This is a genomic window from Nonomuraea maheshkhaliensis (assembly GCF_039529435.1).
Taxonomy (GTDB): Bacteria; Actinomycetota; Actinomycetes; order Streptosporangiales; family Streptosporangiaceae; genus Nonomuraea; species Nonomuraea maheshkhaliensis.
This window is the reverse complement of record NZ_BAAAMU010000039.1, coordinates 1-57,671: the sequence shown is the minus strand read 5'-3', so window position 1 is coordinate 57,671 and position 57,671 is coordinate 1. Positions and strand designations below refer to the sequence as shown.

Sequence of the window (57,671 nt, the reverse complement as noted above, 5' to 3'; positions counted from 1 at the left end):
CCGAATACCAGAAGCTGGTCAGGGCCGTCATCGACGCCGTCGAGGTGCCGGTGCTGGTCGGCGGGAGCGGCCTGTACGTGCGCGCGGCCATCGACGAGCTGGAGTTCCCCGGCACCGACCCGGAGATCAGGGCCCGGCTGGAGGAGGAGCTGGCCGAGCTCGGCCCAGGCCCCCTGCACGAGCGCCTGCGCGGGCGTGACCCGGCCGCCGCCGCGGCCATCCTGGCCAGCAACGGCCGGCGCATCGTGCGCGCGCTGGAGGTGATCGAGCTGTCCGGCCGCCCATTCTCGGCCACCATGCCGTCCTACGACGCCGTCTACCCGAGCGTGCAGATCGGGCTGGAGGTGCCCAGGCCGGTGCTGGACGAGCGGATCGAGCTCAGAGTCGCCAGGATGTGGGAGGCGGGGCTGGTCGGCGAGGTGCGGGCGCTGCTCGGCCAGGGGCTGGCCGAAGGGCGCACGGCCGGGCGGGCGCTCGGTTACGCGCAGGTCATCCGCTTCCTCACCGGCGAGTGGAGCGAGGAGCGGGCGATGACCGAGACGGTCAGGCTGACCAGGCGCTTCGCCAGGCGGCAGGAGTCGTGGTTTCGCAGGGACCCGCGGGTGCGCTGGTTGCCGTACGACGCCCCCGACATCCTGGAGCGATCTCTGGCGCTAATAAACTCCTAGCATGCGCTTTCTCAAGGGGCACGGCACCGAGAACGATTTCGTCATCCTGCCCGATCCCGACGGGATGGCCGACGTACCGGCCACGCTCGTCGCCAAGATCTGCGACAGGAGAGCCGGCATCGGCGCCGACGGGGTGCTCCGGGTGGTGCGCACGAAGCGGAGCCTCGAGGTCGCCGACCAGGCCTCGGCCGCCGAGTGGTTCATGGACTACCGCAACTCCGACGGGAGCATGGCGGAGATGTGCGGCAACGGCGTGCGGGTGTTCGCCCGCTACCTGCTCGACACCGGCGCGGTGAGCGCCTCGGAGTTCGAGATCGCGACGCGGGGCGGCGTGCGGCGGGTCCGCGTCGAGCCGAACGGCGACATCACGGTCGACATGGGCAAGCCCGTGGTCTCCGGCGAGAGCGTGGCCACCGTGGGCGGGCAGGAATACACCGGGCTCGCCGTCGACATGGGCAACCCCCACCTGGCCTGCGCCATCGGCGACCCCGTCGCCCAGCTCGACCTCACCCACCAGCCGGGCTTCGACACCGGCGTCTTCCCGGCCGGGGTCAACATCGAGCTGTTCAACCCGGTCGGCACCAGCCGCGCGGTCATGCGCGTCTTCGAGCGCGGCTCCGGCGAGACCCGCTCCTGCGGCACCGGCGCGGTGGCCACCGCCGTGGCCGCCGCCAACCTGTCGGGCGACACCACCGGCACGTGGACGATCGAGGTGCTGGGCGGCACGCTGACGGTCATCCTCGACGAGGAGACCAGCTACCTGTCCGGCCCCGCGGCCATCGTCGCCAGCGGCGAACTCCTGCTTGCAGAATGATGTTCTGGTAGGGGATGCTGGGTTCACTTCACGCACTGAGAGGTGGACATGGCTGACCCACGCACCACCGCGGCGCAGGTCAAGACGCCGATCGGCCGGCTCGGCGGCGGTTTCATGATCTCAAGAGAAGCCAAGGCGCTCTGCGAGGAGCACGGCCTCGGCCCGCGCGAGCTCTACTTCAGAGGCCGCTGCGGCGTCCTCGGCGAGTGCGACGCCGACGTCGTCACGTCGGTCGCCGTCTTCTTCCCCTCCCAGCACGTGGAGCCGAACTGGAACGGCGGCCGCAAGCTCACGGCCGAGCACGCCGTCGAGCTCTACGCGCAGGCGTGCCAGGCGTGGGGCCGGCGCAACCTGGGCGGCTACGACGGCTGCGCCAGGATCGCCGAGCTGCTGCAGCCGGTCGTCGAGCAGGCGTCGCCGGTGGGCGCGCCGCTGTTCGCGGGGTGGCGGGCCGTCCCGCTGCCCGGCGACCCGCCGGCCAGGGCCGCCCAGTTCATGCACGTCGTACGCGAGCTGCGCGGCGGCCTGCACGCCAACGCCGTGATCGCGGCGGGCATGCACCCGCTGGACGCCACCCTGGCAGCAGACCACCGCGGAGGCCCGCTCGGGAGGTCGGCAGGCGAGGCGATCGCCAGGTTCTTCGAGTGGCCGGAGCCGTACGCCACGCCCGGTCCCGAGCTCGTCGCGCGCCGCGCCGCCGTCGAGGAGACGACGGACGACCTCATGGCGCCCGCGTTCTCGGTCCTCACCGAGGGCGAGTCGGACGAGCTGATCGAGCTTCTGCGTTTTGGGGACGCTCGTTGACCTGGCAGACTGACTGCCCATGGACGTGGACATCTGGGCCTGGGTCGGCGACACCCAGCAGCAGCTTTCCGAGGCGGGCAACGTTGGCCTCGCCATGGCGCTGGGAGACCTCCCCGCACAGGCCTATGAGGGCCGATATCCGCAGCTCGACGTGATGGCCCCGGCCATCGCGCAGCAGGCGGAGACCCTTGAGCTGCCCTGGCTCGAGTTCTACGCCCGCTACTGGCACCTGGTCGGCCGGATCGGCGACAGGGCTCAGGGGGCGGTGGCCCTGGCCGACGTGGAGCAGCTGCTCGCGTTCGCTCAGCGCGAAGACGTGCGTGACTGCCCGGCCACCCCGGCCGCCGTCGAGGCGCTGGCCGTCGTGTGGGCCAACACCGACGGCCCCGGCTACGCGGCCGAGCGTCTGGAGACGCTGGCCGCCGCGCTTGAGGGGATGAGCCCCGAGCGGCCCTCCTTCACGGGCCTGGTGACCCAGTACGTCGCCGCGCTCGTCGACGCGGGCAAGCCGGGCGAGGCCGTGACCTACGCCGAGTCCGCCGTCGAGCGGCTGAAGACGGCCGGCCGCGAGGCCAGCTGGGAGCTGAGCGCGGAGAGCGCCCGCGCGCTGCTGGCCGCCGACGGCGCCGAGGACGCGCTGACCGCGCTCCAGGCCGCGGCCGGGTTCCAGGCCGACGACCCGGTGGCCAAGGAGCACCGCGACGGCGTGCGCCGCTCGCTCATCCTGGCCACGCTCGGCCGCACCGCCGAGGCCGTCGACGCCCTGCCCGACCTCGACGTGGTGGGCGACCACCCGCGCGTGTGGGTCGAGTGGGCCCACGCCGTCAACAAGCTCGCAGGCTCCGCGCAGATCACCAACACCTGGCAGCTCGGCCGGGTCCTGCGCCAGTGGACCGACTACTTCGGCATGATGGGCGGCTACCGCTCCCGCGTCGAGCTGGCCCTGGTCGCGGGTGAGCTGGCCATCGCCAGGCAGGGCGTCTGGCAGGCCAGGCTGCTGGCCCACGCGGCCGAGTCCGGCACCGCCGAGCTGCGCGAGGCCGGCGACCTGGCCGACCTCGTCGGCGCGCTGCGGACCCCCGCCGACGCCGCCACCGAGCCCACGCCGCCGGGTCCGCTCGCCGAGCGGGTGGGCCTGTTCGACGCCGCCGACGGCTTCAACGCCGACCCGGAGAAGTGGGTGGGCTGGCTCGCGCCGCTGTCCGGCGAGGACCTGGAGGCCACCCGCCGCCACACCACCACGCTGGGCTTCCTCGGCTACCCCGCCACGGGCGCCGACGTCTACTGGAAGCTGCTCGTCGACACCGGCGACATCGCCACCGCCGATCCCGAGGACGTGGCCTACCTGACCACGCTGCTCATCGAGGCCCGCCAGGACGAGCGGCTGGAGCAGATGGCCGGGCTGCTGCCGCACGCCGCCCAATACCTCGCGCTGGCCCGCCTGCACAGCGCCCGCGAGCGCTGGCAGGAGACGGTCGAGGCGGGCGAGCACGCCCTCGCGGCCGGGGCCGGGCTCGACGCCCGCCGCCTGCTGTCCGGCGCGGCCCAGCAGCTCGACCAGAACGCCAGGGCCGCCGAGGTGCTGCTCGAGGTGCTCGACGAGCTGGCCGAGGAGGATGTCTGGCGCATGATCGTCATGGCCACCTCGGCCGAGGACTGGGAGACCGTGCGCAAGGGCGCGGCCAAGATCGGCATGCCGATCAAGTCCAAGGAGGGCCCGATCGAGGAGGAGATGGGCCTCATCAGGCTCATCCTGCCCGCGCCCGACGGCGGCCAGCGCCAGGTGCTGTCCATCCGCACCGGCCCGGCCACCGCCAGGCTGGCCCTGCCGCAGCCGCGCGGGATGGACTACAACGCCGGCGACCTGGTCGTGTTCGACCCGCAACTGCTGGAGCCCGTCCCCGACGACCCGGAGGAGCAGCAGAACTTCGTGCCGCCGTTCGGCGCGGTGCGCATCCTGCGGCCCGGCGGCTACACCAGCTACTTCTTCGACGGCGCCGCGCCGAGCGAGGAGGACTGGGCCGAGTTCACCGAGGTCATGGCCGAGCGCGGCTGGCCGATGTGGGTCTACAGCGACGAAAACTACACCGTCACCCACCCGACCAGCAGCGATCCGCTGCCGGGCGTGTTCGGCTGGGTCGCGGTGCCGCCCGACGTGTCGCCCTCCGAGGTCGACGCGCTGCTCGACGACGCCACCGAGCGGTGGGTGCATCCGCTGGCCTGGCTGGACCTGGCCCGCGAGATCGACGTCGAGGTCGAACGGCACGAGCGCATCGTCAAGGAATACGGCCTGTAGGGGCATCCTGCCCGTCCTGTCCGGCTCGGCCGCACGAGGTCGTGATCGCCGAGCTGGTGGTCGGGCGGCCGGGGCTCTCCGTTCCGAACAGCCGGGTTTTCGTTCCGAGAGGCGAGGTGTGACGTGCTGGAGCGCTTCCGGCTCGACGGCAAGGTGGCGATCGTCACCGGGGCCTCATCGGGCCTCGGCGTGGCCTTCGCCCGGGGCCTGGCGGAGGCGGGCGCCGACGTGGTGATCGGCGCCCGGCGCGCGGATCGGCTGGAGGAGACGCGCCGGCTGGTCGAGGAGACCGGCCGCGCGTGCCTGGCCGTCCAGACCGACGTGGCCCGGCCGGAAGACTGCGATCGGCTGGTGGCCGCGGCCGTCGAGGGCCTGGGCGGGGTCGACGTGCTGATCAACAACGCCGGCGTCGGCACGGCCGTGCCCGCGCTGCGCGAGACCCCCGAGGAGTTCCGCCAGGTCGTCGACGTCAACCTGCACGGCACCTACTGGATGGCGCAGGCGTGCGCGCGGGTCATGCGTCCCGGCTCGTCGATCGTGAACATCGGCAGCGTGCTCGGCGAGACCACGGCCGGGCTGCCGCAGGCCGCCTACAGCGCCTCGAAGGCGGCGGTCACGGGGCTCACCCGCGACCTGGCCCAGCAGTGGACGGGGCGGCGCGGCATCCGGGTCAACTGCCTGGAGCCGGGGTTCTTCGCCTCGGAGATGACCGAGCAGTACCCACCCGGCTACCTGGAGCGGATGACGGAGCAGCGGGTGGTCATGGGGCGGGCGGGGGATCCGGCCGAGCTGGTGGCGGCCGCGGTGTTCCTGGCCGGCGACGCGGCCTCGTACATCACCGGGGTGACGCTGGCGGTGGACGGCGGGATCCTGATCACCTAGGCCGGCCTGGGGTCGGTCACCCTAGTCGAGCAGGTCGTGCTGGGCGGCCAGGAAGCCGGCGTGGAAGCGGGTCCTGGCGCCCAGGCGTTCGCACAGCACCTGGACGCGGCGCTGGACCGTGCGCGGGCTGAGCCCGAGCTGCCTGGCGATGGCGTCGTCCTTCATGCCGGCGGCCAGCAGCGTCAGCACCTCCGCGTCGGACGCCTGCGGCCACGCCTCGGGTTCGAGGGACTCGTCCGACAGGCGCAGCGGCACGGCGGCCCGCCACAGCGTCTCGAACAGCCCCACCAGGGCGTCGAGCAGCGCCGACGGGTGTACCACGAGCGCGCTCTCCACGGCCCGGTCCTCGTCGGAGACCAGCGGCAGGATGGCGGTGCGGGCGTCGGCGATGGCCAGCTTGACCGGCACCTGCCCGAGCCTGGCCTGCTCGCCGTCGGTGATGGCGCGGCGGGTGTGGGCCAGCATGCCGGGGTGCTCGAAGGCCAGCGGGCTGTAGATGCCGCGGGTGGGCGCGCCCTGGCGGGCCGCGCGCCGGCGGTTCTCCCTGTCGTCGCTGACGTCCACCGCGTACGGCGGATGCACCAGCACCAGCATCTCCCGCGTGGCGTTGCGTTCGAGCTGGAGGTAGCGCCTGGCCACGGCGTCGCGCCCGCTGACCACCTCCAGCACCTCTTCGGGGTGCGGCCCGCCGCGGTCGGCGACCTCGGTGGCCAGCAGCGCGGCGGCGGCCCTGCTGTGGGTGAGCTCCTCCTGGCGGCGCGCGACGAGGATGTCGATGGCGACGTTCGGGGGAGTGGCGACCAGCCGCAGCGGCCGGCCGGCGACCCGGGAGATCAGCCCGAGGTCCTCCAGCCGGGGCAGCATGCGGCGGATGGCGGCGGCGGAGGTGCCGGTCTCGGCGGCGAGCTCGCTCAGCGTGGCGGGCCCATGTCTGAGCAGGGCCCGGTAGGAGTTCTCCTCGGCGACGGTGACGCCGAGCCCTTCGAGTAAGCGCCGCTGCGCCATGTCTCCTCTTCCTGACCTGCCATGATCCGAAGTAAAGAGTATGGGGGCCGCCCCCGGCGGTGAAGGGGCCCTTGTTCGCGGGGACGCGGGGATCTATGTTCGTTGCGTAGTCCGGGACATGTTGCGCATTAAGGAACAACCGGAGGCGTCATGAGTCGGCCCCGTCTGGTGATCGTGGGGGCGGGCATCGTCGGCTGCGCCCTCGCCGACGAGCTCACCGAGCGGGGGTGGACCGACGTCACCGTGCTCGAACAGGGGCCGCTCTTCGCCGCCGGCGGCTCCAGCTCCCATGCCCCCGGCCTGGTCTTCCAGACCAACCCGTCGAAGACCATGACCGAGTTCGCCGCCTACACCGTGCGCAAGTACACCGGCCTCGGCGAGCACTGCTTCCGCCAGGTCGGCGGCCTGGAGGTGGCCACCACCCCCGAACGCTGGCACGACCTGCACCGCAAGCACGGCTGGGCCGAGTCGTGGGGGGTCGAGGCACGCCTGCTCGACACCGCCGCCTGCCTGGAGCTGTGGCCCTCGCTCGACCCCGGCAAGGTGTTCGGCGGGTTCCACGTGCCGAGCGACGGGCTGGCGGCGGCGGTCGCGTGCGGGCAGACGCAGGCCGAACGGGCCGTGGAACGCGGAGCCAGATTCCTGCCGGGGCACACCGTGGTCGGCGTCGAGCAGCGCGGCGGCCGGGTCACCGGGGTCACGGTGACGAGCGCGGGCGAGTACCGCACGGTCCCGGCCGACGTGGTGGTGTGCGCGGCGGGCTTCTGGGGCCCCTCGATCGGGAAGATGGCCGGGCTGAACGTGCCGCTGCTGCCCCTGGCCCACCAGTACGCCAAGTCGGGCCCGCTGAAGCTGGGCGAGGAGGGCCCGATCCTGCGCCACCAGGACCGCGACCTCTACTTCCGCCGGCACGGCGACCGCATCGGCATCGGCTCCTACGCCCACCGCCCCATGCCGGTCGCCCAGGACGAGATCGGCCCCAGATCCACCACGATGCCGTCGGTGCAGGCGTTCACCGAGGAGGACTTCGACCCCGCCTGGCGCGACGCGGTCGAGCTGCTGCCCGTGCTGGCCGAGTCCAAGTACGAGGACGGCATCAACGGCATCTTCTCCTTCACCCCCGACGGCTTCCCGCTGATCGGCGAGGCGCCGCACCTGGACGGGTTCTGGCTGGCCGAGGCCGTCTGGGTGACGCATTCGGCCGGGGTGGCGCGGGCGCTGGCCGAGGTGCTGGTGGACGGGCACTCCCGGATCGACCTGCACGAATGCGAGCTCAACCGGTTCGAGCAGGCCCAGCTCTCGCCCGCCTTCGTCGAGGAGCGCGGCAGGCAGAACTTCGTCGAGGTCTACGACATCATCCATCCGCTGCAGCCGATGGAGTCGCCCAGGCCGCTGCGCACCAGCCCGTTCCATCCGCGGCAGCAGGAGCTGGGCGGGTTCTTCCTTGAGGGGGCGGGGTGGGAGCGGCCGCACTGGTTCGAGGCGAACGTGCCGCTGCTGGAGGACCTCGTCCGCCGGCGCAGGGACGAGCACGCCGACGTGCCGGAGGAGTCGCGCAGCGCGGCCGTCGAGCCGCTGCTCGGGGCGGCGCTGCGGGACGAATGGGCCACCCGCTACTGGTCGCCGGTCGCCGCGGCCGAGTCGTACGCCACCCGGGAGAGCGTCGCGCTCTACGACATGACCCCGCTCAAGCGGCTGGAAGTGAGCGGGCCCGGCGCGGCGGCGTTCCTGCAGCGGATGACCACCAACAACGTGGACAAGAAGCCCGGGTCGGTCACCTACACGCTGCTGCTGGACGTCAAAGGCGGCATCCGGTCCGATCTCACCGTGGCCCGGCTGGACGAGGACACGTTCCAGGTCGGCGCGAACGGCAACCTCGACCTCGACTGGCTGGCCGGGCACGCGCCGGGCGGCGTACGGGTGCGGGACCTGACGCCCGGCACCTGCTGCGTCGGCGTGTGGGGGCCGCGTGCCAGGGAGCTGGTGCAGGGGCTGACCGACATGGACCTGTCGCACCAGAACTTCCGCTACTTCGGCTGCAAGTCCGGATATGTCGGGCAGGTACCGGTGCTCGCGCTGCGCGTCTCGTACGTGGGCGAGCTGGGCTGGGAGCTCTACACCACGGCCGACATGGGGCTCAAGCTCTGGGACACGCTCTGGGCGCCGGGGCTGGCCGTCGCCGCCGGCCGGGCCGCGTTCAACAGCCTGCGGCTGGAGAAGGGATACCGGCTCTGGGGCGTCGACATGACGACCGAGCACAATCCGTACGAGGCGGGGCTGGCCTTCGCGGTCAAGGACGACAAGGACTTCGTCGGCCGCGACGCCCTGACCAAGGAGGTCACCCGCAAGCTGGTGCCGCTGCTGAGCACCGAGGTCGTCATGGGCAAGGAGCCGGTCAGGCACGGCGGGCGCACGGTCGGCTACGTCACCAGCGCCGCCTACGGACACACCATCCAGCGCCCCATCGCCTACGCCTGGCTGCCGGTCGAGCTGACCGAGCCAGGGACGTATGTCGACATTTCCTACTTCGGCCGCCGCGTGCCCGCGGTGGTCGCCGCCGAGCCGCTGTACGACCCCGGGATGGAGAAGATCAGGCGTTGACCCACCCCGACTTCCTCTGGCGCGACCCCGACCCGAAGCCCGCCTACGACGTGGTGATCGTGGGCGGCGGCGGGCACGGCCTGGCCACCGCCTACTACCTGGCCAGGAACCACGGCATCACGAACGTCGCCGTTCTGGAGCGCGGCTGGCTGGCCGGCGGGAACATGGCCCGCAACACCACCATCATCCGCTCCAACTACCTGTGGGACGAGAGCGCCGCGATCTACGAGCACTCGCTGAAGCTGTGGGAGGGGTTGAGCGCGGAGCTGGACTACGACCTGCAGTTCAGTCAGCGAGGGGTGCTCAACCTGGCCCACAGCCTCGGCGACGTGCGCGAGGGCCGGCGCAGGGTGAACGCCAACCGGCGGAGCGGCGTGGACGCCGAATGGCTGGACGCCGACGAGGTCAAGAAGTTCTGCCCGATCATCAACGTCTCCGGCAGCGCGCGCTACCCGGTCATGGGGGCGACCCTGCAGCGACGCGGGGGCATCGCCAAGCACGACCACGTGGCCTGGGCGCTGGCCCGCAAGGCGGACGCGTACGGGATCGACCTGATCCAGGGATGTGAGGTCACCGGGTTCGAGCTCAGCGGCGGCCGGGTGACCGGCGTGCGGACCTCGCGTGGCCCGATCGCGGCGGGCAAGGTCGCGCTCGCGGCGGCCGGGCACACCTCGGTGCTCGCCGCGCTGGCCGGCCTGCGGCTGCCGCTGCAGTCGCACCCGCTCCAGGCGCTGGTGTCGGAGCTGCTGGAGCCGGTGCTCGACTGCGTGGTCATGTCGAACGCGGTGCACGTCTACGTCAGCCAGGCGCACAAGGGGGAGCTGGTCATGGGGGCGGGCATCGACGCGTACAACTCCTACGGGCAGCGTGGCGGCGTGCACGTGATCGAGGCGCAGATGGCGGCGGCGCTGGAGCTGTTCCCGCTCTTCAGCCGGGTACGCGTGCTGCGCACCTGGGCCGGCATCGTGGACGTCTCGCCCGACGCCTCGCCGATCATCGGCCCCACCCCCGTCGAGGGCCTGTACGTCAACGCCGGCTGGGGCACCGGCGGCTTCAAGGCCACCCCCGGCGCCGGCTGGGTCTACGCCCACACGATCGCCGAGGAACGACCCCATCCGCTGGCCGAGCCGTTCGGGCTGGATCGGTTCACCACGGGGGCGCTCATCGACGAGCACGGCGCGGCGGCGGTGGCGCACTGATGCTGCTCATCGACTGCCCCCACTGCGGGCCCCGCGACGAGAACGAGTACCACTACGGCGGCCAGGCCGGGATCCCCTACCCGCTCGGCGAGACCACCGACGAGGAGTGGGCCGCGTTCGTCTTCCTGCGTGACAACCCCAAGGGCTGGTTCCGCGAGCGCTGGTACCACGTGCACGGCTGCCGGACCTGGTTCGACGTCGAACGGCACACCGTCACTCATGAGGTGAGGAAGGCGAGATGAGGTTCACCTTCGACGGCCGTCCCCTGGAGGGCGAGCCGGGTGACACGCTGGCCGCCGCCCTCCTGCGCAACGGCGTACGGATCGTGGGCCGCAGCGTGGAGCTGGGCCGGCCGCGCGGCGTCTTCACCGCCGGTCCCGAGGAGCCGAACGCGCTGGTCCGGGTGGGCGCCGATCCGATGCTGGCGGCCACGACCGTGGAGCTGTACGACGGGCTGGAGGCGTGGAGCCTGCGCGGCAAGGGGCGGGTGGACCTCGGTATCGAGGACGACCGTCGCTGTGACAAGGGTTATCTGCACTGCGACGTGCTCGTGATCGGGGGCGGGCCCGCCGGGCTGGCCGCCGCCACGGCGGCGGGGCTGGCCGGCGCGCGCGTGATCCTCATGGACGACCAGCCCCGGCTCGGCGGCGACCTGCTGAGCTCCCGGACGCTCCTGGACGGCCGGCCCGCCACGGAGTGGGTGGACTCGCTCGACCTGACGGGCCGGGTGCTCACCAGGACGACCGCCGTCGGCTACTACGACCACAACTACGTGGTGGCCGTGGAGCGGCGGGCGCGCGGCGAGCGGCTGTGGCACGTCAGGGCGCGGCGGGTGGTGCTGGCGACGGGCGCGCACGAGCGCTCGCTCGCCTTCCCCGGCAACGACCGGCCCGGCGTCATGCTGGCCTCGGCGGCCCGCGCCTACGCCAACCGGTACGGGGTGGCGCCCTGGCGGCGGGCGGTGGTGTTCGCCTGCACGGACTCCGGCCACGAGGCGGCGCGTGACCTGGCGGCGGCCGGTGTGGAGATCGCGGAGATCGTCGACCCCCGGGTGGACGGGCAGGTGGTCACCGGCACGACGGGCGACGCGGAGGGGGTGCTGAACGGCGTCCAGGTGGGCGCGCGGCACGTCGAGGCCGACCTGCTGGCGGTGGCGGGCGGCTGGAATCCTTCCGTGCACCTGTTCAGCCAGTCGCAGGGCCGGGTCAGGTTCGACGAGGACCTCCAGGCTTTCGTCCCGGGTACGTCGGCGCAGGCGGAGCGGTCGGTGGGCGCGTGCGCGGGCCGCTACGGCACCCGCGAGGCCATCGAGGACGGCTACGCCGCCGGCACCGAGGCCGCCGAGGCTGACACGGGCGGGTTGCGGGTGCCTGAGTGTGATGAGCGGCCGCTCGGCCGGCCGGCCGCCTTGTGGGCCGTCGGGGGGAGCTCGGACGAGCCCGCCTTCGCGGACCTGCATCGGGACGTCACCGTCGCCGATCTCGCCAGGGCGACCGGCGCCGGGATGCGTTCGGTGGAGCACGTCAAGCGCTACACCACCGCGGGCACCGGCGCCGACCAGGGCAAGACCTCGGGCGCGGTCGTCGTCGGCGTCATGTCCGCCCTTCTCGGCGCGGCCCCTGGCCAGGTCGGCACCACGACCTTCCGGCCGCCGTACACGCCGGTGTCCTTCGCCACCCTGGCCGGGCGCGACCGGGGCGAGCTGTCCGACCCGGTCAGGACGACCGCGATGCACGACGCGCACGTCGCGATGGGCGCGGTGTTCGAGGACGTCGGGCAGTGGAAGCGCCCGTGGTACTTCCCCAAGGACGGCGAGCCGATGGAGGCCGCCGTGCGGCGCGAGTGTCACGCCGCCCGCACCGCCGTGGCCGCCATGGACGCCTCCACCCTGGGCAAGATCGACGTCCGGGGCGCGGACGCGGGCGCCTTCCTCGACCTGATCTACACGAACCTGTACTCGACCCTCGCCGTCGGCGCCTGCCGTTACGGGCTGATGTGCGGGGCCGACGGAATGGTGTTCGACGACGGCACCACGACGCGGCTGGCCGAGGACCACTACCTCATGACCACGACCACGGGCAACGCCGCCGCCGTGCTCGACTGGCTGGAGGAGTGGCACCAGACCGAGTGGCCGGGCATGGACGTGTCCTTCACGTCGGTCACCGACCACTGGGCGACCGTGGCCGTGGCCGGCCCGCACGCCAGGCGGGTCGTCGCGGCGGTCGCGCCGGGCGCGGTGGAGCTGGCGTTCATGAGGTACGCGGCCACGGACGTGCTCGGCGTGCCGGGGCGGGTGTTCCGGATCAGCTTCTCGGGCGAGCTGGCGTACGAGGTGAACGTGCCCTGGGCGTACGGGAGGGCGCTGTGGGAGGCGGTGGTGGAGGCCGGCGCGGTGCCGTACGGGACCGAGACCATGCACGTGCTGCGGGCGGAGAAGGGGTTCCCGATCGTCGGGCAGGAGACCGACGGCACCGTCACCCCGCAGGACCTCGGCATGTCGTGGATCGTCTCCCGGCGCAAGCCGGAGTTCGTCGGCAGGCGCTCGCACGCCCGTGCCGACACCTCGCGTGACGATCGCAAACGCCTGATCGGCCTGCTGCCCGACGATCCGGGGGCCCGGCTGGACGAGGGCGCACAACTCGTCGCGGCCGGGCGGCCAGTGGAAAGCAGGGCGGAGGGCCCAGTGGACAGCAGGGCGGGGATCCCGGTGGAGGGCCCAATGGAGAGCGGGGTGCCCATGCTCGGCCACGTGACCTCGGCCTATCACAGCGCGGTGCTGGGCCGGACGTTCGGGCTGGCGCTGGCCAGGGGCGTCGAGCCGGGGGACCGGCTCACCGCCGTGTCCGGGGGCGTGACGCAGCCGGTGACGGTCGTGGCGCCCGTCTTCTACGACCCGGACAACGACCGCCGCGACGGCGAGCCGCTGCCCGAAGGACATCCGCACGGAGGCCCGGCGGGGGAGGCGCGGGCCGAGAGTCCGGCCGCCTCGTTCGCCGCCCGGTTCGAGGCCGCGAGCGGGCCCGAGCTGAGGCTGCGGGAGGTGGCGTCCGAGCCGATGTGGGAGGTGCGCGGGCAGGATCCGGGCGTGGGGTTGCGGCTGGGGCCGTCCTGGTGGCTCGTGTCCGGAAATATCGTGCCTCGGAAGGGCTGGGTGGACGTCTCGGGGCAGCGGACGATCCTGGAGCTGACCGGCCCCAAGGCGGAGGACGTCCTGATCACCGGCTGCCCCATCGACGTGGAGACGCTGAACGGCCACGCCCAGACGCTGCTCGGCAAGACCTCGGTCGTCCTGGAGCGGCGCGGCCCCGGCGACTACCGCGTCTACGTCAGGTCGTCCTTCACCCGATATCTCGCGGAGTGGCTACTGGACGCCATTAGCGCGTTATAACCCTTTAAACGGGCATTACCTAGACTTTAGGGATTCATTGCGTGAAGTCTAGGGAGCGGGCGTGCGAGTTCGGGCGTTCATGGCCGGTCTGGCCACAGTGGCGATGCTGGCCGGTTGCGGCGGGCTGGAAGCGCAGGTCTCGGGAGACGGGGGCGGGAAGAGCTCGAAAGCCGACTCGGCCGCCATCGCCGACGCCCGCGCGAAGCTGGCCAAGCTGGACGTCAAGGGCCGCGCGCCCAAGACGGGCTTCGACCGCGACGAGTTCGGCCCGGCCTGGTCCGACGTCGACCACAACGGCTGCGACACCCGCAACGACATCCTCAAGCGCGACCTGACGGACGAGACGTTCAAAGCGGGCACCCACGACTGCATCGTGCTCACCGGCACGCTCGACGACCCGTACAGCGGCAAGACGATCAAGTTCAAGCGCGGCCAGACCACCAGCACTGCCGTGCAGATCGACCATGTGATCCCGCTGTCGGACGCCTGGCAGAAGGGCGCGCAGCAGTGGACGGACGCCAAGCGCAAGGAGTTCGCCAACGACCCGATCAACCTCATGGCCGTGGACGGCCCGCTGAACGGGCAGAAGAGCGACTCCGACGCCGCCACCTGGCTGCCGCCGCGCAAGGCCTACCGGTGCACGTACATCGCCAAGCAGATCGACGTCAAGGCGAAGTACGAACTGTGGGTGACCTCGGCGGAGAAGGACGCCATGAAAGGCATCCTGGATGGCTGCTGACTTCACGGGAAAGGCTACGTAAGATCACGAAATATGGGAGTGACTCAGCGTAGCCACCTGACCGTCGCGTTAGTCCTCATCGCCACCGCCGTCCCCGCTGCCCAGACCGCCCAAAGTGCTCAGGCGAGGGCCGTCAACGTCGTCGTCCTCGACTGGAACATCCACGGCGAGAGCGCCGACATGAAGGCCATCGCCAAGGTGGTCAAGGACAGCGGGGCGAACGTCGTCACGCTCCAGGAGATCCACCGCCGGCCCGGCGCCGACCAGGTCCGCGAGCTGGCCGACGAGCTCGGCTGGGACATCACGGCCAACGCCCACTTCGGCATGGGCGACGACGTCGGGCCCTGTGACGATCCGCAACCGGGCAAGGCGGGCAACGCCATCCTGTCGTCGTACCGGATCGTCGAACGGGTGACGCTGCCGCTCTCGGACTTCGCCACCTGCCCCGTCAACCGCTCCATGGCCGGCGTCAAGCTCGACCTCGGCGGCGGCGCGCAGGTCAGGGTGTTCACCACGCACCTGTCGCCCGGCCTGTCGGCGACCTCGGTCAGCCGCCGCGAGGCCCAGGCCGCCAAGGTGCTCGGCTACTTCGGCACCAGGACCGGGGTGATCCTCACCGGCGACTTCAACGCGCCGCCCACCGACGCGCTGTCCAAGCGGTTCGTGAGCGCGGGCTGGACGGACACCGGCGCCAGGTACGCGAACAAGCCCACCCACGGCGACGCCCGCATCGACTACGTCTACACCCGAGGGATCACGACGACCAGCGGGTCCGTGCTGTCGTCCACCCTGTCCGACCACCGCCCCCTCGTCATGAGGATGGTCCGCTGACCCCGCCCGGCTGACCCCGCCCGGCTGACTCTGCCCTGCCTGTGACGCCGCGCCCATCTGGTTTTCATCCGCCTGTCATGGAGCCTGACGCGGCCCTGCGCCAGGCTCGGGGCAGGCGGTCCTTCGATCTGGATGGGCAGGTCATGTTCGGGGCAGGCGAGGCGGACTGGGCAGCACAAGGAGCCGGCGACGCGACGGTGGCGGCGCTGCGGGACGTGGCCGGGGCGGACCTCTACCGGCGCAACGCGTTCCGGATCACCGGGGTCTCCACGTACGCGAACCGCCGCGCCGTACGGGAGCGCAGGCAGCGGGTCGCCACCGCGCTTGAAGTGGGCGCCCAGCTCGACCTCGGCCACGCGCTGCCCGTCGGTCCCGGCGAGGTGCGCGCCGCCTTCGACCGCCTGCTCGACGATCCCCGCCGGCGCCTGGTCGACGAGCTGTTCTGGCTCTGGGACACGGGCGACGCCACCTGCGCCTGCCTCAGCTCCCTGCACGCCGACCACGACGAGGCCGTACGCGCCCACTGCGCCGCGCTCGACCGGGAGGCCGACGGCCCGGAAGTGGCCGATCCCGAACTGAAGGGGCTGTGGGAGTCGGCCGCGCGGTCGTGGCAGGCCGTCCTGCGCCGGGCCGCGTTCTGGGACCACGTGCGCCACCGGGTCACCGCGCTGGACGACCGGCAGCTCGGCGAGTCCGCCGTGGACGAGCTGCGCAAGGAGTTCGCGTCCGCGCTGCTGCGGCCGATCACCGACCTGGCGGCCAGGAACCAGCGGGACCAGGCGCGCCTGGCGAACCTGGCCCGCCGCTGGCCGGCGCCGTCGATCGCGATCGACGACCAGTTGGAGACGGTGGCCGCACCGTGCTACGAGGCGGTGAGCACGGCCCTGACGGCGGCGAACGACCGGCTGCAGGAGGGCGAGACCGCGCTGGCGGCCGCGATGGTCTACACGGACGTGCTGCCCGAGCTGCGGAGGCTGGACACCCTGGTGCCTCATGACCGGCACCGCCGCACCGCGGGCGTGCGCAACGACACCGCCATCCTGCTCAACAACTGCGCGATGACGCTGATGGACAGCGCCGGGCCCGTGGGGGAGTCCTCGGCGCTCAACTGGCTCGGCACGGGACTGGAGCTGGCCTCCGACGACCACATGAGGCAGGCCATCGAGGCGAACGAGGACCAGGTGACCGAGTTCGTGCAGACCTTCGAACAGATCACGAACCAGGCCCGGTCCCTGATGGCCGCCTACGGCCCCGCCGTGGCCGACGGGTTCCTGGGAGACCTCAGGCGGCAGGCGGCGGGGACGCCGGGTGAGGCGCTGATCGACAAGCTGCGCCGCGACCTCGGCACCGACCGCGGCGGCATCAGGCCCGTGCCGATGCGCGGGCGGAGCCGCACCGCGTTCAGGCTCGCCTTCTGGGCGGTCCTGGTGGCCGGCGCGATCTTCATGCTGAACGAGTGCTCGTCCGATTCCTCCGGCAGCGCGGCCCCCGCGCCTCCCGCCGTGTTCCAGGTCTGGTGAGGCGGGACGATGGCGCTGCTCAACAGCGGTGACCGGGTCACCGCCACCCTCGTGATCGACCGGCTGCTCGGCGAGGGCGCGTTCGCCGAGGTGCACCGCGTCCGGCACGAGCACCTGGGGCTGCAGGCGATGAAGCTGTTCAAGCGGGTCGCCTCGCTGGAGGAGACGCGCGAGATGCTGGACGAGGCCCGGCTGCTGTCGACGCTCGGGCACCCGAACATCGTGCGGCTCTTCGACGCCGGCACCGTGCGCACGCCGCAGGGGTTGCGCGGCTACTTCACGATGGAGTACGTCCCCGGCGGCAGCCTGGAGAGCCTCTACACCGCCTACCCGCGCGGGATACCCACGGACCTCGCGGTGCGGGTGACGGAGCAGATCGCCGGCGGGCTCGCGCTCGCCCACGAGCAGGACCCGCCCGTCGTGCATCGCGACCTCACCCCGGCCAACGTGCTGATGGGCTACGAGGGCAGCGCCGTGCGGATCCGGGTCAGCGACTTCGGCCTGGCCAAGCGGGCCGACCCGGTCACCCGCCTGGCCAGCGGGCGGGGCACGCTCGCGTTCATGGCCCCGGAGGTGCTGGGCTACCTGCTCGACCGCTGGGGCCACTCGTGCGCGAGCGACGTGTGGTCGGTGGGGACGATCGCGTTCCTGCTGCTCACCGGCCGTCTGCCGTACGGGGAGGACCTTGGCCTGTCCCGGTTCGACCGGATGCTGCTGCCGCCGAGCCGGTACAACGACGACGTTGACCGCCGCCTGGACGAGATCATCGTGGCCACTCTCGCGCTCGACCCCCGCGACCGTCCCGCCACGGCCGGCGAGCTGAGCGCGGCCCTGAGCGAGCGGCCCGCGGGCGAGGCGGGCCCGCTGGACGAGCGCGCCGGCCGGATCGCCGCCGAGGCGCTGCGCCTGTACCGCGTCCCAGGACAACTGGGGCGCGCCATCGAACTCATGGAGGAAGCCGTCGAACTGTGGCCGCCCCTGCGCGAACTTCACCGGTCCCGGCTCGTGCTCTGGCGGCGGGGGGTGGTCATGTGAGCTCCCGGCGAGAGCCGCGTCGTACGTTCCGCGAACGGCTGGTCCAGTTCCGCCCGCGCCGCGCGTCCGGCGAGAGTGCGGGCCGGTCGTGGCTCCGTCGCGCGGTTAGGGAAGAGCTCGGGCAACTGCGGCACCATCGGGCCTTCCGCATCCCGCCGCCCGTCTGGGACGACCCCGTCATGGAGCAGTTCGCCGCGCTGCTCGACGCTCCCGAACCGCCGGAACCGCTGGACGAGAAGTCGCTGGCCACCGCGGCCACCCACCTGTGGCGGGCCGAGCGCAGGCTGTCCGCCCCTGGCGCGGACGCCGCCGGCCGGCAGGCCGCCCGCCACCTGCGCACGACCCGCGCCGCGCTGGCCGAGGCCGGGCTCGTCCTCCAGGACCACGACGGCGAGGCGTTCCACTCCGGCCGCTCCATCGAGGTCCTGCTGTTCCAGGACGACCCGTCGCTCAGCGCGGAGACGGTCCTGGAGACCGTGCGGCCCTCGATCTACCTGCGGGAGCGGCACATCCAGCTGGGCCAGGTGATCGTCGGCCGCCCCACCAGAGACGACCTGAGGAACGAACATGCGTGACACCATCGACTTCGGCATAGACCTCGGCACCACCAACAGCGCCATCGCGGTGGCGGACGACGACACCGTCACCGTGATCAAGAACAACGACGGCTGGGACACCACGCCCTCGGCCGTCTGGATGCCCAAGCCGGACCTCGTCCACGTCGGCCGGCGGGCACGGGAGCGGGTGGAGAGCGACCCGGAGAACGCGGCGGCGGAGTTCAAGCTGGAGATGGGGCTGGCCGACGCGCGCACGAGCTTCGCCAGGGCCGGGGTGCGGCTGTCGCCGCCGCAGCTGTCGGCCGAGGTGCTCAAGTCGCTGCGCGCCGACGCGGCCCACCACACCGGCACCCCGCCGGACGCCGCCGTGATCACCGTGCCGGCCGCGTTCACGCTGAACCAGAACAAGGCCACCACCGACGCCGCGCTGCTGGCCGGCTTCACCACGGCCTGCCCGCTGGTGCAGGAGCCGACCGCGGCGGCGTTCGCGTACGGGTTCGACGACGCCGACGAGCGGGCGTACTGGATGGTGTTCGACTTCGGCGGCGGCACCTTCGACGCGGCGGTGGTCAGCAAGCGCGACGGGGACCTGCGGGTGCTCGACCACTCGGGGGACCCGTACCTGGGCGGCAAGCTGATCGACTGGGCGCTGGTGGAGCGGATCCTGGCCCCTGCCGCAGCCCGGGAGCTCGGGCTGGAGGAGTTTCGCCGGGACAACCCCAGGTGGCGCTACAACTTCGCCAAGCTGAAGGCCGCCGCGGAGGAGGCGAAGATCCTGCTGTCCAGGATGGAGCAGACGGACCTCCTCGTCGATCTCATGGGTCCTGACGGCGGCACCGAGACCTTCGAGTACGCGCTACGCCGCGGCGAGCTCGACGCGACCGCCGAGCCGTTCTACGAGCGGGCGATCAATCTGTGCCGCAGGGCGCTCAAGGAGGCCGCGCTGGGCCCGGCCGACATCGACCGGTTGCTCCTGGTCGGCGGCGTCACGCTGTCGCCAGGGCTGAGGGAGCGGCTCGCCGATCCGCATCACGGCCTGGGCATCGAGCTCGACGTGAGCCTCGATCCCACGACCGTGGTCGCCCGCGGCGCGGCCGTCTTCGCCGCCACCCTGCGCCGGCCCAGGACGCAGACCAGGGTCGAGGGCGAGTTCGCGGTCGATCTGGCGTACGAGCCCATCGTCACCACGACCAGGCCCACCGTCGCCGGCCGGCTGAGCGGGCCGGCCACCGGCTGGGGCGGCTACTCGGTCACGCTGAGCAATCCCGAGGGGCGCCCGCCGTTCACCACCGGCAGGATCCCGCTCAGCGGCACCGGTCACTTCATCGCGGAAGTGGATATCGACCAGGGCAGGACCTCGCGCTTCCGCGTCGAGCTGATCGACGACACGGGCGCGCCCAGGCCGCTGACGCCGGACATGCTGTCGATCAAGCACGGCGAGGTCGAGTTCGGCGGGGTGCGGCTGGCGCACTCGCTCGGCATCCAGCTCGCCGACCGGGCCTTCGCGCCGATGCTGCGCAAGGGCGTGACGCTGCCGACCTCCGTGCGCGAGGTGTTCCACACCGCCGCCGCCCTGCGCCGCTCCGACGCCGACGCGGTCATCCGCATTCCCGTGCTGCAGGGCGAGCGCAGCAGGGGCGAGCGCAACCGCGTGGTCGGCCAGCTGGAGATCCGGCCCAAGGACGTCACGATCGACCTGCCGCCGGGGACGGAGGTGGAGGTCACCTTCGAGGTGGACGCCTCCAGCCTGGTCACGGTGGTGGCGGACGTGCCGCTGGTGCAGACCCAGTTCGAGGGCGAGATCAACCTGAACGACGTGCGCACGCCGGACGCGGAGGTGCTGGAGACGCTGCTCGCCGAGACCGAGCGGCGCCTGGACACGCTGCGCTCGTCGAGCGGGGGCTCCGCCGACGTCGCCGGCCGGCTGGCCAGGATCGAGGCGGAGGGCACGGTCACGACCGCCCGCGAGCAGGTGCGCGCGGCCAGGGTCGACGTCGGCGCGGCGGCCACGGCGGAGGAGCGGCTTCGCGAGCTGCAGGCGGAGCTGGACGACGTCGAGGACGCCGCGCTGCTGCCCTCCCTGGCCGAGGAGCTGGAGGGGCTGCTGGACGAGGCCGACCGGCTCGTGGACGCGCTCGGCGACGCCGCGGACCGCGCGGAGCTGGCCGGGCTGCACGGGCGCTCGCGCGAAGCGATCAGGGCTCGGGACATCGCGGCCGTACGCGCGCAGATCGACCGCGCCGGGCGGCTGCTGGTGGAGCTGGAACGGCGCAGCCCGGACTGGCCGTTCACCCTGTTCCAGGGGCTGCGGGACATGCTGGAGCCGACCGGACGGGCTCAGGGGCTGATCAAGGAGGGCGAACGGGCCATCGCCGCCGGCGACCGGCAGGGGCTCGACGGGGTGAACCAGCGGATGATCCGCATGCTGCCGAAGGGCGAACAGGACAAGATCATCGGTCTGGTCAGGCGATGAGCGACGCCCTGCGCACCCGCCTGGCCCTCGACCGCGCCCGCACCGCCGCCCGTACCGGCGACCTGGACGCCGCCCTCGCTCTCCTGGACAGCCTGGACTCGACCGCGGGTGAAGACGTCGGGGCGGTGCTGGATCTGCGGGCTCGGGTACATGCTCAGCGTGGGGAGCTGGACGCGGCGGATCGGTGCTGGGCCGCCGTGCAGGAGCTGGCGCCTGATGATCCGGCGGCGGCCGAGGGGCGGCGGACGATCGCGCGGATCACCGCGGGGCGCCGGCGGACGCGGCCGCTCGTCCATCCTGGGCGGCTCGCGGTGGCCGCCGCGGGCGTGACGGCCGTGGTGCTGACGGGTGGGGCCGTGGTGGCGCTGGGCTCGTCCGGGGCGGGCTCATCGGCGTCCTCCGTGCGCGCCGACGCCCCGGGCGGCCGTGCGGCCGCGCTGGAGGCCGAACGCGCCGCGCTGGGCAGGGAACGTGCGGCGGTGGCCGCCGAACGTGCGGCGGTCGAGCGGGAGCGGGCGGAGGTGGCCGCTGCCGAGGAACGCCGCACGGCCGCCGCAGCCCGTCTTGACGCGCGGCTCGCCGCCATCACCGGGCGGGTGTCCATGCCGGGCCTCACGGTACGGCGCCGCTCCCGGGACGTGCAGGTGCGCTTCGACACGGGCCTGTTCCGGCAGAGCGCAGACGTCAGCCCGCGAGGCAGAGCTTTGCTGCGTGCGCTGGGTCGCAGGATGGCGGGCATGGACGTGCGGATCACGGTGGTGGGCCACGCGGTGCCGGTGCCCGGCGGGCGGACGCGCGGCGGCTCCGTGGTCGCCCTCGGCCGTGCCCTGGTGGCGGCCCGCCACCTGGCGGAGGGCGGCGGCCTGCCGCGCACGTCGTTCACGCTCGTCAGCGCCGACCAGTCGGACAACCCGCACCGCCAGGCCACGAGAAACCGCACGGTCACCCTGCGGATCACCCCTCAGGGGTGACACGAACCGGCCCCCGGCGGGGGCGGGCCGGGCATGAGGACGCCGGCCCGCTTCGGGGGCGGGCCGGCGTGGTGGGGGACGGGGGATCAGTCGTCGTCGTCACCGTCGTTGTCGTCGTCCCGGTCGTTCTTGTCGATCTGGTTCTTGACGACCTTGCCCGAGGACGCGTCCACGTCCACCTCGTGACGCTGCGAGCCCTTGGTCAGCTCCAGCTCCCACACGTCCGCCCGGCTGCCCCGGGCGTCGAAGTCGAGCTCGCTGACCCACGCGCCGGGCACGGTCTTGTGGGCGATGTCGATGGCCTGCTCGGCCGTGACCTTGGGGGCGGCGGTCGTGGCGGACGTGGTGGCCGCGTAGGCGGCGCCACCGCCACCGATCAGCGCGACGATCCCGGCACCTGCGACGATGAACTTCTTCGTGATCTGCATGACTCCACGAAACCGCGAGCCCCGGTAACCGCGCGCTAAACGGCGGTTAAGGCGAGGAGAAGGCGTTCATGGGCGGGCGAGCAGCACTTCGACCCGGGCCCCGCCGTCCGGGGACCGGGAGACGGTCAGGCCGCCACCGGAGGATTCGGCGGTGCGCCGGGCGATGTCCAGGCCGAGCCCGGTCGAGCCGCCCCCGCTGTTCCCCCGTTCGAGCAGCGCGGGCTCGAAGCCGGGACCCGCGTCCGCCACGGTCAGCAGGGCCCCGGAGGGCTGCGGCTGGAGCCGTACCGCCATGGAGACGCCTTCGGGGGTGTGCGCGAAGACGTTGCCGAGCAGCGCGTCCACCACCGCGGCCAGTTCCTCGGCCCCCACCGCGACCGGCAGCGGGCCGTCGGGCAGGGCGACCGTCACCTCCCGCCCCTGGTCCTCGGCCAGCACCGACCAGAACCGCACCCGTTCGCGCACCACCGCCGCCGCGTCGCACGACTCGCGGCCCGCCGAGCGGTGCCGCGCCTCCGTGATGACCGAGCTCACCGCCCGCTCCAGCGCGTCCACCCTGGCCTGGACGCGCGCCGCCTCCTCCGGGTCGCGCAGCGACTCCGCGTCCAGCCGCAGGCCCGTCAGCGGGGTGCGCAGCCGGTGCGACAGGTCGGCGACGGACTCCCGCTCCGCGACCAGCAGCTCGTCTATGCGCGCGGCCAGATGGTTGAGCGCCAGCGCCACGGAACGCACCTCCGGCGGCCCGCCCGGTTCGGCCCTGGCGCTCAGGTCGCCACCCGCCAGCCGGTGCGAGACCCGCGCCAGGCCGTCCACCGGCCGCGTCACGGCCAGCGCCAGCCGGTCGGCCAGGACGATGCCCAGCACCACCAGCCCGAGCCCGAGCAGCAGCAGCGCCAGCCACGCCTCGCGCACGCCGCGCATCAGCTCGGCGTCCGCCACGAACACCCTGATCACGGCCGTCCCCTCGGGCGACTGCGCCGAGACCAGCACCTCCCTGCCGCCTGGGGCCTCGGCGGTGACGCTGCGGCCCGTCGCGGCCAGGCGTACCGCGTCGGAGCGCGCCGCCTTGGCCCCCAGCAGGCCCCCGCCGGGCAGGAACACCGTGACCGGCCGCGACACCTGCTCCACCGCCACGGCCAGCTCGTCCGTGCCCACCGCGACCGCCACGGACTCGGCGGCGGTCGTGGCCCGGCTCATGGCACCGTTCTCGGCCACGGCGCGGATCAGCAGCGCCATCGGCACCAGCAGCGCGATCAGCACCAGGGACGTCGTCGCCGCGACGAGCAGCGCCAGCCAGCGCCTCACGACGGCTCGACCAGCTTGACGCCGACGCCGCGCACGGTGTGCAGGTAGCGGGGCTCGGCGGCCGTCTCGCCCAGCTTCCTGCGCAGCCACGACAGGTGCACGTCCACCGTCTTGTCCGCCCCGCCGTACGGAAGCTGCCACACCTCGGTCAGCAGCTCGCGTTTGGTGACCACCTCGCCGGGGCGGGCCGCGAGATAGTGCAGCACGTCGAACTCGCGCGGTGTCAGGTCCAGCGCCGCGCCGTCGAGGGTGGCCGTACGCGCGCGCGGATCGACCCGCAGCGTCCCCACCGCCAGCGGCTCCGGCGCAGACTCGCCCGAGCGCCGCAGCACGGCCCGTACGCGGGCGTCGAGCTGCGCCGCGCTGTACGGCTTGACCACGTAGTCGTCGGCCCCCGCGTCCAGCACGGGCACCATCTCGGCGTCCCCGTCGCGGGCGGTGGCGACGATGACCGGCACCTTGCTGACCGCCCGCAACATCCGCAGCAGCTCCACCCCGTCCAGGTCGGGCAGCCCCAGGTCGAGCACGATCAGGTCGGGGCGGTCCTGTACGGCCAGCCGCAGCCCGTCCAGCGCCGTGGGGGAGGAGGAGACGGCATGGCCGAGCTCCCGCAGCCCGCGGCTGAGCGCCGTGCGGATCGCCGCATCGTCCTCGATGAGCAGAATGTCAGCCATAGCAAGAACGTAGACGCTTTTCCGCCCTGCCTTGAGCAGCCTTAGCGCCGCCTTAACCTGGCGTTAGCCGTACATGGGGGATCGTGATGGCGATGAAGAGACTCGTCGTGGCCTGGGCCGCCACCGCGCTCGCCGCCACCGGCGCCGCCGTGGCGGTCATCGGGCTGCTCGGCAACGGCATCACCGGCACCGACGGCCACGTGCTCGACGCGGGGGAGGTCCGCGCGGCCCTGGCCACCGCCGCCACCCGTACCCCGACCGCCACCCCGACCGCCACCCCGACCGCCACCCCGACGGCCACGGCAGCCCCCACCAGCACGGGCGCGCCGAGTGCGGCGCCGTCGCGGACGTCCCGCGAAAAGCTGATCCGCAGCGCCGGCGGGACGGTGATCGCCTCCTGTGACGGCGACCTGGTCACGCTGCGCTCGTGGAGCCCGGCCCAGGACTACTCGGTGGACGGCGTGGACGCGGGGCCGGCCCGCGAGGCCAAGGTGGAGTTCGAGCCGGACGAGGGCGAGGACGTCGAGCTGACCATCGTCTGCTCGGGCGGCTCGCCCGTCGTCCGCTCTCCGTGACGGGGACGTCAGGAGACCTCGGCGTCGCGCGGCCGGACGCCAGGAGCTCGTGGCCTCAGGAGACCTCGGCCGCCAGTGCCGTCTTCGTCAGCTCGGCCTGGCGCCGGATCTGACCCATAACGATGTCGTTGACCCCCTTTGCCTCGAACGTCGCGACCATCCGGTCCATCACCGCGTTCGCCCGTACGAGGTCGCCCTGCCGCGCCTCCGCCCTGGCCAGCCGGCGCATGACCAGGTTGAGGGTGATGTTGTCGATGCCGGCGTCGCGGGCCACGGCGCTGAGGTGCTCGACGCCCTGTTTGGGGTCCGATGGCCGCACCCGCAGCCGGTTGTCCGGCGTCAGCTCCTTGAACTCCCGCTCCGCGTTCAGCCCCTTGACCAGCCGGGCGTAGACGGCCAGCGGGTGCTCGCCGTGCCGGCCGATGACCTCGTCCAGCGCCTGGTTGCCCGCGCTCAGCCGCGGCGAGTCCGAGCCGAGCAGCGAGAACAGCATGCCCTGCTCCTCGCCCAGCATCAGCTCGGCCACCTGGTGGTCGTCACGGGAGACGGGGAAGCGCACCCTGACCGGGCAGACGGGGGAGACGATGCGGGAGCCGTCGGCGGCGATGTACTGGGCGCGTACCTGGTATTCGCCGGGCTGCTGGAAGTAGTGGCCGTCGCGGCCGTGCCCGATGTACGCGCTGCGGTAGAGCGCCGGATTGCCCTCGTCCAGACGGATCCGCGGTGAGGTGTCCACGCAGTGCCGCATCATCGGGCGGTACAGCAGCGTCCTGCCGCCCGGCTGCGTGATCGACACCTGGGTGAACTCCGTGTCCGGATGCAGATGGCCGTGAGTGTCCCGCGGTCCGCCGGCGTAGGAGAGCTTGAACTCCACCACGACGGGCTCGCCGAGCTCGAACGACTCCTTGGCGCGCACCTCAAGCCGCAGCCCCGAGTGGTCCTCGACCGGCGGCGCGAAGGGGGCGATCTCGGCGGCGCCCTTGCCGAAGGCGTCCGCGCCCATGGCCACGTTCCGGTAGAAGCCGTGCCGCAGGTGGACCAGCTCGGCATCGGTGAACTGGAACGGAAAGGCGGCCCAGTAGCCCTCCTCGCCGCCCTGGGAGTAGTTGTGGACGTAGTTCATCCACGACAGGTCGCCGAAGCCGCCGTCGGGGCCGAGCGGCTGGGGTGGGTTGGCCAGGTTCTTCTGCCAGGAGTGCAGCAGGTTGAAGGCGTGGCCGAGCTCGTGCACGTACGTGCGTAACTGCGCCCTCTGCGCCTGCGGCGTCGTCCCCATGATCGCGTCGTGGAAGACCGCGGCGCCCTGCCGCTGGTGCGCGTCGTTGTAGTCGAACATGATGCCCCGGTAGCCGCCCACGTGCTTGCCGGCCACCAGCAGCCACACCCGCCAGGCCGGCTGGTCGGCGAAGGCGCTGAAGTGCCGGGTCATCGCGTGGTGCAGCTCGGCGTCGTCCCAGGCCAGGTCCGCGCCCGAGCCGGTCACCGGGATCACCTCCGGCTCGTTCACCCGCAGCTCGACGCCCGCCTCCGCGTACGCCGCCGCCACGGTCAGCTCCCGGTCAGGCGACCCCGCGGGCCCCGGCAGCGAGCCGGTCCGGTACGCCGTGAACGGCTCGGCGCCCACCACGGAGTCCACTTCGAGCACCACGCTGCGGAAGGACGGCGAGGCGAACGACACCTCGTAGGCACGCCCCGCGACGGAGGCCGTCCCGCCTCCACTGCCGCCCCCGTCGTTGATCGTCACGCTCACGTCCCCGGCCGGGGTGCCGCCGCTGAACGCGGCCCGTCCCTCGATCAGCGTCCGCCCGCCCTCGGCCCGCACCGCCGGGGCGTCCACCACGAACGAGCCGGCGTACGAGGTGGTCGCGCCCGCGACCGTGAACAGGTCGCCGCTCACCCGCCCCGTGGGCCTGGCCCCGTCCACGTCGACGCGGAGCGCCAGCCGCGAGTCGCCGTCCTGTCCCTGGTACAGCCCGCTGATCATCAGAAGCCTCCGACGAAGCCCCCGCATTCAGGCGGGGAGAAATCGAACACACGTGCGATTTTCGGCTGGTCGCGCAGTAAGATGCCAGGCATGGCGCAGATTGTGAAGCGGGCCTACAAGTACCGCTTCTACCCGACCCCCGGGCAGGCGGGAGAGCTCGCCCGGACGTTCGGCTGCGTCCGCCTCGTCTGCAACGAAGCCCTGGAGGAGCGCACCCGCGCCTACAACCTGGAAGGCAAGCGCGTCTCCTCCATGGAGTCCTCGGCAATGCTCACAGCGTGGAAGCGCAGCGGCGACTACGACTTCCCGCGCGAGGTGTCGTCGGTCCCCCTGCGGCAGGCGCTGCGCCATCTCCAGGCCGCGTTCGCGAACTTCTTCGCCAAGCGCGCCAAGTACCCGACGTTCAAGAGCAAGAGGAAGTCGCGGGCGTCGGCGGAGTACACCCGCTCGGCGTTCCGCTGGCGGGACGGCGAGCTGGCGCCGGCGAAGGTGGCCGCCCCGCTGGCGATCGTGTGGTCGCGTCCGCTGCCTGAGGGTGCCGAGCCGTCGCCGGTGACGGTGCCGAAGGGCGCGGCGGGCCGCTGGTTCGTGTCGATCCTCCTCGGGGAGAAGGTCAGTGCGTTGCCGCCTGCCGTGCGGAACGTCGATGTGGATGCGGGGGTCACGGCGCTGGTGACGCTGTCCACTGGCGAGAAGATCGCCAACCCCCGGCACGAACGCCGCGACCGGCGCAAGGTCGCCAAGGCGCGGCGATCCCTGTCCCGCAAGGAGAAAGACAGCGCCAATCGGGCCAAGGCCCGGCTCAAGGCAGCCCGGGTGTACGCCCGCGTCGCAGATCGGAGAAGGGATCATCCGCGCCAGGTCACGACACGGCTTGTTCGCGAGAACCAAGTGATCACCGTGGAGGACCTGACCGTCCGCGACATGGTCAAGAACCGCCGTCTGGGCCGCGCCATCTCGGACGCGGCCTGGCGCCGGATGCGGTCGATGCTGGAGTACAAGGCAGCCTGGTACGGGCGCACGCTGGTGGCGGTGGACCGCTGGTTGCCCTCCAGCAGACTGTGCTCCGCGTGTGGAGCCTCGCAGGAGAAGATGCCGCTGAACGTCCGGCTGGGGGAGTGCGCCTGCGGCACGGTTCGCGACCGGGACGTCAACGCGGCCAGAAACGTGCTCGCCGCCGGGCCGGCGGAGAGCTGAAACGCCTGTGGAGCCGGTGTAAGACCCCAACGAGAGTCCTCTCGGGCGGGCGACTGGCCGTGAAGCAGGAAGCCCATGGGCGACCGTGGGAGCCCCTTCTTCAGAAGGGGGAGGATGCCAAGGGAGCTCCTGGGGATCGCTGGGTCCTACCTGGAAGACTTCTCCCGCGGAATGACCCTGTCAACGACTCCCGCGAACTTCGAGCGCCCCGAGCAGCTCCTCCGAGGCCCTGGTGATCGTCTCGACCGCCCGGTCGAAAGCCTCGGCGTTGTGCGCGGCGGGCGCGCGGAAGCCGGAGATCTTCCTGACGAACTGCAGCGCGGCGGCCCGCACGTCCTCCTCGGTCACGTCCTCGGTGTACGGCGGCCGGAGGGTTTTGATGCTTCTACACATGCTCTAACCGTAATGGCCGATGCGCTGGCTTATCTCCCTCGCGGCCTCGGCGAGCAGCGCGCCCACGTCCGGCAGCCGGTCCCTGGTCAGCCGGTAGGAGGGCCCCGAGGCGCTGACCGCGGCCACCACGGAGCCGTCGGCGCCCCTGATCGGCGCCGCCACCGCGTTCAGCCCCACCTCCAGCTCCTCCACCGTGGTCGCCCAGCCCTGCTCCCTGATCTGCTCAAGACCCAGCTCGGCGGGGGAGGTGATGGTGTGGGCCGTGTAGCGCTCCAGCTCGGCGGGCAGCCGCAGCGCGCCGAAGGCCAGCAGCACCTTGCCGCTGGAGGTGGCGTGGGAGGGGGTGCGCTGGCCGACCCAGTTGTGGCCGCTGATGGCGGCCGGGCCGCGTACCTGGCTGATGTTGACCGTGTCGCCGGCCCGCGCGACGGCGATGTTGACGGTCTCGCCGACCGCCTCGGCCAGCCGCAGGCACACTGGTCTGCTCTCGCGGGACAGGTCGAGCTGGGCGGTGGCGGCGCCGGCCAGCCGGACGACGCCGAAGCCGAGCCGGTAGCGCCCGCGGTCGCCGCTCTGCTCGACGAGCCCGCCGTGCTCCAGGGCCGCCAGCAGCCGGGAGGCGGTGGATTTGTGCACGTCCAGCTCTTGTGCGACGTCCGTGACCCGGGTGGCGCCGTCGCGGGCCAGGATCTCCAGGATCGCGATGGCACGGTCGACCGACTGAACCGACGTGCTGTTGCCCATGACGCAACGATAGTTCAGTTACCGACGGGACTGAGCTCGTCACCGAAGTCGAGGGCGATCTTCCGCAGTCCTTCTGCCAGCTCGTCGCGGTCGAGGGCGTCGATCCGTCCGGCCGGTCCCGAGACCGACATCGCGGCCACCACGCGCTCCCCGTCCAGCACGGGGACGGCCAGGCAGTGCACGTCGAGCTCCTCCTCGCCCAGGTCCATCGCGTAGCCGCGGGCCTTGACCGCGCCCAGCTCGGCCAGCATGGCGGGCAGGTCGGTGATCGTGTTGGGGGTGCGGCGCGGCATGCCGGTGCGTTCGAACACGGCCATCGCCTCGGCGGCGGGCCGCCCGGCGAGCAGCACCTTGCCCACCGCCGTGCTGTGCGGCAGCACCCGCCGCCCGACCTCGGCGAACATGCGCAGCCTGCGCGGCGAGGGCACCTGCGCCACGTAGACGATGAAGTCGCCTTCGAGCACGGCCAGGTTCGCCGTCTCGCCGGACAGCTCCACCATCTTGGCCAGGTACGGCTGCGCCCACACGCCGACCATGCTCTCCGCGATGCCGCCCAGCCGCACCAGCCCGCCGCCAAGCGCGTAACGCCGGTCGGATTCCTGACGCACGTAGCCGCGGGCGAGCAGCGTGCGCAGCAGCCGGTGAATGGTCCCGTACGGCAGCCCGGTCCTGGCGGCGATCTCCGACAGCGCCGCCTCACCCCCGTGCTCGGCCAGGGCCTCCAGCACGTCGAGCGCCCGCTCGACCGACTGGACGCTCACAGGCCCACCCCGCGCAGCGAGGCGTCCAGCACCTCGGCCGTGTGCGCCACCCTGATCTCCCCGCCCGCGCGGCGCGTCGCCGCGGCGATCTGCATCGTGCAGCCGGGGTTGGCCGACACCAGCAGCTGCGCGCCGGTCGTCCCGACCGCCTTGGCCTTCCTGTCGCCGAGGTCGCGGGCGGCCTGCGGCTGCAGCAGGTTGTACGTCCCCGCCGACCCGCAGCAGATGGCCGACTCGGGGATCTCGCGCAGCTCCAGCTCGGGGATCGCGCCCAGCAGCTCGCGCGGCTGCGACCGCACGCTCTGGGCGTGGGCCAGGTGACAGGCGTCGTGGTAGGCGACCGTGACGGGCAGCGGATGCCGCTTGGCCACGGGACCCAGTTCGGCCAGGTATTCCGACAGGTCCATCACCCGGAACCCCGGCTCGCGCCCGAGCAACTCGGCGTACTCCTTCATCGACGAGCCGCAGCCGGCCGCGTTCACCACGACGGTGTCGACGCCGGCCCGCTCGAACACCCGCACCGTCCTGCTCGCCAGCCGCCTGGCCTGCCCGTCGAGCCCCGAGTGCACGCTGAGCGCCCCGCAGCAGCCCTGGCCGCGCGGGATGACCACGTCGCAGCCCTCCAGCGCCAGCACCCGCGCCGTGGCCGCGTTGACCTGCGGGAAGAACTCACCCTGCACGCACCCGGTGAGCATCCCGACCACGGCCCTGCGCTCGCCCCTGGCCCGCACCACGCGCGGCATGCGCTGGCGGTGCTCCACGCGCGGCGCGAGCGCGGCCATGGCGCCCAGGCTGGGGTGCGCCCGGGCCAGGAACGGCGCCATCCGCTCCGCCAGCCACATTCCAGGACGCAGCAGCCGCAGCCGGCGCGGGTAGGGGAACAGGCTGAACACCAGGCCGCGCACGGCCCGCTCGCGCGGCTCGCGTACGTGCTGCCGTTCCACCTCGACCCTCGTCTGCTCGATCAGCCGGTCGTAGCGCACGCCCGAGGGACAGGCCGTCACGCACGCCATGCAGCCGAGGCAGGCGTCGAAGTGCCCGGCCATCTCCGGCGTCATGGGCGTGCCCTCGACGTGCTGCTTCATCAGATGGATCCGGCCGCGCGGCGAGTCCATCTCCTCGCCCCACAGCGCGTACGTGGGGCACGTCGGCAGGCAGAACCCGCAGTGCACGCAGTCGTTGATCAGCTCGGGATCCAAGCTCATGGCCGCACTCCCTTCCCCCCTCGCCGTCGCATCAGATGCCTCCCACGAACCGTCCGGGAGACATCCTGCGCCCGGGATCGAAGCGTTCCTTGACCCGCCGCATCAGCGGCAGCCCGCTCACATGCCCCCACCGGTCCACGCCCGCGTACGGCGCCGCGAGCACGCTCGCCCGCCCGCCGGCCGCCTCCACCTTCTCGCGCAGCCCCGACACCGTCGCGGCCACTTCGTCCTCGTTCAGCTCGCGTCCCGGCTCCAGCAGCACGCGCCCGGCCACGGGAGAGCCGCGCAGCGACAGCCCGCACCCGGCCGCCGCGTCCAGCACGGCCGCCGTGCCCGAAGCCGGGAACCGCACCTCCACCAGCACCTCGTCACCGAAGACCTGCCCCCACCACGAGGGCGGATCGGCGCTCACCGACCCAGTGCCGATCAGCTCGCGCAGCGCCTCCGCTCTGGTCCGCGCGGCCGTGCCCTCGACGAGCGCGGCCAGCGTGAGCGGCCCCGTGGGATCGGGCCGGTCCACCTCCACCGCGCTGGGCTCGGCCTGCGAGGCGGCCAGCGCCGCGGCGACCGCCGGGACCCGGGCGCGGCCCAGCTCGGCGACGACCCAGCGGCGCTCGGGGGGCGTCGGGTGCAGACGGAACGTGGCCTCGGCGATGACTCCCAGGGTGCCGTACGAGCCGGTGAAGAGCTTGCCGAGGTCGTAGCCCGCGACGTTCTTGACCACCTTGCCGCCGGACCTGGCGACGGTGCCGTCGGGGAGCACGACCGTGATGCCGATGAGCAGGTCGCGGGCGGTGCCGTAGCGGAACGCGCGCGGCCCCGGCAGCGGGGCGGCCAGGGTGCCGCCGACCGTCGCGTCCTCGCAGAACGGCACGTCCAGGGCCAGCTCCTGCCCCTCGCCGGCGAGGGCCGCGTACAGGCCCGCCATCGTCACCCCGGCCTGGGCGCGCACGACCAGGTCGCCGGCGGCGTGCTCCAGCACCTCGTTCATGCAGCACAGGTCGAGCAGGACGTCGCAGCGCTCGGGCGGGGGAGCCCAGTGCAGCTTCGTGCCGCCGCCGGCGGGCACCACCGCGAGGTCGCGCTCGGCGCAGGCGCGCAGGACGGCGGCGATCTCCTCGACGGTCTCGGGCAGCGCGACCCAGCGCGGCCGCACGCCGCACACGGCGTCGTCGTCGCCGGCCTGCCTGGTCGTCACCTCGCCGAACACGAACGCCCCCTCACAGTTGATCGGCCTTTCCCGACTCGACCAGCGGATGCACGCCCTTGCGCACGCCCGGCACCTCGCCGCACAACCTCGGGGTGGGGAAGACCTTGCCCGGGTTCGCCAGGCCCTGGGGGTCGAACGCGCACCGGACGAGCTGCATCGTGTCCAGGTCGTCCGCGCTGAACATCTTCGGCATATATCGGGATTTGTCGACGCCGACGCCGTGCTCGCCCGTGATCGAGCCGCCGTGCTCGATGCACAGGTCCAGGATCGCGCCGGAGACCACCTCGGCCCGCTCGCCCGCCCCCGGATCCCCGTCGTCGAACAGCACCAGCGGATGCAGGTTGCCGTCGCCCGCGTGGAAGACGTTGGCCACCTTGATGTCGTGCTCCGCCGAGAGCCGGTCGATGGCGGCCAGCACGGCGGGCAGCGACGTACGCGGCACCACGCCGTCCTGGACGATGTAGGCCGGGCTGATCCGCCCCACCGCGGCGAACGCCGACTTGCGGCCCTTCCAGATCGCCGCCCGCTCCGCCGGATCGGCCGCCACCCGCAGCTCGAACGCCGCCGAGCAGATCTCCTCAAGCTGGGCGAACTGCCGCTCCACCTCGGCGGCGGGACCGTCCAGCTCGACGATCAGCACGGCGCCCGCGCCCTCGGGGTAGGAGCAGGCCACCGCCGCCTCGGCCGCCTCGATGGCCAGCGCGTCCATCATCTCGATCGCGGCCGGCACGATGCCCGCCCCGATGATCGCCGAGACGGCCTGCCCGCCCTGCTCGATGCTCTCGAACGCGGCCAGCACCGTGGTCACGGCCTCCGGCGCGCGGCAGAGCCGTACCGTGATCTTGGTGGCGATGCCCAGCGTGCCCTCCGAGCCGATGAACGCGCCCAGCAGGTCGTAGCCGGGGTCCATGCGGTCGAGAGTGACCAGGTCGCCGTCCGGGGTGACGATCTCGCACGCTTCGACGTGGTTGACCGTGAAGCCGTACTTGAGGCAGTGGGCGCCGCCCGAGTTCTCCGCCACGTTGCCACCGATCGAGCAGATCTGCTGGCTGGAGGGATCGGGCGCGTAGTAGTAGCCGCGGTCGCGCACGGCCTCGGTGATCGCCAGGTTGGTGACGCCCGGCTCCACGACGGCCCTGCGGTCGGCGAGGTCGATCTCCAGGATCGCGCGCATCCTGGAGGTGACGATCAGCACGCCGTCCTCGCGGGGGAGCGCGCCGCCCGACAGGCCCGTGCCCGAGCCCCTGGCCACGAACGGCACGCCGAAGTCGTTGCAGAGCCGCACCACCCGGGCGACCTGCTCGGCCGTGTCCGGAAGCACGACCACGCCGGGGGTCGCCCGGTGATAGGTGAGGCCGTCGCACTCGTAGGTGCGCAGGCGTACCGGATCGGTGATCACCGAGTCGTGGGGCAGCAGCGAGCGGAGAGCCGCTATCAGGGTGTCCATCACCGATCCCCCTTCTTATGGCATTTGAGCATAGGCCGGAAGCGTCAGGAACTCTGCGAAGTCGTCGTCCAGCGCCACTTCCTTGAACAGCTCGGTCGCCTGCCCGAACAGCTTCTCGTCGTAGCCGGGCTCCTGCGCGATCTTGGCCAGCTCCTCGGAGATGATCCGCTCGACCAGCTCCTTGGTCACCTGCGCGCCGGTGTCGGCCAGCGTGATGTCGTTGTGGATCCACTGCCAGATCTGCGAGCGCGAGATCTCGGCCGTGGCCGCGTCCTCCATGAGGTTGTGGATGGCCACCGCGCCCAGCCCACCCATCCAGGCGGCCAGGTAACGCAGCGCCACGTCCACGTTGTTGCGCAGCCCCGCCTCGGTGATCTCGCCCGGCGTCTCGGAGACGGCCAGCAGCTCGGCCGCCGACACGCTGACGTCCGCGCGCAGCCGGTCGAGCTGGTTGGCCCGCGAGCCGAGCACGCCGTCGAACACCTCACGGCAGACCGGCACCAGGTCGGGGTGCGCCACCCACGACCCGTCGAACCCGTCGTTGGACTCGCGCGTCTTGTCCGCCCGCACCTTCTCCAGCGCGACGGCGTTGACCTCGGGGTCCCTGCGCGAGGGGATGAACGCCGCCATCCCGCCGATGGCGTGCGCGCCGCGCTTGTGGCAGGTGCGCACGAGCAGCTCGGTGTACGCGCGCATGAACGGCGCCGTCATCGTCACCGCGTTCCGCTCGGGCAGCAGGAACTCGCGCCCCCTGGTGCGGAACTTCTTGATCACGCTGAACAGGTAGTCCCAGCGGCCCGCGTTGAGCCCGGCCGAGTGGTCGCGCAGCTCGTAGAGGATCTCCTCCATCTCGAACGCAGCCGGGTAGGTCTCGATGAGCACGGTCGCCCTGATCGTGCCGTACGGGATGCCGAGCAACTCCTCGGCCCTGGTGAACACGTCGTTCCAGAGCCGGGCCTCCAGGTGCGACTCGATCTTGGGCAGGTAGAAGTACGGGCCCCTGCCCTTGTCGATCTGCCGCTGGGCGCAGTGGAAGAAGTAGAGCGCGAAGTCGAACAGCGACCCCGAGACCGGCTGCCCGTCCACCAGGGCGTGCTTCTCGTCGAGGTGCCAGCCGCGCGGCCGGACCACGACCGTGGCCAGCTCGGCGTCGGGCCGCAGCGCGTACGACTTGCCCCCGGTCTCGAAGTCGATCGTGCGGTCGAGCGCGTCGCGCAGGTTGAGGTGGCCGGCCACGCAGTTCTCCCAGAGCGGGGAGTTGGCGTCCTCGAAGTCGGCCAGCCACACCTTGGCGCCGGAGTTGAGCGCGTTGATGGTCATCTTCTTGTCGACCGGGCCGGTGATCTCCACCCGGCGGTCCTCCAGGCCGGGCGCGGGGGCGGCGACCTGCCAGTCGGCCTCCCTGATCTCCTTGGTCTCCGGCAGGAAGCCGAGCATGCCGCCCGCCGACAGCTCCGCCTGGCGCGCCTGGCGGGCCTCAAGGAGCTCCAGCCGCCTGGCGCCGAACTCCCGCTGGAGCGCCGCCACGAAGGCGAGCGCCTTCGGCGTGAGGATCTCGTCGAACCGGTCGAGCATCGGGCCGGTGATCTCCATCAGGACGCCTTTCCGCAGTGTGGAAAATCGATTCTGGATTGTGGAAGTGAAGTTACTCCCCTGGTGTCCGGGGGTCAAAGGTTGGGGTTCCCCCCGGGGGATCCCCGATGTGTGCCGGACCCGGACGCGACAGGATTTCCGCCATGAAGACGATGGCGATCGCGGGCGGCCTGCTGGCCTCCGCCTTCTTGATGGCGGGTTGCGGACTCCAGAGCCTGGGCGGGCCCAGCAGTGAGGACACGGCCTCGTACGAGGTGAAGGACAAGGTCTCCACGCTCCGGCTGGAGAGCGACGCGGGCGACGCCGTGATCACCGAGACCGACGGCACCACCGTGCGCGTGGTCGAGAAGCTGCGCTGGCGCGGCGACGACAAGCCCGTCCCCGAGCACAAGGTCGAGGGCGGCTCGCTGTTCCTGTCCTACAAGTGCCCGTCGAACTGGGGGAGCTGCAGCGTCGACTACAAGATCGAGATCCCCAAGGGGCTGTCCGCCGACCTGGAGAGCGGCTCAGGCACCCTGACCCTCAGGGCGCTGACCGGCCCGCTCGACCTGCGGGTCGGCTCCGGCGACGTGGACGCGGCCGGCCTGGGCGGCAAGAAGGTGCTGGCCACGGCCGGCTCGGGCAACATCGAGCTGAAGTACGTCTCCGTCCCCGACAGCGTGGAGCTGGAGGTCGGGTCGGGCGACATCACGCTCAACGTCCCCGACGGCGCCTACGATGTGAAGAGCGAGGTGGGCTCCGGCGACACCGACATCTCGGTCAAGAAAGACAACTCCTCGCCGCACAAGATCTCGCTGACGGCGGGTTCCGGCGACATCACCGTCGCGGCCTCTTGACAGGGCCGGGGCGCACCTGGATAACCAGGTGATTGCGCCGCGGGTGTCATGCCACCATCGTGGGAAGACATCGGGGTGTCCAGACGTTCCCTCATAGAGATGACACGAATGCACGAATACACCGCGCTCGACGAGTTCGAGACCGGCGACATGGACCTCGAGGAGCGCCAGGCGCTGCGCCGCGTGGCGGGCCTCTCCACCGAACTCCAGGATGTCTCCGAGGTCGAGTACCGGAAGCTGCGGCTCGAGCGGGTCGTCCTCGTCGGCGTCTGGACCTCGGGCACGGCCGAGGACGCCGACAACTCCCTTCTCGAGCTCAAGCTCTTGGCCGAGACGGCCGGATCCCAGGTGCTCGAAGGGCTCGTCCAGCGCCGCCAGAAGCCCGACCCGGCCACCTACATCGGCTCGGGCAAGGCCCTGGAGGTGCGCGACGTGGTCGACTCCACCGGCGCCGACACCGTGATCTGCGACGGCGAGCTGACCCCCGGCCAGCTCCGCCAGCTCGAAGAGATCGTCAAGGTCAAGGTGATCGACCGGACCGCGCTGATCCTCGACATCTTCGCCCAGCACGCCAAGAGCCGTGAGGGCAAGGCACAGGTCGAGCTGGCCCAGCTGTCCTACCTGCTGCCGCGCCTGCGCGGCTGGGGCGGCAACCTGTCCCGCCAGGTCGGCGGTCGCGCCGCGGGCGGCGTCGGCATCGGCGGCCGCGGCCCCGGTGAGACCAAGATCGAGCTGGACCGCCGGCGCATCCGCGAGCGCATGTCCAAGCTGCGCCGCCAGATCGGCGGCATGTCCACCTCCCGCGACACCATGCGCAACCGCCGCCAGCGGCGCGAGGTCCCGGCCGTGGCCATCGCCGGCTACACCAACGCCGGCAAGTCCTCGCTGCTCAACCGCGTCACCGGCGCGGGCGTGCTGGTGGAGGACGCGCTGTTCGCCACGCTCGACCCGACCGTGCGCAGGGCGCGCACGCCGGAGGGCCGGCTGTTCACCATCGCCGACACCGTCGGCTTCGTCCGGCACCTGCCCCACCAGCTCGTCGAGGCGTTCCGCTCGACGCTGGAGGAGGTCGCCGACGCCGACCTGATCCTGCACGTGGTCGACGGCTCGCACCCCGACCCCGAGGGGCAGCTGGCGGCCGTGCGCGAGGTGTTCGCCGACATCGAGGGCGCCTCCGAGGTGCCCGAGATCGTGGTGATCAACAAGGCCGACGCCGCCGACCGGGAGGTGCTCGACCGGATCGCCAGGCGCGAACGCGACAGCATCGTGGTGTCGGCGCGCACGGGCAAGGGAATCGGCGAGCTGATGGCGCTGATCGAGGAGCGGCTGCCGCGGCTCGACCACGAGGTGCAGCTGCTGGTGCCGTACGACAGGGGAGACCTGATCTCGCGGGCCCACAAGGAGGGCGAGGTGCTCTCGGTGGACCACGTGGGCGACGGGACCGTGCTGCACGCGCGGGTGCTGCCCAGTCTGGCGCAGGAGCTGGAGAAGGTGGGCAAGCCGGTGGAGCACGTCTCCTAGGCTCTGCCTGGGCTTCTTGGGGATGCCTACGCGGCGGAAGGGCGTCCGGCGAGGGCGGTTGCCTCCGCGCTGATGGGCGCTCGTAGAGGCCGTGAACACTGGAGAACAGATTCACCATGCCGAGGGTCTTCCTGGCATGGTGGATCTGTTCTCGCCGCAAAGCGCGCAGACTTGCCCAAAAGCGGCAGTGGTCCCCGAACCCTGGGATTGCTAGGATTGGCCAGACCTAACTTTGGTCTGGATTTGGGTTCGGTTCTGAGTTTCGGATGAGGGTCGTGCGCGTTCGAGTCGTCAGCGGGAGCCCTGGGGACGCGGTAGGGCTGCGTGACGATTGGGATGAGTGGTCTTTCTTCCGAATAACCCTGTACAGCAGCCCAACATGTGAAATAACGTAACTGAACTGAAATCGCCGGATCATGCCCCCGGCGATACGGTCACCGCACCAACGAGGTGCGGAAAAGAGCAGGAGACCCCCCATGTCGTCCGGACCCGGAGCGGACTCAGTGGGCGCGGCCCAGGCCGTGCGCTGGGCTCTGCGCTCATGCGGTGGGCCGTGCTGGGTGGTGATGCGGTGACCGTTCGACTGCTGACCAACATCGGCCGCCTCTGGACCGGCAACGAGGTCCTGAGCAACGCCGCCATCCTGGTGCACAACGACCGCATCGCGTGGGTCGGGCGCGCGCCCGATCTGCCGCAGAGCGTTCCCGGGGTCGTCGACGACATCGTCGACGTCGACCACGTCGAAAACCTGGGCGGCGCCCTGGTCACGCCCGGCCTGATCGACGCCCACACGCACCCCGTCTACGCCGGCAACCGCTACGCCGAGCTGGCGATCCGCACCGGCGGCTCCACGTCCGCCTCGATCACCGCGGCGGGCGGCGGCGTGGGCTCCACCGTCACCGTGACCCGCGGCACCGACCCGTGGACCCTGTGCAACGGCGTACGCGAGCGGCTGCGTGGCTGGCTGCTCAGCGGCACCACGACCGTCGAGGCCAAGACCGGCTACCACCTCACCCGCGACGGCGAGCTCGCCGACGTGCGGCTCCTGCGTGAGCTGGAGAAGGAGCCGATGATGCCGCGGGTGCACGTCACGTTCCTGGCCGCGCACGTGGTGCCGCCCGAATACTTCGGCAGGCAGCGCGAGTACGTCGAGGCCGTGGGCGCCTGGTGCGCCGACGCGGCCGCGGCCGGCGCCGACAGCGTCGACGTCTACTGCGACGAGGGCTACTTCACCACCGAGGAGTCCCGCTGGGTCCTCGCCTCCGGCCGCAACGTGGGCCTGCTGCCGCGCATCCACGCCGGCCAGTACAGCCGCCGCGGCGCCGTCCAGCTGGCCGCCGAGCTCGGCTGCGCGTCGGCTGACGGCCTGCACCACATGTCCGACGAGGACATCGCCATCATGTCCCGCTACGGCGTCCCCGCCGTCGTCTGCCCCGCCACCGCCCTGCAGCGCGGCCACCTCCCGCCGGTCCGCCAGATGATCAAGCACGGCGTCCAGATCGCGCTCGGCAGCGACCACAACCCCGGCTACTGCGGCATCACCTCGATGTCCCTGGTGATCGCCATGGCGGTGTCGGCGTTCGGCATGAGCGTCAACGACGCCCTCCGCGCCGCCACCCTCGGCGGAGCCACCGTCCTCGGCGCCCCCGACCGCGGCGTCCTCGCGCCCGGCCGGCTGGCCGACATCGTCCAGTGGGACGCCGACCACGAGGGCGCCTTCGCCTGGTCCTTCGGGCTGAAGCCGCGGCGGGTGTGGCGGGGTGGGACGCCGGTCCAGTAGTCAGGGTCCGGACATGTCACCCTGGATCGCCATCGTCACAGATTCCACAGCCTGCCTTGGGGACGAACCCAACATAACCATCGTCCCCATCCAGGTCCTCCCCCGCCACGGCACCCCCTTCGCCCCTCCTCCCACGCCCGGCCCTCCCACGCCCGGCCCTCCCACAACGTCCCGTCGCCCTGCAGCGCGGCCGACTACGCTCGGCTCTTCCACTGCCGGCCCTCCCACCGCGTCCGGCCTTCCCACCGCGTCCGGCTCTACCGCCGCGTCCGGCACCACATCGGCCCTGGAGTCGCCGCCTGTCGAGCCGGCCGCCACATCAGCCCTTGGACCGTCTGTCACGGCCGCACCCACCTCAATGGGCGGCCCAATGGGTTGCCGTATAGGTAGCGACGCCTTGAGAGACGCCTCAGCCGACGAGGGGCCGATTCGGGACGCCCACGTAGGTGGGGCGGGACCGTCTGGAGCCGCCTGCCCCGGCGACGGGCCGTTTGGTGAGTCCTTGCCCGTCAGGGGATCGTCTGGGAACGCCTACCCCGGCGCGAGCCCACCGAGGAGCAGCTCCACCGCCGAAGTACCGCCAGAAGCGTCACCGGACGCCTCACCAGAAGCGTCACCAGTCGCTTCACCAGAAGCGCAGTCAGAAGTGCCGGCAGAAGCATCCTCAGAAGTGGTGTCGTCAGACGAGAACCCCTCCATCGGAGACCTCACAGACGCGACCACCTCCCGGCCTTCCCCCACCCGCTTCGCCTCCTGCTACGCCGAGCTGGCCGCCGCCGGCGCCACGGCCATCGTCTCGATCCACGTCTCCGCCGAACTGTCCGGCACCATAGACTCCGCCCGAGCCGCAGCACGGGAAGCACCCGTACCCGTAGAGGTGATCGACAGCCGCTCGATCGCCATGGGCCTGGGATACCCCGTCCTGGCCGCCGCCCGTACCGCCGAGAGCGGGGGCACCCTGGACGAGGTGGCAGCGGCCGCACACCGCTGCCTACAAACCACGCAATCGTTCTTCTACGTGGACAACCTCGACTACCTCCGCCGCAGCGGCCGAATCGGCACGGCAGCCTCCCTCGTAGGCTCCGCCCTCATGATCAAGCCCTTGCTCCACATCGTGGACGGCCGCATCTCCCTCCTGGAGAAGGTCCGCACGGCCTCACGCGCCACCGCCCGCCTCGAAGACCTGGCCGTGCACGCGGCGGGACCGGGCCCCGTACGGATCGCCGTACAACACCTGAACGCGAGCGAACGAGCCGAAGCGTTGGCGGAACGCCTCCCGAAACGCCTGCCAGGCGCGATGGACCTCCGGGTAGTGGAGGTAGGCGCGGAGCTCGGCATCCATGTGGGCCCCGGCTTCCTCGGCCTCACCGTAACACCAGCAGACGGATAACGATCCCGCCCCCGGCACGTCATCCACAGCCGGCCCCTCCCCACCCACCACTATCCACAGAACGCCGTTCGGCCCCATCATCACGACCACCCACCCCATACCGTCGCCGACGTGCGAACCCCCGATCCGAAGGCAGAGCGCGCCATAGCCGAAGCCCGGCTACGGTCGATCACCACCCCTGCCCGCCGTCCCCGCCACCTCATCGGCAGACCTCCCTGGGGCATGCGAAAGCCCCCCGGATCCCGGGAACCCACCCCCGCCCCCACGACCGCACCCCGCGCGAAACCACAGCAGGTAAGCCCAAGCCCGGAGCCGGGTGAGCGGGCATCCACACGGACGACCGCGCAACGAGCAGCACCCGCACCCGTCCCCCGCTATCACGTTGAGCCCGGCTTCGACCGTGACCGCGGACACCGCTTCGACCTCGATCCCGGCCACAGCCCTGCCCCCACTCGCAGCCGTGCACCCGTTCACAACTACGACGTTGATCCCGGCCCCGGCCCCGGCCCCGGCCCCGGCCCCGGCCCCGGCCCCGGCCCCGGACACCGCCTCGGCTTCGGTTCCGGTCACAGGTCGGCACCTGCTCGCAGTCCTGCACCGGTCGCCAACTACGACGCCGGCCATGGTTCTGACCCTGACCACAGCATCAGCTCCAGCCGTAGCCCTCGCCGGGTTCCCCGTCCTCCCTACTCCTACGCCACCGCCAACCCCTCCACTGCCGCCGCCGGCCCCTCCTCCACCGCAGCCGATCTATCCACCTCTACCACTTTCACCACCGCCACGGCCTTCTCAACCACCGCCCCCACGTCCGCAGCCCCAATGGTTGCGGGCGCCGCGCCCCTGGCCCTCGCACCTTCCCTCACCTCTGCGACTCCCTCGACCTCCACGACGCCAGGGGCCTCGACCTCTACACCCACAAGCCCGCTCACCGCCGACGCGCCCAGGTCCTCTAATTCACCTACGGTCGGCACGCCCACGACCTCTGACCCGCCTACCGCCGTCCCATCCCCGCCCAGGACCACCAACCCACCCACCTCCGGTACGCCCACCTCCTCCCCAGCCGCCCTCCCCCCTCCCTCATTGCGATCACTTCGAGAGTTGCTCGCCTCCAAGAGCTCCACCCTCGATCCGGGCAAACCAGGTCTCCGTGTCCTCCTCGCCATCGGCGCACTCGCAGTCGCCGCAGCCGCCTTCTTCGTCTGGCGCTCGAACCCGTCACCCCAACCCCTCGCAGTCCCCACCCCGATCACCCCCAACACGTCGATCACCCCCTTGACCCAATCCCCCTCCGCCAAAGTGACCGTCCACGTCGCAGGCAAGATCCGTAAGCCCGGCGTCTATCTGCTCCCCTCAGGCGCCCGAGTGACGGACGCGGTGACAGCCGCGGGCGGCGTGACGCGCGGCGCCTCGACCGGGCCGCTCAACCTGGCCAGACGTCTGATTGACGGCGAGCAGATAGTGGTGGGCGCCACCTCGCCCCAGACACCCCTCGGCCCCGGTTCCCCTGTCACGGACCCGGCCACCGCCATCCTGGACCTGAACTCCGCCACCACCGACCAACTCGAACAACTCCCAGGAGTCGGAGAAGTCCTGGCCGCACGCATCTTCGAGTTCCGTACCAGCCGGGGCGGCTTCACCTCGGTCGAGCAACTCCGCGAAGTCAGCGGCATTGGCCCCAGAAAGTTCGCCGAGATCAAGCCGAAGGTCCGCGTCTGACATGCCCAGAAAACGCACCGCGGACAGCCAGAAAGACCCCATCACCGTCCCCCGCGAACACACCTGGCCCCTCGCCGTGCCCGCCCTGGCCGCCTGGGCCACCGCCCTGATCCTGCCCGCCTGCTCTGCCCTCACCGGCATGATCGTCGCCACAGCCGCAGCCGTGGCGGCCATCGTGCTGCTCCGCCTCACCCGATTCGCAGACGGACAAGCCGCCAGACGCACCGCATGGCGAAACGTCACCATAGCCACCCTCATCTGCACGGCAGCAGCCTCGGCCTCCGTCGCTTTCAGAGTCCACGCCCTCACCACAGGCCCAGCAGCCCAACTCGCGGCGGCGAACGCCTTCGTCACCGCCCAGATCGCCCTGACCGACGACCCCAAACGCCGCCCGGACAAGAGCGGACACTTCCAGCCCGTCGGCTACGTGATCTCCGCTGACCTCAAGACCATCCGAACCGGCGCCACCACGCAAGCAGTCAACGTCCCCATCACCGTCTTCGCCACCGGCCAAGCCTGGGGCCCACTCCTGCCCACCCAGCACGTGGAAGTCACCGGCCGCCTGGCCAAACCGATCCCAGGCTCCCTGATAGCCGCGACTCTCCTGGTCCGAGGCCCGCCAAGAGTGCTGACCCAGCCCTCAGGGCTCCAGACGGCAGCGGGCGCGCTCAGGTCGGGCCTGCGATCGGCCGCCGACGTCCTCCCGCCCGACCAGCGCGGCCTTCTCCCGGGCCTCGTCGTCGGCGACGTCTCCCGCATGGACCCGCAGGTGACCGCCGACTTCAAGGAAGCGGGCCTCAGCCACCTGAATGCGGTATCCGGGGCAAATTTGGCGATAGTCGCAGGCGCCACACTCGCGATCTCCCGCGTCATCGGCCTCTCCTTGCCGCTGAGGGCCATATTCGCCGCAGTCGCGATGCTCGCGTTCGCCATCGTCGCCCGCCCGTCCCCGAGCGTCCTGCGCGCCCTCCTGATGGGCCTGGCAGCAGCCATAGCGATGGGTACGGGCCGTTCGAAGGACGGCTTCGCGGCCCTGACCGCAACCGTCCTCTTCCTGATCCTCTTCGCCCCCGAACTCGCCCGCTCCTACGGCTTCGCCCTCTCGGTAACCGCCACCGCCGGCATCCTCATCCTGGCCCCTCGCTGGCGAGACAAGCTAACCGGAACAACCAGGGAAATCCCTCCACCAAGAACTGAGCCCCACCCTCATCCGGCCCACCTCCATCACGACCACGCCCATCACGACCACGCCCATCACGACCACGCCCATCAGGACTTCCCTGATCGTGACTACGCCGATCGCGACCACACCGATTGCGACCGCACCCACCGCCTCAGCGCCGACCCACTTGACCTCTATCGCCCCAGCCCGTATCCCCTCAACCCGGACCACTCCCAATCGGGCCACCTCGGCAGCGACCACTCCGACCTCAACCGGTTCGCCGCAGACCATCCCAGCCCTGACAGCTCCTGCTTGCATCGCCACGGTTCGGGCCACTCGGATTCCGGCCGCCTCGACCCTGACCGCTGCAACGCCGACCGCTTCTGCTCCGGACACCATGTCGTTGACCGCTGTGAGCCTGTCCGCCGTGGCCCTGACGTCTACGACCCGAATACGCCCGCTCCCGATCGCCGCAACGTTGACGACCCCAGCCCGCGCCACACGCGTCTGCGCGACTCAGACCCGCATGGCTCGGACCCGCATGGCTCGGACCCGCATGGCTCGGACCCGCATGGCTCGGACCCGCATGGCTCAGACCCGCATGGCTCAGAGTCCAGGCACCAAGGCCCTGATTCTGGGTTCTCGTGGCGGGTTCCACGCTGGATGGCTGAGGCTGTTGCCGTTCCGGCGGCCGCTCAGCTGGCGGTGACACCTGTCCTGGTACTGATGGCGGGCCAGCTGACCCCAGTAGCCGTGATCGCCAACCTGCTCGTCGCCCCGGCCGTGGCTCCCGCCACCCTGCTCGGCTTCGGCGCCGCTCTGGTGGCCCCCGTCTGGCCGGACGGTGCGAGGCTGCTGGTGATCCCGGCCGGATACGCGGTCGGCTGGATCACCACGGTAGCCCGCTGGGCGGTGAACCTGCCGTTCGCCAACATCCCGTGGCCCGCCGGCCTAACGGGTCTCGGCCTGCTCCTGCTCGTGCTGCTCGTGGCGGTCTTTCTCCTGCGACGTCGCGCCTGGCGGGCGATGGCCCTCACAGCGGCCGGTGCCGCACTTCTGACGGTGCTGGTGATCCGGCCCATCACCGGACCCTGGCCGCCGAGGAACTGGCTGATGGTCATGTGTGACGTGGGTTAGGGCGACGGCCTGGTGATCTCGGCCGGGCCGGGACGCGGCGTCGTGGTGGACACCGGGCCGGACCCCGTGACCATGGACCGCTGCCTGAGGAGGATCGGCATCGAGGACGTACCGCTGCTCGTTCTCACCCACCCCCACGCCGATCATGTCAACGGTCTGCCAGGCGTGCTCAGAAACCGACGCGTCGGCGCGGTGCTGGTCAGTCCGCAACGAACGGACGCACGATCAGTCGCACGCGTGTCCGCCACCCTCGCACACCACCGGATCCCCGAATGGACCGCCCCACCAGGGACCCGCTGGCGGTTCGGTCCATCGGAGCTGACCGTACTGGCCCCGGAGGTCGCAGCCCATGACATGCACGGATACGGAGAGGGAAGCGCGATCAACAACTCCAGCATCGTTATGCACGTACGCTGGCGCGCCGGCTCGATCCTGCTCAGCGGCGACCTGGAAACGGAAGCGCAGGAACAACTGCACCGCCGCTTGACCGTACGGGCGGACCTCCTCAAAACCCCGCACCACGGTTCGAACCGGCAGTCCCCGACCTTCCTGTCCTCGCTGGGCGCCCGAGCCGCGCTGATCAGCGTCGGAGCCGACAACGACTACGGCCATCCCGCCGAGTACACGCTGAACCTGCTGAGACGGCTGGGCCTCACCATCTACCGGACCGATCAGGACGGAGACCTCGCCGTGGTCGAACGAGAAGAAGGAGGAATGGCGGTCGTCGCACGAGGCACGTAGCCGATCAGCTTTGGGCTTGGAACCAGGACGTATGTGGGGTGACGCGATTGTTCGCGAGACTTGGTCGGCGGTCGGCGGTCGGCGGTCGGCGGTCGGCGGTCGGCGGTCGGCGGTCGAGGGCCAGGGGCCGGGACCGAGGAGCCGGGGGCGAGGAACGGGTCAGGGGCCAGGGAGCACGGAGCAGGGAGCAGAGGGCCGGGCTCAGGGACCGGGGAGCAGAGGGGAGCTTGGGCGGAAGCCAGGAGCCGGGATCGAGAACAGTCCGGCCTACGCGGCCCCGCACCTCGCGTCCCAAGCCTATTTCCCCCATTCGAGGGAGCATGGCGATCATGCCTTCCCTCGCCAGAGGGAGTCGCAGCACCAGGGAGATTGGAAGGCTCAGAAGGTCAGCATGCACGACCTCTTCCGACCGGGGTGCAACCGTGACCAATCGGATCCACCGTACGTTCCCGATGAACAACCGCACGTCCCTGATGAGTCTGATCGCCGCAGTGGCCCTTGCGACCGCGCCCTCCGGGGCCTGGGCGTTGGCCGGCGCTGCAGCTTCGGCGCCGTCCGGGGGCTGGGCCTCGGACGGCGCTGCCGCCTCGGCGCCGTTCGGGGTCTGGGGGTCGGTCGGCATTGCCGGATCGACGCCGTCCGGGGGCCGGACGGCGGATGGTACGGCCAGGCCGGAGGCATCCGCCGTGCCGAGCCCGACCACGTCCGCCGCGAAGACCGCTCACCTCAAAGGGCGGGCCACGATGTACTTTCCGGCGCCCGACAATGACATCGAGATCACGGCCGACGCCCATGCCGCGTTCGACCCGAGCGGTGCATGGAGACCTACCCGATCATGGGGGACGTTCCGGATCTCGCACCGGTACAAGATGCCGGACGGGACATGGTTCACCAACTGGGGTGATTTCGCGGTCGACTGCCTGACCACCGGTGGACCCACCGCGACCGTCACCGGCAGGCTCACCAAGGTGACACCCGGCGGGCCATGGGAGGAGTTGCTGAAGGACCGGACACGCATGGGCCTCAGTTTCTACGTCGCGGGGAAAGGCCGTGGACCGAGCCGGATCGGTCTGAGCGGGGCTCCTCTGCCCGGGGAAGGCCAGTTGAGCGCCTGCATGGCTCCCGCAGCCGACGCTCCGGTGATCAAGGGGGGATACACGCTGCTGGACAAGAGATGATGCGCCGATCGGTGCTGTCACGCGTCGGCTCGGCGGAGGCGTTCGGCTGCTTGGGCCCAGAGCGCTCTGCCGGACACCGCGGTGTAGCCGTGGAGTGCTTCCCACCGAACGTCATGGGCCGCCGGCCACAGCCCGGCCGCCCAGGCGATCTGCTGTTCTTCGGTGGTGAACGGGCGGGCCCGAGCGTCCTGGTAGGCGGCCAGGAACGCCTCGGTGCTCTCGATCGGCGGCAAAGTGGCCGGTCCCAGCTTGGGGAAGACCGTACTGGCGGCTCCCACCAGAGCGGCCTCCGGTTGCCAGGCCAGGCTGTCCCAGTCGTGCACGATCCACACCCGCCGGCCATGCCACCCGAGGTTGTGCGCCTCGAAGTCGGCGTGGCCCAGCACGCGGGGCAGGTCGGCGGCCAGCATGCGCCGGCGGACCCTGTCGGCTATGTCAGTGACATAGGCGGGTACGAGGCTCTGGTCCCTTTCGTCGAGTGACTCGATCGAAGGCCACAGCCCAGGGTCGGGGTGATCCCACCGTACCCAGCGCGGATTGGGGAGCGGTGGCGTGACGGCGACGTCCGCGAGTGCGGTCATCAGCTGGGCGAAGACCTCCGCGTAGCGTACGGCGATGTCCGGTGTGTCCCCGTGCAGCACCTCTCCTCCAGGGCGGAATTCCTCCGCGTGTACGGCAAGGGGACCGACACCGACGACCGGCGTGAGCGGACGGGCGCAGGGGAACCCGTTCTCGGCCAGCCGGGCCTGCGCCGCGACGCACGACCCCGCCCGGCCGTCGTCGGGACGGGCCTTGACCACGACGTCCGTACCGCCGGCCAGCCGGAGACCGAGCACCGCCGACATCGACTGCTGCCGGAACAGCACGTCGGCGGGTCGCTCCCCCAGATGGTCCAGGCACCAGGCCGGTAGCCAGTCCGGCAGATCATCGAGCGGCACAGGGAAACTGTGCCACGGCGCGTGCCGAACGCGCCGGAGGCCGCCTGAGACGCACGTTCCTCACCCTGCGTCCAGCGCTCACAGCGGCGGCGGAGGCGTTGAGTACCGGGTTGTCGGTGGGGCATGGCATGCTGCCTGACATGGCGGGAACCGATCCAGCACCTGTGACCCTGGTCGTCGGCGATGAGGAGTTGATGGCCGAGAGGGCGGTGAGTGGCGTCGTCGCCGCGGCCCGGGCGGCCGATCCCGCCACCGAGGTGCATGACCTGCTGGGGAGCAAGGTCACCACCGGCGAGCTCACCCAGCTGACCTCGCCGTCGCTCTTCGGCGATCGTTCCGTGGTGGTGATCCGGTCGGCGCAGGATCTGGCGAAGGACGTCATCGCCGAGATCGTGGCCTACGCCAAGCAGCCGTCCGAGGACACGGTGATGGTCCTGGCGCACCCGGGTGGGGTGAAGGGCAAGGCGCTGGTCGATGGGGTGAAGAAGGCCGGGGCCAAGGTGATCACGATCAGCAAGGTCACCAAGGCGGGGGAGCGGCTGGAGTTCATCAAGGGGGAGTTCAAGCGGGCCGGGCGCAACATCGCGGGCGACGCGGCGCAGGCGCTGCTCGACGCCGTGGGCAATGACCTGCGGGAGCTCGCTGCGGCGTGCAGCCAGCTGGTGTTCGACAGCGAAGAGAAGACGATCAGCGCGACGGCGGTGGCCCGCTATCACAAGGGGCGCGCGGAGGTCACCGGGTTCAACGTGGCCGACTCGGCGGTCGAGGGACGGCTGGCGGAGGCGCTGGAGCAACTGCGCTGGGCGCTCGGCACGGGCGTCGCGCCCGTGCTGCTGGTGAGTGCCCTGGCCGGTGGGCTGCGATCACTGGCGAAGGTCGGCAGCGCGCCGCGCAACCTCCGGGGCGGGCAGCTGGCGAGCCATGTCGGCATGCCGCCGTGGAAGGTGGACCGGGTGCGACGGCAGCTCAACGGGTGGGGGCCGGAAGGGCTGTCCCGGGCGATCCAGGCCGTGGCCAGTGCCGATGAGCAGGTCAAGGGCGGGGGCGCGGATCCGGCTTACGCGCTGGAGCACACGGTGCAGGTCATTGTGGCCAATCGAACGGGCCGGTGACGCCAAGAGGTGAGTCGGTGTGGCCGGACGATCGAGGAGGGATACGTCGGCTCGGCCAACTGAGCGGGGCGGCGACGTCCGAAGGTCACGGGTCGGGGTGGCCAGATGAAGGGCGCAGTTGGCGTAGTCGGCTGAGTGGGTCCAGTGGCGTCCGAGGGGTGCTGGGCGGCGTGGCCGGCTGAGCGCGGCGGCAGCAATCCGGGGCACACAGGCCGGCGTGCCGATTTAGTGTGCGGCGGCGTCCGAGGAGCACAGGTCGGCGTGCCACCTGACCTCCGTGCCTGTGTCCGCGGGACGGGTCGGTAAAGAACGGGCATGCGGGGAGCGACAGCGCGAGACACAGGCCAGCGGGAGATCGGCGGAGGAGCGGGCCAGAGGGGAGCGGTGAGCAGGGAGAAGCCCGCAAGACGCAGGTCAGCCCGGGTTTTCCGCGCTGAGGAGCAGGCGCTTGAGGAGTTCGTTCAACACGATCTGATCCTCGGGTGGCAGAGCGCTGATCATCGCGGCCTCCACCTCGGCGCGGATCGTCATCGCATCCGTCCACAGGTCGTTCCCCTTGGGGGTGATCTCGACGTCCACCCGACGCCGATCCTCGGTGCTGCGTACGCGCCGCACCAGCTGCGACCGTTCCAGCGTGTCCAGTCGCCCCGTCATCCCGGCAGGCGAGAGCAGGAGATCCGCGGCCAGCTCCGAGGGCGTCGCCGAACCCCCGCGAGCCACCAGGCGGTGCAGCGTCTCGAACTCGAAGTCCTGCATGCCGACCTCCGACAGCGCCGCCTCCTTGGTGTGGCCCAGGTGCTTCACCAGGAACTGCAGGCGGGTGACGATCGCCTCCACCCGTTCGTCGAAGGGTGCCTTGCCGCGCCAGCGGGCCAGGTGACGATCGACGGAGTCCTCCATGCGCGAGATCCTATGCCAGCAAGTATTTTGTTGACGAAACATTCGCTGACGAAATACCTTCTCTGAACATGATGTCTCGGCTGTTGATCGGACGGTGCCTGTCGGCGCTGGCCACGGCGCTCATCCCGACGACCCTGACCCTGGCGGTGCTGCGTGCCACCGACGACGCCGGGGCGCTCGGGATCGTGCTGGCGAGCGAACTGGTTCCCATGCTGCTGCTCCTCCCCGTCGGCGGCGTGCTGGCCGACCGGCTCAGGCCCGAGCGGGTCGCACTGTTCGCCGACCTGGTCCGGGGCGTGTCGCAGGCGGCCATCGCCGTGGAACTGATCCTCGGGCTGTACCGGCTGGTCGACCTCGCGCTGTTGTCGGCGATCGCCGGCGCGGCCATCGCGTTCGGAAGCCCGGCCGTGCCGCGGCTGGTGGTCGCGGTCGTGCCCGGGCCGGCCAGATTGCGGATGAACGCGCGCATCGGCATGGTGACGAGCCTGTCGTCGGTGGCGGCTCCGGCGATCGCCGGCACGGTCACCGTCGCCGCCGGGCCTGGTTGGGCGGCGGGGCTGACCGCGGTGCTGTTCGCCGGCTCGGCGCTGACGCTGAGCGGCATCCGAACGTCGACCGCTCGGCCCGTGGAGGGCTACCAAGGAGCTGAGGAGGGGGCAGAGGGCCAGAGCGCTGAGAAGAGTCCGAGGGGCCAGAGCGTGGCGGCCCGGGGTGCGGGGGGTGGGGAGAGCCTGAGGGGCCAAGGCGCTGCGGGTGTGGCGGCGAATCGAGGCCTCGAGAGCCCTGAGGCGAAGGAGCGGGGCACCTTCTCGGCGTTCGGGCGGGATCTGGGGCATGGGTGGCGCGAGATCAGGCAAAGGCCCTGGTTCCTGGCATGCGTGTTCGGTCATGGCGTGTGGCATTTCGTCGCCGGGCTCTTCCTGACGCTCGCCCCCGTGACGGTCGTACAGGACCTGGGCGGTGAGACGAGCTGGATGGTGATCGTGCAGAGCGGCACCGTCGGGATGGTGCTCGGCGTGTTCGCCGCACCGAGGCTGCCGATCCGCCGCCCGCTGGCGCTGATGCAGGTCGGCGCCGCCGCCTACCTGCTCCCCATGGTCGCCCTGGCCATCCCGGGGCCTGTCACGGTGCTGGCGGGGGCGTACTTCCTGGCGATGTTCGGGCTGGGAGTGCTCATCCCGTTGTGGGAGACGGTCGTGGCCGAGGAGATCCCGGAGAGGGCTCTGGGACGGGTGCGCTCGTTCGACACGCTGATCTCGTTCGCGTCGCGACCGTTCGGGCTGGCGGTGGCGGCACCGCTGGCCGGGCTGACCGGGGTCACGGCTCTGGCGGTGGCGGGTGGCGTACTGGTCGCCGCCGCCAACCTGCTGGCGATCGCCTGGTCACCCACGACGCCCGACCCGAACGCCCGCAGGCGCGACAACGTTGACGGGCCGCGCTCGCCGAGACTGGGGAGAAAGCGTCCGATCGCCTGATCGCGGCTGGGCCGGGATGTGCTCATCTAGGTGTGGTCGAGCCGGGCTGCTCAAGCGGCACATGCTCGCGCATGATGGCGATGGCCTCGGTGGCGGCGCCGACCACGTGATCGGCCGTGTGTTCGTGGGCCGGCCACGTCCCCCGGTCGATCCAGATCGTACGCAGCCCGGCTGCTTGCGCTCCTGCGATGTCGGCGATGAGATTGTCGCCGACCATCCAGCCGCCCCGAGCCAGGCTGGCCCCACACCGTTCAGCGGCGATCTCGAACAGGCCGATCTCGGGCTTCCTGACGCCGTCGGCTCCCGACACGGCGTAACCGTCTACTGCGCCAGCCAGGCCGGTACGGCGAAGCTTGCCGAGTTGGTTGTCCGCCATGCCGTTCGTGACGATCCCCACCCGCCATCCCGCGCCGCGCAGGCCGGCTATCCCGGCCAGGACGCCGGGGTAGCACCGCACGAGGTCGGGCATGCGCCGGCGGTAGGCTCCCCATAGCTCCTCAACCGGCTCGGAAAGAGCGAAATGCTCACGGACCTTGCTGAAGAAGGTCTCCCGGTGAGGGTGCGTGGCTCGATCCTGGGCAACGAGCCAAGCGACGCTCTCGGCGCCCAGGTGCTGTCGCTCGGCGAACTCCGTGGCCCACCGAAGGAACGCGGTATCAAGGTCGAGGAGTGTTCTGTCGAGGTCGAACAGGGCTAGGCGCTGCACGCAGCCGATCATAGAAAGCCGCGGCTCGACCAGGACAGCCGGCTTGGGATGAAGGTCACGGTCATCCCTTCTGCGCGCCTCCTCGGCACGTGTGGGATCTCCAATGGCGCAAGCGGCTCACGTCGTTCAGGACCGCCGCGGAGCGGTCAGGTGCGGGCGGTCTCGTGGATGACGCCGTCGCTGATCTCCAGCACCCGGTCCGCCACCGTCATCAGACTCTCATCATGCGTGGCCACCAGCGCCGTAACCCCCTCACTCCGTACGAGCGCCCGCAGCAGCTCCATGATCTGCCGCCCAGTCTGCGAGTCCAGCTGCCCCGTCGGCTCGTCGGCCACCAGCAGCCGGGGCCGGTTGGCCAGGGAGCGCGCGATGGCCACCCGCTGCCGCTGCCCCCCGGACAGCTCGTACGGCCGCTGGTTGACGTGCTGCTCCAGCCCCACGAGCGCGAGCAGCATCCGGACGCGGGCCTCCCGTTCCACCGCGGGCGTACGCACGAGGCGCATCGGCACCCCGACGTTCTCGGCCGCCGACAGGACGGGGATCAGGCCGAAGGACTGGAAGACGAAGCCGACGACGTCCCGCCGCAGGGTGAGCAGCTCGTCCTCCGACATGGCGGTGACCTCGTGCCCGTCCACCACAACCCGGCCGGCGTCCGCTTTGTCCAGGCCGCCGATCTGGTTGAGCAGGGTGGTCTTGCCCGAGCCCGACCGCCCCCGTACGGCGACCAGTTCGCCGGGATGGATGGAGAACGTCACATCTCGCAGCGCGACGACCTCCTTCGGCCCGGTCCGGTAGACCTTGCGCAGACCCTCCACCACGACCAGAGGCGAGTCAGTCATTCGAGGGCTCCTCTCGGGCGGGCCACACGCCGATGTGGTCGGATTCGAGTTCGAGGCGGACCCGCCGCTCCATGTCGAGGGCGCTGGTGAAGTCGCGGGGCAGCTGCAGCCGTCCGACGCGGTCGAGCACCGCGTACTCCTCGGCGATGATCTGGCCCTCGGCGCCCTCGCGCCGGAGCGTCTCGCTGCTGGTGCGGCCGTCGCGGATGCCCACCGTCCGGTCCACCTGCTCGGAGACGAGCGGGTCGTGCGTCACGATGACCACGGTCACCCCCAGTTCCCTGTTGGCCGTGCGCAGGGCGTCGAACACCTGCTCCGACGTCTCGCTGTCCAGCTCGCCCGTCGGTTCGTCGGCCAGGATGAGCTGCGGGGAGTTGGCCAGCGCGACGGCGATGGCGACGCGCTGCTGCTGGCCGCCGGACAGCTCGGGGGGTTTGCGGCCGGCGCAGGAGTCGACGCCGAGCAGCTCCAGCAGCTCCTCTGCCCGTCCCCGCCGCGCCTTCCCGCGAGCGGCGAGCTTCATCGGCAGCTCGACGTTCTCCTGAGCGGTCAGGTACGGCAGCAGGTTGCGCGCGGTCTGCTGCCAGATGAACCCGACCACGGAACGCCGGTAACGCAACCGGTCGCGGGGGCTCATCGACAGCAGGTCCATGCCCGCCACCCTGGCCACCCCCGCCGTCGGCACGTCCAGCCCGGACAGCACGTTCAGCAGGGTCGACTTGCCCGAGCCCGACGCGCCGACGATGGCCACCAGCTCGCCCTTGTCGATCACCAGGTCGAGGCCCTGCAACGCGACGACCTCGACGCCCTCGGTCTTGTAGATGCGGACGAGGTTGTCGCACACGATGTGCGCGTCGCCGCCGAAGGCGGCCTTCTGGCGGGTGGCCTTGGCTTCCAGCTCTGACAGGGTCGGATTCATGTTTGGTCCCCCACTCGAAGGACGGCGCCGAGGCTGCGACGACGGCTGATGACGGTGTGCGCGTACGCGCCGAGCACGGCGACGACGGCCAGCCCGGCGGCCAGCGCGCTCGGCAGGAACAGGTCGAGCGAGTAGTCGCCGACGGCCAGGTCACCGGCGTAGGACGACAGGTCGACGCCGGGCCCGAGCGCGGCCGGCAGGCCGAGGCCCAGGCCGAGCCCGACCAGGGCGGTGACGAGGATCATGGGCAGGATCTCCAGCACGGTCAGCCGCTGCGCCTGGCGTTCGGACAGCCCCAGCGTACGCAGGAACGACACCGCCCTGGCCCGCTCGGCCGCCCCGACGACCAGCGACAGGACGACGGCGACCAGCGCGTACGCCGCCAGCGCGACCGTCACCACGACGAGCGTCGAGCGGACGGTGCTGGTCAGCGGGTCCTCCTGGATGGCCGCCATGGCGCTCTCCTGGGAGACGACGCGGGCGGACGGGACCAGCCGCGCCAGCTCGGGGAGTGAGACGTCGCCCTTGATCAGCAGCGTGTTCACGGCGGGCCGCAACTGCACGCCGATGGGCACGACGACGAACTTGCCCGTGGTGAAGAAGCCGGGCACGGACTCGATCACGCCGCGCGTGGCGAGCTTGAGCCGCGACTGCCAGCCGATCTCAAGCGTCCCGCGTCCGCGCAGCTCAGGCGAGACGAGCACGCCGTCGGAGAGCGCGGGCAGGCCGACGGGGGCGTCGCCGAGGATGGCGCGCCACTGGGTCACGTCCACGGCGACGGCCTCGGCCCGTTCGGCGCCGTACCCGACCTGGACCCGCCCCGTCTGGGCGAGCACCACCTGCTCGACCCCGGCCAGGCGGCGTACCCGCTCGATCGCGTCGCCCGGGATCTCGCTCTCCGCGGTCACCCTGACCGGCGCGCCCACCTGCTGCCAGGCGGCCAGCCGCTGCGTGCTCGCGATCCCGTCGGAGACGACGGCGGCGAACACCGACACGCCGAGCGCGGGCAGCAGGATCAGCACCGGCAGCACGCTGCCGGATCGCGACCTGGCCGCTCTGGTCAGCCCGAGGAACGGCACGGCCGCGCGGGCGCGCGCGCTCAACCGGACGAAGAGCCGCAGCGGGTACGGATAGCAGCGCAAGGTGATCAGCGCCGCCGCCACGGTCAGCGCGATCGGCACCACCAGCAGGAACGGATCCTGCCCGGCCGACGCGCTCAGCCCTCGGGCCCGCAGCAGATAAGCCCCCGCCAGGGCCAGCACCACGACCAGCACCTCAAGCGTGATCCGCTTGGCGGACGGCCGGGCGGTGGCCACGTCCTCGCGCCGCTCGTGCAGCGGCGTGCGGTGCGTGAGGGCCGGCCCGACGGCGGCGAACCCGACGGCCACGACCACCACGACCACCGGCCCGGCGTGCACGACCGGCAGGACGGGGCCGGGCACGAGGTACGACAGCGCGTACCCGATCAACGCGGCCGGCACCACGGCCAGCGCGGTCAGGGCCGCCGCCGTGCCCGCAACCCGCGGCAACGACCCGCCCCGCGCGCGGGCCAGGCTCAGTGTGCGGTCGAGCTTGTCGGCCAGGAGCTGCACCGCGAGGACGATCACGCCGAGCGCCACGGCCAGCAGCCCGCCGAGCACCAGGTACATCACGGTCTGCGCGGTGGACAGCTCGGCGAGGAAGCCGCCGAGCAGCTCGGGCAGCCCGCTCACCAGCCGGTACGGGCTGGCCGTGCCCACGGTCTGCAGCGCCACGACCCGGTCGAACTCGTGCACGGCCGCCCGCAGCCCGGGCACGTCGAGCGCGTCGGCCGCCCGCGGTTCGAGGGGCAGGATCCAGCGGTAGGTCAGGTTGCGCCCCTCGCCGCTGAGCGCGGTGAGCCCGGCGTCGGACGTGAGCGTGGTGATGTGCCGGACGAAGTCCTGGCGGCCGGGCGGCTGCTCTTCGAGGATGCGCAGGATGTCGGAGTTGTGGGACCAGTAGCGGTCGCCGGGATCCTTGGCGCGGAAGGTGCCGACGATCTTGACGGCGGCATAGTCGTTCTCGCCGACGAACACCGTCTGGCCCAGCCGCAGGTTCATCTTGTCCAGGGCCTGTTCGACGACGCCCACCTCGAAGACCGGGATCGTCTCGCCCTCGTAGCGCGTCGTGGCGGGCGCGCCGGGCGCGCGCCCGCGCACCCAGTCCACGCGCCGGTCGGCGTCGGAGAGCCAGCCCAGGTTGAGGAAGGACTTGCCGCCGGTGCCGGTGATCGGCGTCAGAGTGGTCTTGGCGCTCATGTGGCCGGCGCCGGAGGGCGCGGTCACCGGGCGCAGCTGGGGCGGCAGGATCTCGCGCCAGAGGTGCTCGCGGGAGTCGAACTGGGCGCGTTCGCGCAGGTCCTCGGCTCGCGAGCCGGAGTTGACGGTCACGGCCAGGTCGGTCTGGACGGCGGGCGCGGCCTGGAGGTCGCGGCGCAGCGCCTCGTCGTACGCCGCCTGCGTCGCCCTGGGCAGGCCCGCGACCAGCAGACAGGCGCCCAGCGTCAGCACGAAGAGCACGGCGACCGTGCCCAGGTGCTCCCGGGCGAGCAGCCGGATCCTCACTGTCCCTCCCGGAAGGCGAGCAGCCGGAACCCCGCCGGGCGGCGAGCAGCCGGAATCGTCACTGTTCCTCCCGGAAGGCGAGCCCTTGCCGGCGCAGGTTGCGCGTCAGCCCGGCGACGATCGCGAACAGCACCCCGGCCACCAGCACCAGCATCACCCCGGTCGCCGCCCACGGGATGTCGAGCAGCACCCCCGGCGTGACGGCCGCCGCCTGGCCGGTCAGCACGATGTGCGGCACCACCAGCACCCCGACCACGATCGCCAGCCCGGTCCCGGCCACCAGCGACAGCCCGACCACGAACGTCTGCTCCATCGCGAGGATTCCGAACACCTGCCGCGAGTTCACTCCAAGCGCCCGCAGGATCGCGAACTCGGCCATCCGCTCCCGCGCCGCGACGGCCGCGTTGACCAGGAACCCCAGCACGGCGAAGACCAGTGCCGCCAGGAACCCCAGCATCAGCGCCCCCTGCAGCCCGCTGGCCAGCGGGTCGTTCTGCAGCGTCGCGGCCAGCGCCCGCTGGTCGAGCACGGAGACGTCCCATTCCGGGTGTCTCCCGAGCGCCGCCACGGCCGCCGCGCCGTCTCCGGCCAGCCACCATTCGGTGGCCGGCCGCGGCGACTGCGCCGCGGCGAGTTCGTGCGCCTGCACCGTGCTCCAGTCGGCCAGTACGGCCTTCTGCCCGGCCGGCGCGGTGGGCATCGTCGCGACGACGCCGACGACCTTGACCGTCTGGACCCGGCGGTCGATGCTGGCCTTCCCGACCTGCCCGACGCCCAGCTTGAGCGAGGCGGCCAGGTCGGCGGTGAGCACGACGGGCAGCGGCCCGAGCCGAGGCGGCGCCACGAACGCGGCCGCTCCCGGCCCGTCGCCGACGGTCATCGTGAGCGGCGGCGCGGCCATGTCGCGGCCGTCGGCGCGCAGGCCGGTCAGGGTGAGGCTCGCCTCGCTCTCCGGCGCGCCCGCGAGCAGGCCGCGCAGCGAGATCGGGTACGACAGCGCCCCGCTCCGCCCGGCCAGCGCCCGCAGGTCCACCTCGACCTGGTTGTCGCCGGGCTTGAGCACGCCGAGCGAGACCTCGCGCCACACGCCGAGCGCGTCGGACAGGACGAGCCGCAGCGGCAGGTCCGTGCTCACCCGGGCGGACAGGGTGAGCGTGGCGGGCCGGCCGGGCAGGTCCAGCTTGCCCGCCTGGTCACCGGCCAGGCTCCGCGACAACTCGGCGGTGGTCTGCGCCGACAGATCCGCACGAAGGTGGAACAACTGCCCCATCTTCGCGGCGTCCAGCGTGAGCAGCAGCGCGCTCTCGCCGCCGACCTCGCTCTGCCCCCGGTAACCGGGGGAGGCGGCGGTCAGGCCGGGCAGCGCGGTGAACGCGGTGCCGCGCCCGAGCGCGCCCAGCTCGGGCCCGTCCGGCGGCCCCGACAGCCGCAGGTCGG

General features: G+C 71.7%; 47 protein-coding genes and 1 pseudogene (1 of these 48 running past the window's edge). 28 read left to right on the top strand and 20 right to left on the bottom strand.

The features are described from left to right. The 5 genes from miaA to ABFX54_RS25625 all read left to right on the top strand — a co-directional run. Positions 1-668, top strand: partial view of a tRNA (adenosine(37)-N6)-dimethylallyltransferase MiaA gene (gene miaA, locus ABFX54_RS25645; protein ID WP_346108767.1) — the 3' portion only. It extends 226 nt beyond the left edge of the window; the window shows 668 of its 894 coding nt (coding positions 227-894); its start codon lies off the left edge, out of view; its stop codon occupies positions 666-668. Position 669: 1 nt separating this feature from the next. Next, positions 670-1,482: a diaminopimelate epimerase gene (gene dapF / locus ABFX54_RS25640; RefSeq protein WP_346108765.1), complete on the top strand. Its 813-nt coding sequence runs from the start codon at positions 670-672 to the stop codon at positions 1,480-1,482. Between the two features lie 48 nt (positions 1,483-1,530). Further along, a complete protein-coding gene (locus ABFX54_RS25635; protein ID WP_346108763.1) occupies positions 1,531-2,286 on the top strand; it encodes an SCO6745 family protein in 756 nt (251 codons plus the stop codon). Positions 2,287-2,305: 19 nt separating this feature from the next. Beyond that, the gene (locus ABFX54_RS25630; RefSeq protein WP_346108761.1) at positions 2,306-4,582 is read left to right on the top strand and encodes a tetratricopeptide repeat protein; all 2,277 of its coding nucleotides are present in this window, start codon (positions 2,306-2,308) and stop codon (positions 4,580-4,582) included. Positions 4,583-4,705: 123 nt separating this feature from the next. Further along, positions 4,706-5,464: an SDR family NAD(P)-dependent oxidoreductase gene (locus tag ABFX54_RS25625; protein WP_346108759.1), complete on the top strand. Its 759-nt coding sequence runs from the start codon at positions 4,706-4,708 to the stop codon at positions 5,462-5,464. 21 nt (positions 5,465-5,485) lie between these two features. On the opposite strand, the gene ABFX54_RS25620 is transcribed toward ABFX54_RS25625, so the two are convergent. Further along, on the bottom strand, positions 5,486-6,469 hold the full coding sequence (locus ABFX54_RS25620; RefSeq protein ID WP_346108757.1) for a helix-turn-helix transcriptional regulator: 984 nt from the start codon (positions 6,467-6,469) through the stop codon (positions 5,486-5,488). Between the two features lie 150 nt (positions 6,470-6,619). On the opposite strand from ABFX54_RS25620, the gene ABFX54_RS25615 reads away from it, so the two are divergent. The 11 genes from ABFX54_RS25615 (at position 6,620) to ABFX54_RS25565 (ending at position 21,783) form a co-directional block, all read left to right on the top strand. Then, positions 6,620-9,070, top strand: coding sequence for a GcvT family protein (locus ABFX54_RS25615; RefSeq protein WP_346108755.1), 2,451 nt, complete (start codon positions 6,620-6,622; stop codon positions 9,068-9,070). Further along, positions 9,067-10,269 carry a sarcosine oxidase subunit beta family protein gene (locus tag ABFX54_RS25610; RefSeq protein WP_346108753.1) on the top strand — a complete coding sequence of 401 codons (1,203 nt, stop codon included), beginning with the start codon at positions 9,067-9,069 and terminating at the stop codon, positions 10,267-10,269. Before ABFX54_RS25615 ends, ABFX54_RS25610 begins: the two co-directional genes overlap by 4 nt. Further along, a complete protein-coding gene (locus ABFX54_RS25605) occupies positions 10,269-10,511 on the top strand; it encodes a sarcosine oxidase subunit delta (RefSeq protein ID WP_346108751.1) in 243 nt (80 codons plus the stop codon). The genes ABFX54_RS25610 and ABFX54_RS25605 overlap by 1 nt, the downstream gene beginning before the upstream one ends. After that, complete coding sequence (locus ABFX54_RS25600) at positions 10,508-13,657, top strand: 2Fe-2S iron-sulfur cluster-binding protein (RefSeq protein ID WP_346108749.1); 3,150 nt, start codon at positions 10,508-10,510, stop codon at positions 13,655-13,657. Before ABFX54_RS25605 ends, ABFX54_RS25600 begins: the two co-directional genes overlap by 4 nt. A 61-nt stretch (positions 13,658-13,718) precedes the next feature. Beyond that, positions 13,719-14,396, top strand: a complete 678-nt coding sequence (locus ABFX54_RS25595; protein WP_346108747.1) for an HNH endonuclease family protein — start codon at positions 13,719-13,721, stop codon at positions 14,394-14,396. Positions 14,397-14,429: 33 nt separating this feature from the next. Then, positions 14,430-15,227 carry an endonuclease/exonuclease/phosphatase family protein gene (locus ABFX54_RS25590; protein WP_346108745.1) on the top strand — a complete coding sequence of 266 codons (798 nt, stop codon included), beginning with the start codon at positions 14,430-14,432 and terminating at the stop codon, positions 15,225-15,227. Positions 15,228-15,304: 77 nt separating this feature from the next. Continuing rightward, positions 15,305-16,747, top strand: coding sequence for a hypothetical protein (locus ABFX54_RS25585; RefSeq protein WP_346108743.1), 1,443 nt, complete (start codon positions 15,305-15,307; stop codon positions 16,745-16,747). A 9-nt stretch (positions 16,748-16,756) separates the two neighbouring features. Then, entirely contained in the window at positions 16,757-17,782 is a 1,026-nt protein-coding gene (locus tag ABFX54_RS25580; protein ID WP_346108742.1) for a serine/threonine-protein kinase, read from the top strand. Further along, positions 17,779-18,357 carry a hypothetical protein gene (locus ABFX54_RS25575; protein WP_346108740.1) on the top strand — a complete coding sequence of 193 codons (579 nt, stop codon included), beginning with the start codon at positions 17,779-17,781 and terminating at the stop codon, positions 18,355-18,357. The genes ABFX54_RS25580 and ABFX54_RS25575 overlap by 4 nt, the downstream gene beginning before the upstream one ends. Then, positions 18,350-20,812 carry an Hsp70 family protein gene (locus tag ABFX54_RS25570; RefSeq protein WP_346108738.1) on the top strand — a complete coding sequence of 821 codons (2,463 nt, stop codon included), beginning with the start codon at positions 18,350-18,352 and terminating at the stop codon, positions 20,810-20,812. The genes ABFX54_RS25575 and ABFX54_RS25570 overlap by 8 nt, the downstream gene beginning before the upstream one ends. Then, positions 20,809-21,783, top strand: coding sequence for a hypothetical protein (locus ABFX54_RS25565; protein ID WP_346108736.1), 975 nt, complete (start codon positions 20,809-20,811; stop codon positions 21,781-21,783). The genes ABFX54_RS25570 and ABFX54_RS25565 overlap by 4 nt, the downstream gene beginning before the upstream one ends. An 86-nt stretch (positions 21,784-21,869) precedes the next feature. On the opposite strand, the gene ABFX54_RS25560 is transcribed toward ABFX54_RS25565, so the two are convergent. The 3 genes from ABFX54_RS25560 to ABFX54_RS25550 all read right to left on the bottom strand — a co-directional run bounded on the left by ABFX54_RS25560 (position 21,870) and on the right by ABFX54_RS25550 (position 24,190). Then, complete coding sequence (locus ABFX54_RS25560) at positions 21,870-22,211, bottom strand: PepSY domain-containing protein (RefSeq protein ID WP_346108735.1); 342 nt, start codon at positions 22,209-22,211, stop codon at positions 21,870-21,872. 66 nt (positions 22,212-22,277) lie between these two features. After that, entirely contained in the window at positions 22,278-23,516 is a 1,239-nt protein-coding gene (locus tag ABFX54_RS25555) for a sensor histidine kinase (RefSeq protein WP_346108733.1), read from the bottom strand. Continuing rightward, on the bottom strand, positions 23,513-24,190 hold the full coding sequence (locus ABFX54_RS25550; protein ID WP_106235382.1) for a response regulator transcription factor: 678 nt from the start codon (positions 24,188-24,190) through the stop codon (positions 23,513-23,515). Before ABFX54_RS25550 ends, ABFX54_RS25555 begins: the two co-directional genes overlap by 4 nt. Positions 24,191-24,282: 92 nt before the next feature. Between ABFX54_RS25550 and ABFX54_RS25545 the strand changes: the two genes are divergently transcribed. Beyond that, positions 24,283-24,765: a hypothetical protein gene (locus tag ABFX54_RS25545; RefSeq protein WP_346108731.1), complete on the top strand. Its 483-nt coding sequence runs from the start codon at positions 24,283-24,285 to the stop codon at positions 24,763-24,765. A 55-nt stretch (positions 24,766-24,820) separates the two neighbouring features. Here the strand turns inward: ABFX54_RS25545 and ABFX54_RS25540 are convergent, their stop codons facing one another. Then, positions 24,821-26,749 (bottom strand): zinc metalloprotease, encoded by a 1,929-nt coding sequence (locus tag ABFX54_RS25540; protein ID WP_346108729.1) that lies wholly within the window; start codon positions 26,747-26,749, stop codon positions 24,821-24,823. 90 nt (positions 26,750-26,839) lie between these two features. Here ABFX54_RS25540 and ABFX54_RS25535 point away from each other — a divergent pair. Continuing rightward, a pseudogene (locus ABFX54_RS25535) lies at positions 26,840-27,943 on the top strand (RNA-guided endonuclease InsQ/TnpB family protein); the annotation flags it as partial. Positions 27,944-28,126: 183 nt separating this feature from the next. On the opposite strand, the gene ABFX54_RS25530 reads toward ABFX54_RS25535, so the two are convergent. Genes ABFX54_RS25530 through aceB form a run of 7 tightly spaced genes read right to left on the bottom strand, consistent with a single transcriptional unit; the run spans position 28,127 to position 35,299 of the window. After that, complete coding sequence (locus ABFX54_RS25530) at positions 28,127-28,339, bottom strand: DUF2277 domain-containing protein (RefSeq protein WP_346108727.1); 213 nt, start codon at positions 28,337-28,339, stop codon at positions 28,127-28,129. Positions 28,340-28,342: 3 nt separating this feature from the next. Continuing rightward, complete coding sequence (locus ABFX54_RS25525) at positions 28,343-29,083, bottom strand: IclR family transcriptional regulator (RefSeq protein ID WP_346108725.1); 741 nt, start codon at positions 29,081-29,083, stop codon at positions 28,343-28,345. 14 nt (positions 29,084-29,097) lie between these two features. Further along, positions 29,098-29,844, bottom strand: a complete 747-nt coding sequence (locus ABFX54_RS25520) for an IclR family transcriptional regulator (RefSeq protein ID WP_346108723.1) — start codon at positions 29,842-29,844, stop codon at positions 29,098-29,100. Next, positions 29,841-31,049 carry a (Fe-S)-binding protein gene (locus ABFX54_RS25515; RefSeq protein ID WP_346108721.1) on the bottom strand — a complete coding sequence of 403 codons (1,209 nt, stop codon included), beginning with the start codon at positions 31,047-31,049 and terminating at the stop codon, positions 29,841-29,843. Before ABFX54_RS25515 ends, ABFX54_RS25520 begins: the two co-directional genes overlap by 4 nt. A gap of 31 nt (positions 31,050-31,080) precedes the next feature. Beyond that, positions 31,081-32,259 (bottom strand): FAD-binding oxidoreductase, encoded by a 1,179-nt coding sequence (locus tag ABFX54_RS25510; protein WP_346108719.1) that lies wholly within the window; start codon positions 32,257-32,259, stop codon positions 31,081-31,083. 10 nt (positions 32,260-32,269) lie between these two features. Next, complete coding sequence (locus ABFX54_RS25505; protein ID WP_346108717.1) at positions 32,270-33,706, bottom strand: FAD-linked oxidase C-terminal domain-containing protein; 1,437 nt, start codon at positions 33,704-33,706, stop codon at positions 32,270-32,272. Between the two features lie 15 nt (positions 33,707-33,721). Further along, entirely contained in the window at positions 33,722-35,299 is a 1,578-nt protein-coding gene (gene aceB, locus ABFX54_RS25500) for a malate synthase A (protein WP_346108716.1), read from the bottom strand. Between the two features lie 143 nt (positions 35,300-35,442). On the opposite strand from aceB, the gene ABFX54_RS25495 reads away from it, so the two are divergent. The 4 genes from ABFX54_RS25495 (at position 35,443) to ABFX54_RS25480 (ending at position 40,826) form a co-directional block, all read left to right on the top strand. Continuing rightward, positions 35,443-36,135 (top strand): DUF4097 family beta strand repeat-containing protein, encoded by a 693-nt coding sequence (locus ABFX54_RS25495; RefSeq protein ID WP_346108715.1) that lies wholly within the window; start codon positions 35,443-35,445, stop codon positions 36,133-36,135. Between the two features lie 108 nt (positions 36,136-36,243). Continuing rightward, entirely contained in the window at positions 36,244-37,656 is a 1,413-nt protein-coding gene (gene hflX / locus ABFX54_RS25490; protein ID WP_346108799.1) for a GTPase HflX, read from the top strand. 571 nt (positions 37,657-38,227) lie between these two features. Next, a complete protein-coding gene (gene hutI, locus ABFX54_RS25485) occupies positions 38,228-39,436 on the top strand; it encodes an imidazolonepropionase (protein WP_103953925.1) in 1,209 nt (402 codons plus the stop codon). 673 nt (positions 39,437-40,109) lie between these two features. Continuing rightward, positions 40,110-40,826, top strand: a complete 717-nt coding sequence (locus ABFX54_RS25480; RefSeq protein ID WP_346108713.1) for a DegV family protein — start codon at positions 40,110-40,112, stop codon at positions 40,824-40,826. Positions 40,827-41,518: 692 nt separating this feature from the next. Here ABFX54_RS25480 and ABFX54_RS25475 read toward each other — a convergent pair. After that, entirely contained in the window at positions 41,519-42,094 is a 576-nt protein-coding gene (locus ABFX54_RS25475) for a hypothetical protein (RefSeq protein ID WP_346108711.1), read from the bottom strand. 28 nt (positions 42,095-42,122) lie between these two features. Between ABFX54_RS25475 and ABFX54_RS25470 the strand changes: the two genes are divergently transcribed. The 4 genes from ABFX54_RS25470 (at position 42,123) to ABFX54_RS25455 (ending at position 46,760) form a co-directional block, all read left to right on the top strand. After that, positions 42,123-42,542, top strand: a complete 420-nt coding sequence (locus tag ABFX54_RS25470; protein ID WP_346108709.1) for a ComEA family DNA-binding protein — start codon at positions 42,123-42,125, stop codon at positions 42,540-42,542. Between the two features lies 1 nt (position 42,543). Then, entirely contained in the window at positions 42,544-44,841 is a 2,298-nt protein-coding gene (locus ABFX54_RS25465; RefSeq protein WP_346108708.1) for a ComEC/Rec2 family competence protein, read from the top strand. A gap of 12 nt (positions 44,842-44,853) precedes the next feature. Beyond that, complete coding sequence (locus ABFX54_RS25460; RefSeq protein ID WP_346108706.1) at positions 44,854-45,582, top strand: ComEC/Rec2 family competence protein; 729 nt, start codon at positions 44,854-44,856, stop codon at positions 45,580-45,582. A gap of 422 nt (positions 45,583-46,004) precedes the next feature. After that, entirely contained in the window at positions 46,005-46,760 is a 756-nt protein-coding gene (locus ABFX54_RS25455) for a hypothetical protein (protein ID WP_346108705.1), read from the top strand. 17 nt (positions 46,761-46,777) lie between these two features. Here ABFX54_RS25455 and ABFX54_RS25450 read toward each other — a convergent pair whose 3' ends face one another. Continuing rightward, complete coding sequence (locus tag ABFX54_RS25450; protein ID WP_346108703.1) at positions 46,778-47,698, bottom strand: aminoglycoside phosphotransferase/kinase family protein; 921 nt, start codon at positions 47,696-47,698, stop codon at positions 46,778-46,780. Positions 47,699-47,838: 140 nt separating this feature from the next. On the opposite strand from ABFX54_RS25450, the gene holA reads away from it, so the two are divergent. Continuing rightward, entirely contained in the window at positions 47,839-48,810 is a 972-nt protein-coding gene (holA, locus tag ABFX54_RS25445) for a DNA polymerase III subunit delta (RefSeq protein WP_346108701.1), read from the top strand. A gap of 414 nt (positions 48,811-49,224) precedes the next feature. On the opposite strand, the gene ABFX54_RS25440 is transcribed toward holA, so the two are convergent. Continuing rightward, positions 49,225-49,710 carry a MarR family winged helix-turn-helix transcriptional regulator gene (locus ABFX54_RS25440; protein WP_346108699.1) on the bottom strand — a complete coding sequence of 162 codons (486 nt, stop codon included), beginning with the start codon at positions 49,708-49,710 and terminating at the stop codon, positions 49,225-49,227. Between the two features lie 68 nt (positions 49,711-49,778). On the opposite strand from ABFX54_RS25440, the gene ABFX54_RS25435 reads away from it, so the two are divergent. Next, on the top strand, positions 49,779-51,185 hold the full coding sequence (locus tag ABFX54_RS25435; protein WP_346108697.1) for an MFS transporter: 1,407 nt from the start codon (positions 49,779-49,781) through the stop codon (positions 51,183-51,185). Positions 51,186-51,207: 22 nt separating this feature from the next. On the opposite strand, the gene ABFX54_RS25430 is transcribed toward ABFX54_RS25435, so the two are convergent. The 5 genes from ABFX54_RS25430 to ABFX54_RS25410 form a co-directional block, all read right to left on the bottom strand. Next, positions 51,208-51,903 carry an HAD family hydrolase gene (locus tag ABFX54_RS25430; RefSeq protein ID WP_346108696.1) on the bottom strand — a complete coding sequence of 232 codons (696 nt, stop codon included), beginning with the start codon at positions 51,901-51,903 and terminating at the stop codon, positions 51,208-51,210. A gap of 134 nt (positions 51,904-52,037) precedes the next feature. Further along, positions 52,038-52,730 carry an ABC transporter ATP-binding protein gene (locus ABFX54_RS25425; protein ID WP_346108694.1) on the bottom strand — a complete coding sequence of 231 codons (693 nt, stop codon included), beginning with the start codon at positions 52,728-52,730 and terminating at the stop codon, positions 52,038-52,040. Beyond that, positions 52,723-53,649: an ABC transporter ATP-binding protein gene (locus ABFX54_RS25420; protein ID WP_346108692.1), complete on the bottom strand. Its 927-nt coding sequence runs from the start codon at positions 53,647-53,649 to the stop codon at positions 52,723-52,725. The genes ABFX54_RS25425 and ABFX54_RS25420 overlap by 8 nt, the downstream gene beginning before the upstream one ends. Next, complete coding sequence (locus tag ABFX54_RS25415) at positions 53,646-56,234, bottom strand: FtsX-like permease family protein (RefSeq protein WP_346108690.1); 2,589 nt, start codon at positions 56,232-56,234, stop codon at positions 53,646-53,648. The genes ABFX54_RS25420 and ABFX54_RS25415 overlap by 4 nt, the downstream gene beginning before the upstream one ends. Before the next feature lie 58 nt (positions 56,235-56,292). After that, a partial coding sequence (locus tag ABFX54_RS25410; RefSeq protein WP_346108688.1) for an FtsX-like permease family protein occupies positions 56,293-57,671 on the bottom strand: 1,379 nt, incomplete at its 5' end.

Bases quoted from the DNA above. Each gene is read 5' to 3' on its own strand.
- ABFX54_RS25540 (WP_346108729.1), bottom strand. From the start codon at position 26,749: ATGATCAGCGGGCTGTACCAGGGACAGGACGGCGACTCGCGGCTGGCG.
- dapF (WP_346108765.1), top strand. From the start codon at position 670: ATGCGCTTTCTCAAGGGGCACGGCACCGAGAACGATTTCGTCATCCTG.
- ABFX54_RS25620 (WP_346108757.1), bottom strand. From the start codon at position 6,469: ATGGCGCAGCGGCGCTTACTCGAAGGGCTCGGCGTCACCGTCGCCGAG.
- ABFX54_RS25465 (WP_346108708.1), top strand. From the start codon at position 42,544: ATGCCCAGAAAACGCACCGCGGACAGCCAGAAAGACCCCATCACCGTC.
- ABFX54_RS25560 (WP_346108735.1), bottom strand. From the start codon at position 22,211: ATGCAGATCACGAAGAAGTTCATCGTCGCAGGTGCCGGGATCGTCGCG.
- holA (WP_346108701.1), top strand. From the start codon at position 47,839: ATGGCGGGAACCGATCCAGCACCTGTGACCCTGGTCGTCGGCGATGAG.
- ABFX54_RS25565 (WP_346108736.1), top strand. From the start codon at position 20,809: ATGAGCGACGCCCTGCGCACCCGCCTGGCCCTCGACCGCGCCCGCACC.
- ABFX54_RS25600 (WP_346108749.1), top strand. From the start codon at position 10,508: ATGAGGTTCACCTTCGACGGCCGTCCCCTGGAGGGCGAGCCGGGTGAC.
- ABFX54_RS25495 (WP_346108715.1), top strand. From the start codon at position 35,443: ATGAAGACGATGGCGATCGCGGGCGGCCTGCTGGCCTCCGCCTTCTTG.
- ABFX54_RS25505 (WP_346108717.1), bottom strand. From the start codon at position 33,706: ATGGACACCCTGATAGCGGCTCTCCGCTCGCTGCTGCCCCACGACTCG.
- ABFX54_RS25590 (WP_346108745.1), top strand. From the start codon at position 14,430: ATGGGAGTGACTCAGCGTAGCCACCTGACCGTCGCGTTAGTCCTCATC.
- ABFX54_RS25530 (WP_346108727.1), bottom strand. From the start codon at position 28,339: ATGTGTAGAAGCATCAAAACCCTCCGGCCGCCGTACACCGAGGACGTG.
- ABFX54_RS25580 (WP_346108742.1), top strand. From the start codon at position 16,757: ATGGCGCTGCTCAACAGCGGTGACCGGGTCACCGCCACCCTCGTGATC.
- ABFX54_RS25635 (WP_346108763.1), top strand. From the start codon at position 1,531: ATGGCTGACCCACGCACCACCGCGGCGCAGGTCAAGACGCCGATCGGC.
- ABFX54_RS25585 (WP_346108743.1), top strand. From the start codon at position 15,305: ATGGAGCCTGACGCGGCCCTGCGCCAGGCTCGGGGCAGGCGGTCCTTC.
- ABFX54_RS25630 (WP_346108761.1), top strand. From the start codon at position 2,306: ATGGACGTGGACATCTGGGCCTGGGTCGGCGACACCCAGCAGCAGCTT.
- hflX (WP_346108799.1), top strand. From the start codon at position 36,244: ATGCACGAATACACCGCGCTCGACGAGTTCGAGACCGGCGACATGGAC.
- ABFX54_RS25615 (WP_346108755.1), top strand. From the start codon at position 6,620: ATGAGTCGGCCCCGTCTGGTGATCGTGGGGGCGGGCATCGTCGGCTGC.
- ABFX54_RS25425 (WP_346108694.1), bottom strand. From the start codon at position 52,730: ATGACTGACTCGCCTCTGGTCGTGGTGGAGGGTCTGCGCAAGGTCTAC.
- ABFX54_RS25430 (WP_346108696.1), bottom strand. From the start codon at position 51,903: ATGATCGGCTGCGTGCAGCGCCTAGCCCTGTTCGACCTCGACAGAACA.
- ABFX54_RS25605 (WP_346108751.1), top strand. From the start codon at position 10,269: ATGCTGCTCATCGACTGCCCCCACTGCGGGCCCCGCGACGAGAACGAG.
- aceB (WP_346108716.1), bottom strand. From the start codon at position 35,299: ATGGAGATCACCGGCCCGATGCTCGACCGGTTCGACGAGATCCTCACG.
- ABFX54_RS25435 (WP_346108697.1), top strand. From the start codon at position 49,779: ATGATGTCTCGGCTGTTGATCGGACGGTGCCTGTCGGCGCTGGCCACG.
- ABFX54_RS25515 (WP_346108721.1), bottom strand. From the start codon at position 31,049: ATGAGCTTGGATCCCGAGCTGATCAACGACTGCGTGCACTGCGGGTTC.
- ABFX54_RS25545 (WP_346108731.1), top strand. From the start codon at position 24,283: ATGAAGAGACTCGTCGTGGCCTGGGCCGCCACCGCGCTCGCCGCCACC.
- ABFX54_RS25420 (WP_346108692.1), bottom strand. From the start codon at position 53,649: ATGAATCCGACCCTGTCAGAGCTGGAAGCCAAGGCCACCCGCCAGAAG.
- ABFX54_RS25550 (WP_106235382.1), bottom strand. From the start codon at position 24,190: ATGGCTGACATTCTGCTCATCGAGGACGATGCGGCGATCCGCACGGCG.
- ABFX54_RS25525 (WP_346108725.1), bottom strand. From the start codon at position 29,083: ATGGGCAACAGCACGTCGGTTCAGTCGGTCGACCGTGCCATCGCGATC.
- ABFX54_RS25570 (WP_346108738.1), top strand. From the start codon at position 18,350: ATGCGTGACACCATCGACTTCGGCATAGACCTCGGCACCACCAACAGC.
- ABFX54_RS25440 (WP_346108699.1), bottom strand. From the start codon at position 49,710: ATGGAGGACTCCGTCGATCGTCACCTGGCCCGCTGGCGCGGCAAGGCA.